Source organism: Streptomyces sp. NPDC002044, from assembly GCF_040296725.1.
Classification (GTDB): Bacteria; Actinomycetota; Actinomycetes; order Streptomycetales; family Streptomycetaceae; genus Streptomyces; species Streptomyces antarcticus.
Map to the genome: position 1 here is coordinate 1 of NZ_JBEOXU010000035.1, position 52,856 is coordinate 52,856.

50 protein-coding genes and 1 riboswitch are annotated in these 52,856 nt (G+C 73.4%); of the genes, 17 read left to right on the top strand and 33 right to left on the bottom strand.

Features of this window, described 5'->3' with window-relative positions:
- Nucleotides 1-445: 445 nt before the first annotated feature.
- Both ABT106_RS12095 and ABT106_RS32130 read right to left on the bottom strand, forming a co-directional pair.
- On the bottom strand, nucleotides 446-1,618 hold the full coding sequence (locus ABT106_RS12095; protein WP_351275652.1) for an acyl-CoA dehydrogenase family protein: 1,173 nt from the start codon (nucleotides 1,616-1,618) through the stop codon (nucleotides 446-448).
- Between the two features lie 148 nt (nucleotides 1,619-1,766).
- A complete protein-coding gene (locus ABT106_RS32130; protein ID WP_502979323.1) occupies nucleotides 1,767-2,555 on the bottom strand; it encodes a TetR/AcrR family transcriptional regulator in 789 nt (262 codons plus the stop codon).
- Nucleotides 2,556-2,736: 181 nt separating this feature from the next.
- Here ABT106_RS32130 and ABT106_RS12105 point away from each other — a divergent pair, with 181 nt between their 5' ends.
- Entirely contained in the window at nucleotides 2,737-3,285 is a 549-nt protein-coding gene (locus ABT106_RS12105) for a DUF6230 family protein (protein ID WP_351275742.1), read from the top strand.
- Between the two features lie 23 nt (nucleotides 3,286-3,308).
- Nucleotides 3,309-4,331: a DUF6114 domain-containing protein gene (locus ABT106_RS12110; RefSeq protein ID WP_351275654.1), complete on the top strand. Its 1,023-nt coding sequence runs from the start codon at nucleotides 3,309-3,311 to the stop codon at nucleotides 4,329-4,331.
- Nucleotides 4,332-4,462: 131 nt separating this feature from the next.
- On the opposite strand, the gene ABT106_RS12115 is transcribed toward ABT106_RS12110, so the two are convergent.
- From ABT106_RS12115 to ABT106_RS12130, 4 genes are all read right to left on the bottom strand, one after another.
- A complete protein-coding gene (locus ABT106_RS12115; protein ID WP_351275656.1) occupies nucleotides 4,463-5,239 on the bottom strand; it encodes a class I SAM-dependent DNA methyltransferase in 777 nt (258 codons plus the stop codon).
- 36 nt (nucleotides 5,240-5,275) lie between these two features.
- Nucleotides 5,276-5,584 carry an ABC-2 membrane transporter-related protein gene (locus tag ABT106_RS12120; RefSeq protein ID WP_351275658.1) on the bottom strand — a complete coding sequence of 103 codons (309 nt, stop codon included), beginning with the start codon at nucleotides 5,582-5,584 and terminating at the stop codon, nucleotides 5,276-5,278.
- A 55-nt stretch (nucleotides 5,585-5,639) separates the two neighbouring features.
- The gene (locus tag ABT106_RS12125) at nucleotides 5,640-6,860 is read right to left on the bottom strand and encodes a damage-control phosphatase ARMT1 family protein (protein ID WP_351275660.1); all 1,221 of its coding nucleotides are present in this window, start codon (nucleotides 6,858-6,860) and stop codon (nucleotides 5,640-5,642) included.
- A 77-nt stretch (nucleotides 6,861-6,937) separates the two neighbouring features.
- Entirely contained in the window at nucleotides 6,938-8,299 is a 1,362-nt protein-coding gene (locus ABT106_RS12130; RefSeq protein WP_351275662.1) for a C39 family peptidase, read from the bottom strand.
- A 124-nt stretch (nucleotides 8,300-8,423) separates the two neighbouring features.
- On the opposite strand from ABT106_RS12130, the gene ABT106_RS12135 reads away from it, so the two are divergent.
- Nucleotides 8,424-9,068 (top strand): uridine kinase family protein, encoded by a 645-nt coding sequence (locus ABT106_RS12135; protein ID WP_351275664.1) that lies wholly within the window; start codon nucleotides 8,424-8,426, stop codon nucleotides 9,066-9,068.
- A gap of 379 nt (nucleotides 9,069-9,447) precedes the next feature.
- On the top strand, nucleotides 9,448-11,376 hold the full coding sequence (locus ABT106_RS12140; protein WP_351275666.1) for an AAA family ATPase: 1,929 nt from the start codon (nucleotides 9,448-9,450) through the stop codon (nucleotides 11,374-11,376).
- Nucleotides 11,377-11,439: 63 nt separating this feature from the next.
- Here the strand turns inward: ABT106_RS12140 and ABT106_RS12145 are convergent, their stop codons facing one another.
- From ABT106_RS12145 to ribD, 10 genes are all read right to left on the bottom strand, one after another.
- Complete coding sequence (locus ABT106_RS12145; RefSeq protein WP_351275668.1) at nucleotides 11,440-12,516, bottom strand: hemolysin family protein; 1,077 nt, start codon at nucleotides 12,514-12,516, stop codon at nucleotides 11,440-11,442.
- Nucleotides 12,513-13,937, bottom strand: coding sequence for a hemolysin family protein (locus tag ABT106_RS12150; protein WP_351275670.1), 1,425 nt, complete (start codon nucleotides 13,935-13,937; stop codon nucleotides 12,513-12,515). Before ABT106_RS12150 ends, ABT106_RS12145 begins: the two co-directional genes overlap by 4 nt.
- A 200-nt stretch (nucleotides 13,938-14,137) precedes the next feature.
- Complete coding sequence (locus ABT106_RS12155; RefSeq protein ID WP_351275672.1) at nucleotides 14,138-14,602, bottom strand: PH domain-containing protein; 465 nt, start codon at nucleotides 14,600-14,602, stop codon at nucleotides 14,138-14,140.
- 47 nt (nucleotides 14,603-14,649) lie between these two features.
- On the bottom strand, nucleotides 14,650-15,498 hold the full coding sequence (gene hisG, locus ABT106_RS12160; RefSeq protein WP_351275674.1) for an ATP phosphoribosyltransferase: 849 nt from the start codon (nucleotides 15,496-15,498) through the stop codon (nucleotides 14,650-14,652).
- Nucleotides 15,499-15,581: 83 nt separating this feature from the next.
- A complete protein-coding gene (locus tag ABT106_RS12165; RefSeq protein WP_351275676.1) occupies nucleotides 15,582-15,863 on the bottom strand; it encodes a phosphoribosyl-ATP diphosphatase in 282 nt (93 codons plus the stop codon).
- Nucleotides 15,864-15,895: 32 nt separating this feature from the next.
- Complete coding sequence (gene ribH / locus ABT106_RS12170; protein WP_150520523.1) at nucleotides 15,896-16,384, bottom strand: 6,7-dimethyl-8-ribityllumazine synthase; 489 nt, start codon at nucleotides 16,382-16,384, stop codon at nucleotides 15,896-15,898.
- A gap of 83 nt (nucleotides 16,385-16,467) precedes the next feature.
- Nucleotides 16,468-17,769, bottom strand: coding sequence for a bifunctional 3,4-dihydroxy-2-butanone-4-phosphate synthase/GTP cyclohydrolase II (locus tag ABT106_RS12175; protein ID WP_351275679.1), 1,302 nt, complete (start codon nucleotides 17,767-17,769; stop codon nucleotides 16,468-16,470).
- Nucleotides 17,766-18,419, bottom strand: coding sequence for a nicotinamide mononucleotide transporter family protein (locus tag ABT106_RS12180; RefSeq protein WP_351275681.1), 654 nt, complete (start codon nucleotides 18,417-18,419; stop codon nucleotides 17,766-17,768). The genes ABT106_RS12175 and ABT106_RS12180 overlap by 4 nt, the downstream gene beginning before the upstream one ends.
- Nucleotides 18,416-19,039 carry a riboflavin synthase gene (locus tag ABT106_RS12185; protein WP_351275683.1) on the bottom strand — a complete coding sequence of 208 codons (624 nt, stop codon included), beginning with the start codon at nucleotides 19,037-19,039 and terminating at the stop codon, nucleotides 18,416-18,418. The genes ABT106_RS12180 and ABT106_RS12185 overlap by 4 nt, the downstream gene beginning before the upstream one ends.
- Nucleotides 19,040-20,221, bottom strand: coding sequence for a bifunctional diaminohydroxyphosphoribosylaminopyrimidine deaminase/5-amino-6-(5-phosphoribosylamino)uracil reductase RibD (gene ribD / locus ABT106_RS12190; RefSeq protein ID WP_351275685.1), 1,182 nt, complete (start codon nucleotides 20,219-20,221; stop codon nucleotides 19,040-19,042). It abuts the gene before it with no gap.
- 150 nt (nucleotides 20,222-20,371) lie between these two features.
- Nucleotides 20,372-20,502: riboswitch (FMN riboswitch) on the bottom strand.
- A 301-nt stretch (nucleotides 20,503-20,803) separates the two neighbouring features.
- On the opposite strand from ribD, the gene ABT106_RS12195 reads away from it, so the two are divergent.
- Nucleotides 20,804-23,173 (top strand): chitinase C-terminal domain-containing protein, encoded by a 2,370-nt coding sequence (locus ABT106_RS12195; protein WP_351275687.1) that lies wholly within the window; start codon nucleotides 20,804-20,806, stop codon nucleotides 23,171-23,173.
- A 105-nt stretch (nucleotides 23,174-23,278) separates the two neighbouring features.
- A complete protein-coding gene (locus ABT106_RS12200; protein ID WP_351275689.1) occupies nucleotides 23,279-23,482 on the top strand; it encodes a sigma factor in 204 nt (67 codons plus the stop codon).
- Between the two features lie 349 nt (nucleotides 23,483-23,831).
- Here the strand turns inward: ABT106_RS12200 and ABT106_RS12205 are convergent, their stop codons facing one another.
- Together ABT106_RS12205 and ABT106_RS12210 are read right to left on the bottom strand one after the other, a co-directional pair.
- Nucleotides 23,832-24,404, bottom strand: a complete 573-nt coding sequence (locus tag ABT106_RS12205; protein ID WP_351275691.1) for a hypothetical protein — start codon at nucleotides 24,402-24,404, stop codon at nucleotides 23,832-23,834.
- 75 nt (nucleotides 24,405-24,479) lie between these two features.
- A complete protein-coding gene (locus tag ABT106_RS12210) occupies nucleotides 24,480-25,631 on the bottom strand; it encodes an ROK family transcriptional regulator (RefSeq protein ID WP_351275693.1) in 1,152 nt (383 codons plus the stop codon).
- Nucleotides 25,632-25,686: 55 nt separating this feature from the next.
- On the opposite strand from ABT106_RS12210, the gene ABT106_RS12215 reads away from it, so the two are divergent.
- The 3 genes from ABT106_RS12215 (at nucleotide 25,687) to ABT106_RS12225 (ending at nucleotide 29,260) form a co-directional block, all read left to right on the top strand.
- Nucleotides 25,687-26,910 (top strand): MFS transporter, encoded by a 1,224-nt coding sequence (locus ABT106_RS12215; protein ID WP_351275695.1) that lies wholly within the window; start codon nucleotides 25,687-25,689, stop codon nucleotides 26,908-26,910.
- 117 nt (nucleotides 26,911-27,027) lie between these two features.
- Nucleotides 27,028-28,482: a uracil-xanthine permease family protein gene (locus ABT106_RS12220; protein ID WP_351275697.1), complete on the top strand. Its 1,455-nt coding sequence runs from the start codon at nucleotides 27,028-27,030 to the stop codon at nucleotides 28,480-28,482.
- Nucleotides 28,483-28,558: 76 nt separating this feature from the next.
- Entirely contained in the window at nucleotides 28,559-29,260 is a 702-nt protein-coding gene (locus ABT106_RS12225; protein ID WP_351275699.1) for a DUF5995 family protein, read from the top strand.
- An 83-nt stretch (nucleotides 29,261-29,343) separates the two neighbouring features.
- Here ABT106_RS12225 and ABT106_RS12230 read toward each other — a convergent pair whose 3' ends face one another.
- The 6 genes from ABT106_RS12230 to ABT106_RS12255 form a co-directional block, all read right to left on the bottom strand.
- Nucleotides 29,344-31,056, bottom strand: a complete 1,713-nt coding sequence (locus tag ABT106_RS12230) for a flavin monoamine oxidase family protein (RefSeq protein ID WP_351275701.1) — start codon at nucleotides 31,054-31,056, stop codon at nucleotides 29,344-29,346.
- A gap of 42 nt (nucleotides 31,057-31,098) precedes the next feature.
- Complete coding sequence (locus tag ABT106_RS12235; protein ID WP_351275703.1) at nucleotides 31,099-31,899, bottom strand: carbon-nitrogen hydrolase family protein; 801 nt, start codon at nucleotides 31,897-31,899, stop codon at nucleotides 31,099-31,101.
- A gap of 179 nt (nucleotides 31,900-32,078) precedes the next feature.
- Entirely contained in the window at nucleotides 32,079-32,462 is a 384-nt protein-coding gene (locus tag ABT106_RS12240; RefSeq protein WP_351275705.1) for a hypothetical protein, read from the bottom strand.
- A gap of 175 nt (nucleotides 32,463-32,637) precedes the next feature.
- A complete protein-coding gene (locus tag ABT106_RS12245; protein WP_351275707.1) occupies nucleotides 32,638-32,799 on the bottom strand; it encodes a hypothetical protein in 162 nt (53 codons plus the stop codon).
- 290 nt (nucleotides 32,800-33,089) lie between these two features.
- The gene (locus ABT106_RS12250) at nucleotides 33,090-33,545 is read right to left on the bottom strand and encodes an Lrp/AsnC family transcriptional regulator (protein ID WP_007262967.1); all 456 of its coding nucleotides are present in this window, start codon (nucleotides 33,543-33,545) and stop codon (nucleotides 33,090-33,092) included.
- Nucleotides 33,546-33,555: 10 nt separating this feature from the next.
- Complete coding sequence (locus ABT106_RS12255) at nucleotides 33,556-35,046, bottom strand: amino acid permease (protein WP_351275710.1); 1,491 nt, start codon at nucleotides 35,044-35,046, stop codon at nucleotides 33,556-33,558.
- Nucleotides 35,047-35,523: 477 nt separating this feature from the next.
- Between ABT106_RS12255 and ABT106_RS12260 the strand changes: the two genes are divergently transcribed.
- The 6 genes from ABT106_RS12260 (at nucleotide 35,524) to ABT106_RS12285 (ending at nucleotide 42,305) form a co-directional block, all read left to right on the top strand.
- A complete protein-coding gene (locus ABT106_RS12260) occupies nucleotides 35,524-36,528 on the top strand; it encodes a GDSL-type esterase/lipase family protein (protein ID WP_351275712.1) in 1,005 nt (334 codons plus the stop codon).
- 120 nt (nucleotides 36,529-36,648) lie between these two features.
- Nucleotides 36,649-37,626, top strand: a complete 978-nt coding sequence (locus ABT106_RS12265) for an SCO0930 family lipoprotein (protein ID WP_351275714.1) — start codon at nucleotides 36,649-36,651, stop codon at nucleotides 37,624-37,626.
- 266 nt (nucleotides 37,627-37,892) lie between these two features.
- The gene (locus ABT106_RS12270) at nucleotides 37,893-38,741 is read left to right on the top strand and encodes a LytR/AlgR family response regulator transcription factor (RefSeq protein WP_351275716.1); all 849 of its coding nucleotides are present in this window, start codon (nucleotides 37,893-37,895) and stop codon (nucleotides 38,739-38,741) included.
- Between the two features lie 201 nt (nucleotides 38,742-38,942).
- The gene (locus tag ABT106_RS12275) at nucleotides 38,943-39,218 is read left to right on the top strand and encodes a hypothetical protein (RefSeq protein WP_351275718.1); all 276 of its coding nucleotides are present in this window, start codon (nucleotides 38,943-38,945) and stop codon (nucleotides 39,216-39,218) included.
- A gap of 127 nt (nucleotides 39,219-39,345) precedes the next feature.
- On the top strand, nucleotides 39,346-41,076 hold the full coding sequence (locus tag ABT106_RS12280) for a sodium/solute symporter (protein WP_351275720.1): 1,731 nt from the start codon (nucleotides 39,346-39,348) through the stop codon (nucleotides 41,074-41,076).
- Complete coding sequence (locus ABT106_RS12285) at nucleotides 41,073-42,305, top strand: sensor histidine kinase (RefSeq protein ID WP_351275722.1); 1,233 nt, start codon at nucleotides 41,073-41,075, stop codon at nucleotides 42,303-42,305. The genes ABT106_RS12280 and ABT106_RS12285 overlap by 4 nt, the downstream gene beginning before the upstream one ends.
- Nucleotides 42,306-42,379: 74 nt before the next feature.
- Here the strand turns inward: ABT106_RS12285 and ABT106_RS12290 are convergent, their stop codons facing one another.
- Together ABT106_RS12290 and ABT106_RS12295 are read right to left on the bottom strand one after the other, a co-directional pair.
- On the bottom strand, nucleotides 42,380-43,822 hold the full coding sequence (locus ABT106_RS12290) for a GuaB1 family IMP dehydrogenase-related protein (protein ID WP_351275724.1): 1,443 nt from the start codon (nucleotides 43,820-43,822) through the stop codon (nucleotides 42,380-42,382).
- 102 nt (nucleotides 43,823-43,924) lie between these two features.
- Entirely contained in the window at nucleotides 43,925-45,229 is a 1,305-nt protein-coding gene (locus ABT106_RS12295; protein WP_351275726.1) for an IS701 family transposase, read from the bottom strand.
- A gap of 369 nt (nucleotides 45,230-45,598) precedes the next feature.
- On the opposite strand from ABT106_RS12295, the gene abmR reads away from it, so the two are divergent.
- Nucleotides 45,599-46,108, top strand: coding sequence for an ATP-binding transcription factor AbmR (gene abmR, locus ABT106_RS12300; RefSeq protein ID WP_351275728.1), 510 nt, complete (start codon nucleotides 45,599-45,601; stop codon nucleotides 46,106-46,108).
- A 76-nt stretch (nucleotides 46,109-46,184) separates the two neighbouring features.
- Here the strand turns inward: abmR and ABT106_RS12305 are convergent, their stop codons facing one another.
- The 7 genes from ABT106_RS12305 to fmt all read right to left on the bottom strand — a co-directional run bounded on the left by ABT106_RS12305 (nucleotide 46,185) and on the right by fmt (nucleotide 52,039).
- Nucleotides 46,185-46,595 carry a barstar family protein gene (locus ABT106_RS12305; RefSeq protein ID WP_351275730.1) on the bottom strand — a complete coding sequence of 137 codons (411 nt, stop codon included), beginning with the start codon at nucleotides 46,593-46,595 and terminating at the stop codon, nucleotides 46,185-46,187.
- Entirely contained in the window at nucleotides 46,592-47,080 is a 489-nt protein-coding gene (locus ABT106_RS12310) for a guanyl-specific ribonuclease (RefSeq protein WP_351275732.1), read from the bottom strand. The genes ABT106_RS12305 and ABT106_RS12310 overlap by 4 nt, the downstream gene beginning before the upstream one ends.
- A 49-nt stretch (nucleotides 47,081-47,129) precedes the next feature.
- Nucleotides 47,130-47,351 (bottom strand): CarD family transcriptional regulator, encoded by a 222-nt coding sequence (locus tag ABT106_RS12315; RefSeq protein WP_031145007.1) that lies wholly within the window; start codon nucleotides 47,349-47,351, stop codon nucleotides 47,130-47,132.
- Between the two features lie 167 nt (nucleotides 47,352-47,518).
- A complete protein-coding gene (locus ABT106_RS12320) occupies nucleotides 47,519-48,532 on the bottom strand; it encodes a sugar-binding transcriptional regulator (RefSeq protein ID WP_351275744.1) in 1,014 nt (337 codons plus the stop codon).
- Nucleotides 48,533-48,670: 138 nt separating this feature from the next.
- Complete coding sequence (rpe, locus tag ABT106_RS12325) at nucleotides 48,671-49,357, bottom strand: ribulose-phosphate 3-epimerase (RefSeq protein ID WP_351275734.1); 687 nt, start codon at nucleotides 49,355-49,357, stop codon at nucleotides 48,671-48,673.
- Nucleotides 49,358-49,500: 143 nt separating this feature from the next.
- Nucleotides 49,501-50,976: an RsmB/NOP family class I SAM-dependent RNA methyltransferase gene (locus tag ABT106_RS12330; RefSeq protein WP_351275736.1), complete on the bottom strand. Its 1,476-nt coding sequence runs from the start codon at nucleotides 50,974-50,976 to the stop codon at nucleotides 49,501-49,503.
- Nucleotides 50,977-51,094: 118 nt separating this feature from the next.
- Nucleotides 51,095-52,039: a methionyl-tRNA formyltransferase gene (fmt, locus tag ABT106_RS12335; protein ID WP_351275738.1), complete on the bottom strand. Its 945-nt coding sequence runs from the start codon at nucleotides 52,037-52,039 to the stop codon at nucleotides 51,095-51,097.
- Between the two features lie 251 nt (nucleotides 52,040-52,290).
- Between fmt and ABT106_RS12340 the strand changes: the two genes are divergently transcribed.
- Entirely contained in the window at nucleotides 52,291-52,815 is a 525-nt protein-coding gene (locus ABT106_RS12340; protein ID WP_351275740.1) for a hypothetical protein, read from the top strand.
- Nucleotides 52,816-52,856: the final 41 nt, after the last annotated feature.

Genomic DNA, 52,856 nt, shown 5'->3' on the forward strand with positions numbered 1-52,856 from the left:
CACCCCCCACGCCCCCACCCGCCCCCACCACCCAGGCACCCCCGCCGCCCCACCCGCCGCCTCGTCCCCCGCCACCCGCTACGCCTCGAACGCATCCTCGGGGGGCCGTGGCGATTACCCGGGGCTCGCGTGCCGCGTTGCCCGGGCATGAGCACGGTTGAGACAGCCACGCCAAGGGCGGGACGTCGGCGGCGGATGACACCGCCCGGTTACGAAGAATCGGTTCAGCAGGGGTTCCGGCAGCGGCATCCCGATCCGCCCATCTACAGCGCCATGATCGCCCGCTGGGCCGCCGACGGCCGGACCGTGCCCGGTCGGCGGGACGCCGAGTGGGCACGGGTCGCCTCCTCGCCGATCTGGCCGAGCGGACCCCTCTTCGGGGGCTGACCCGAGCGAAACGGCCCCGCCCAGAGCCGCCCCGCTCCCCCGCCCCCGCTCCCCCGCCCTAGCGGGTCTCCGGGCCCGCCAGGTGGCGGGCGATGACCATGCGCTGGATCTGGTTGGTGCCCTCCACGATCTGGAGCACCTTCGCCTCGCGCATCAGCCGCTCGACCGGGAAGTCCGCCGTGTAGCCGTAGCCGCCGAGCACCTGCACGGCGTCCGTGGTGACGGACATGGCCGCGTCGGTACAGAACAGCTTGGCCATCGCCGCCTGGCGGGAGAACGGCTTGCCCGCGTCGCGCAGCCGCGCCGCCGCGAGGTACAGCGCACGGCCCGCCTCGATCTTGGTGGCCATGTCGGCCAGCATGAAGCGCAGCCCCTGGAAGTCCGCGATGGGGTGCCCGAACTGCTTGCGGTCCAGGGCGTAGGCCAGGGCCTCGTCCAGCGACGCCTGGGCGACGCCGATGGCGCAGGCCGCGATGCCGAGGCGGCCCGCGTCCAGCGCGGCCAGGGCGATGGTGAAGCCCTGCCCCTCGTCGCCGATGCGGCGCGCGTCCGGCACCCGTACGCCGTCGAAGTGAAGCTGGGCGGTGGGCGAGCCCTTCATGCCCATCTTCTTCTCGGGCACGGCGGCGGTGAGGCCCTGGGCGTCCCCGGGGACCAGGAAGGCCGTGATGCCCTTGGGGCCCGGGGCGCCGGTGCGGGCGAGGACGGTGTAGAAGTCGGCGACACCGCCGTGGGTGATCCACGCCTTGGTGCCGGTGATGATCCAGTCGTCACCGTCGCGCACGGCCTTGGTGGACAGCGAGGCGGCGTCCGAGCCGGCGGCCGGCTCGGAGAGGCAGTAGGCGCCGAGCAGCCCGCCGCCGAGCATCGAGGGAAGGTGGGATGCCTGCTGCTCCTTGGTCCCGTAGCCGGCGAGGCCGTGGCAGGCCAGGGAGTGCACGCTGACGCCGAGGCCGACGGTCAGGCGGGCCGCGGCCAGCTCCTCCAGGACCTGGAGGTAGACCTCGTACGGCTGCTCGCCGCCGCCGAACTCTCCGGCGTACGGGAGGCCGAGCAGGCCCGCCTCGGAAAGCAGGGTGAAGACCTCGCGCGGGAACCGCCCGGAGTCCTCCTCCTCGGCGGCCCGGGGGCGGATCTCACGCTGGGCGATCTCGCGTACGAGCGCGAGGAGGTCCCGGGACTCCTCGGTGGGCAGCTGACGGTCCACCGGCTGCGGGGCGCGGTCGGTCATGGCGGCGCTCTCCTCCCTCGTCGGGCACGGCGGCGACGCGTGAGGTGTGTGACGCGACGCCGGGTCTCGGTTCTCTCACAGCCGATGCTGCCCCTCCCGGATCGCGGAAGGGGCTGTTCAGAGGCTGCGGCGGGTTGAGTATGCCCGATCAGGGGCTTCCCGTCACCGGTGCAAGATCGACTCGGTGGGCGGCCGGGTCGTCGGGAACGGGCGGAGCGGGGCACTCCGGGACGAATTCCTCGATCACGGTGAGGGTGGCGCGCAGCTGGCGGACCAGGAGGGCGCCCAGTTCGGCGCGGCCGGGCTGGTCCGGCGCCGCCGGCTCCGGGTCGGGGCCCGACATGGCGGGCCGCGACGTGCCGGGGCCCGACGTGCCGGGGCCCGGCAGGCCGGAGGCGCCCGGCGCACCCGCGCCGCCGAGACCGCCGATCCATTCCAGGGTGATCCCCTCGACCCCCGAGAGCCAGCCGACGAGGGCGAGCCGGGCGATCGGAGGGAGCGTCCGGCGCCCGTAGGCGCCCTCGGCGATGGTCGTGACCAACTGCTCGCGGACCGCGTCGCGGATCGCGAGGACCTCGGCGTCGGAGCCGACGCCGCCGGTGACGATCGTGCGGTAGGCGGCGTGGTGGTGCTCGGCGTAGTGCAGGTAGCCGTCGATGGTCCGGCGGACCCGTTCGGCGTTGGAGAGGTCGCTCTCGCCGCCGGCGCGGGCGACGAGTTCGGCGACCGAGTCCTCGACGATGGCGAGGTAGTAGCCGCGCTTGCTCTTGAAGTAGTAGTAGATCAACCCCTTGGCGACTCCCGCGTGTCTGGCGATGTCGTCCATGGAGAGCGCGTCGTACGAGGTGTCCGCGAACAACTTGCGTCCGGTTGCTATGAGTTCGGCCCTGCGAACCTGCGAACGTTCGGTCGTTCCACGCTGTTGACTATTATTCAAATTCAGCCCTAGCCTCGAACTGCCACAGGATGCCCGAAGTATGGCAGACCTGTGTGCCGAGCTCGCTCCGCACTTCCCTGCGCACCTGACGACGTACGGGAGGAACATCATGGGTACCGGCAAGAGCACGCAACGGCCCTCCGAGGGCCGGGTCAACTGGAAGAAGACGGCCGCCGTCGCGATGCCCGCGGTCGTCGCGGTCGGGGCGCTGGCCATGGTCATGGCGCAAGGAGCGCTCGCCGCCTCCTTCGCCGTATCGGGGACCAGTTTCCAGGTCTCCTCCTCCAAACTGAGCAGCAAGGGCCTCGCCTCCTCCGTGCACACGGACCGTTCCGTCGACGGCAAGGGGCACCCGGTGGCCCTGCTGGGCATCGGCGAGGCCACGCTCAGCGACATCTGCCAGTCCGCCCAGGTGGGCACCCCGCTCGGGACGGCGGTCTTCAAGCTGACGGCCGGCGGTCCCGCCGGGGAGGTCACGGCCAGCAACCTGGTGATCGACGGCGAGGACCTCGACGGCGACGCCATCTTCGGCACGGCCCAGATCGGCCGGGACGCCTCGACCCTGGACCAGGTCGACGGGGTCCGGGGCGAGCCGGGCAAGTTCGGCCTCCAGGCCGGGAACATAGAGGTGCTGGGCGTGAAGTCGCACGCCTGGTCCGCGACCGGCGGCAACTTCAGGCTCAAGGGCATGAAGCTGAGCGTCAGCCTGGACGGCAAACAGTGCTTCTAGGCGTACGCGCGGTGCCCGCGGGCGTGCGCGCGGCGCTCCTGGGCATGCGCACCGCGCGCACCGCGCGCGGCCCCCGCGGCGGGCGGCCGGCCCGGCGGCTGCCGTTCCCGGAGCAGCGGCTGCGGCTGCGCGTCTGGCGCCGGACCCGGCCGTTCTGGGGCGGCCTGCTGATCCTGCTGGGCGGGATCGAACTGCTCCTGGTGCCGCTTTCCCCGCTGACGGTGCTGGTCAGCCTGGGTCTGGGCGGGATCGCGGCGATCGGGATCGGCGTGGCGCTGGTCCTGGCCGGGCTGTTCCTGTGGTTCCTGCCGCAGGCCCGGGCCTACGTCTCCCTGCACGCCCTGCTGCTGTCCGTGCTGTCGTTCGTCGCGACCAACCTGGGCGGCTTCCTGGTCGGGATGTTCCTGGGGATCGCGGGGAGCGCCCTGGCCTTCGGCTGGACCCCGCTGCCCGGCGCGAAGGACGCCGGAGGGGCGGGTGGGGAGGCGGGCGGCGAAGCGGGCGCGGGCCCGAAGCCGTACGTGCCGAGCCTGGACGGCAGCGGTCCGCGGACGCTGGCCGCCGCGCTGCCGGTGGTGCTGCTCACCGCGCTGGTGGCGGGCGCCCCGCAGGCGAGGGCCGCGCCCGCCGCCGGGCCCCCGACGGCCGTGCGGACCCCGCCGACGGTCACCGCCTCGCTCTTCGCCCCCGAGGGCTTCGCGCTGGCGGGTGTCACACAGGTGCCCACGGTGGACGGACCGCTGACGGTGCTGGTGCTGAAGATGCGGGCGGCCTCGCTGCGCGACTACCGGCTGCGCACGCGGGACGGGCGGGAGGAGTACGGGCTCTCGGCGGCCTCCCTGGAGCTGCGGGGCGACGTCACCCTCTACCTGAGCCGGTTCAGCGGCTGCATCGAGGGCCTGCTGTGCGTCACCTTCAGTCCTGAGGGGCTGCCCGCTCCCCCGGTCATCCCCCCGTTCGTGTTCATGACCCGGGTCAGTGCCGAGCAGGCGCTGGTCACCTCCGATGTGATCGTCACCGACGGGCTGCGGCTGGGTGCCTCGTGATCCCGGTACGGGCGGCGCCCCTGTGGGCGTACGGGATCGGCGCGGCCGGAGCGGTGCTGCTGCCCGCGTGACCGCCCCGGCCGTGGCGGTCAGCGGTCACGGGGCGGGGACGGGGCGGCTGCCGGGATCCGTCAGCGGGCGGTGACGCGGATCTTGGACTGGCCGTGCCCGAGCCGCTCCCAGTCGTCCATGAAGCGGGCGGTCAGTCCGTGCCGGGCGGCGAGGTCCACCAGCGTTCGGGTGCGGTAGTAGAAGTCCTCGCGCAGTACCTGGTGTTCGGCGCCCTCGGTGCGGTCGAAGGTGAAGTCGAACCAGCCTCCCGGAGCCAGGACACGCTCCACGTGCGCCAGGCACTCGTCGATGATCTCCACCGGCGAGTGGGAGAAGACGCTGTGCGCGTGGACCACGTCGAAGTGACGGTCGGGGAGGAAGTCCAGGGTGAGGTCCTGGGTGATGGTCAGGTACGGCAGTTTGTCCTGCAGGCCCCGCGTGGTGAGGGTCTGCTTCGCCGCGATGAGGATGTCGGGCGAGATGTCGATGCCGTAGTAGTGGCCGGGGTCGAGGTGTTCGATGAAGCGCCAGCCGGCCCGCAGGTTGCCGCAGCCTATGTCGAGCATGCGGTGGCCGGGCGTGAGGCCGTGCTCCATCAGGTAGTCGAACTGCATCTTGCCCAGCGCCAGCCACCGGTCGTGGGTCTGGCTGCCGACGGCTGCCTCGGGGTCACGGCCGGTGTCGCAGGCCATCACCGCGCGGTAGTAGCCGACGTGGTCGGGGTGCTTGTGGCGCAGCCAGGTGTCGCGGGCCGCGCGCTTCACGTACGGGGCGATGCGGGTCGGGTTGCTCAGCGCGTAGCGGACCTTGTGGGCGACGCCGGCCCGGTCGGCCTGGAGGTTCTTCTTCGTTGCCATGAGGGGTCCCCCGGGTGGGTGATGTGCGGTGGTCGGTCAGAGGCCGGCGGTCGCGGCGGCGGCCGTCGTGCTGCTGTCGGTGGAGCGGGCCGCGGCGGTGTTCCCCGCAGGGCGCAGGACGAACAGGATCAGTGCGATCAGGGCGGCGACCGCGCCGAGGTAGAGCACCGTCTCGATCCCGATGCCCTGGGTGAGGGCGAGTTTGGCGGTTCCGCTCTCGCTCTCGCGGCCGAGGAGGGGCGCGCCCCGGAACACGCCGAGGGTGGCGGGGAGTGCGAAGCCGAGCAGGCCCAGGGCTCTGATGGACCCGGTGCTGCCGTCGAATGGTCCGCCTGCGGTCACCACGGGGGAAGCCGGATCCCCGCGCCCCGCGCCGCTGACCACCACCGGCGCCCCAGGTCTACCGTCGCACCTGGATCAGCGCGTGAGTTCCGCTCGTGCGCCAGGCGGCGCCGGACCGTTCGAGGGCGTCCAGTGTTCCCTGCTCCAGGCCGACGACGACGTCGGACTTCAGGGTCCGGAGCGCCGCTACGGCCCCCGGGAAGTACGCGGTGAGATCGGCGAAGGGCACCGTGGCGTCCCACCGCCGGTCGCCCACGAGGCGACGGTAGTTGAGGTCGCCCTTCAGGAGGGTGAGCGTGGCGCTCGCGAACTCGCGGCGCAGGTCGTCGGGCATGTCCTCGTACGGGAGGGGTGCGCAGAAGAACGGGTGGGTGCGGATCTCCAGGTTTCCCGCCGTCATGGCCTTCCACAGCCGGCCGCCGATCCTGCCGGCCTCTCCGGGCGCCTCGGTGAGGCGACGGAGGCAGTCGACGACGTCAGCCGTCATCGCGTCGGAGACGTAGTAGGGGTGGGGCTTGACGTGGAGCACGACCCGTTCGGCGTGCCGGTGTCCGAGAAGGTGGTCGGTGAGGATCAGATCCGGGATCAGCTCACGTCCCGCGTTGTCCGCCACCACGGCGACGGTGGAGGACGCGTGGGCGGGCAGGATCTGCCACAGCGCGGCGCTGTCGTCGGCGACCAGCGCGGAGGCGACCGCGCCGCCGGCCGTCGCCTCGTCCGCCGAAACGCGGAAGCCGAGGTCCGCGCGGTTGCCCCAGAGCGAGGCGTGGAGCAGGGCCGTGGCCCGCTCGTGCGCCGGCGCGTCCGCGAGCGCGTCGAGGGCCCGCAGCTCCTCCTCCACTGCCTCGCCGGGGAGTTCGGCCCTCTTGAACGGCGCGAACGGGTCGACTCCCTGCCACGGGCCCGTGCCGAAGTACCCGACGGCGGCGAGGAGACGGCGGTAGAAGTAGCTCTCCGCCCAGAGGAACGGGGCGTCGTACCACGAGCGCCCGAAGTGCTCCTGCCCCCAGGCCGCCCAGCGCTCGTGGTCGTGTTCCGCGGGGGCGAGCGGTTCGATGACGCCGTTGGTGATCTCGTCCAGCAGCGCGTCGAGCGCCGCGTGCTGTCGGCGGGCGTACGGGAAGGCGTCTCGTACCTGCCGGATGAGGGCGGGGTGGCGCCGGGCCAGCACGCCCCGGGCGAACGAGCCGGGCTCGTTGCTCAGGATGACCGGAGCACCAACGGGGCCGGCGGCGCGATGGGCCTCTTCGCCCGGGACGCGGGAGGTCTTCTCTGTCATGGTGTCCAGGCCCTTCGCGTTTCGCTCACGTGTCCGCGGATGAACTCGTCCGGCCCGCGTCTGCCGGCCGTGCCCGGTCAGGCCAGGCCGAGTGCCTGGAGTGCGCCGAGCTGGTTCGGTGTCGGCCTGGCGGGAGCATAGAGGTAGCAGACACCACCCGTACCGCTTCTGACCTTGCCGTTCGCGTCGTACCGCTTGGTGCGGAGCCAGATGTTCTCCCACTCCCGGCGCTTGTAGACCCGGCGGACGGACGGATTGTCCGGTGCGTTGGGGTCGTTGGCGACCACGTCGCCCGCCGCGGTGAAGCCGACGACGGTCATCAGGTGGCCGGCCGTGCCGTAGCCCGCGCCGGTGAGCTCCCCCGGCAGGAAGGACTGGGAGGTGATGGCCGGGATGCCCGCGCGGACCAGGGTCTCCAGTTCCGTCAGGGAGCCGAGCCGGGTGACGACTCCCGCCAGGCCCCGGTAGGTGGCGGCGTAGGCGGCATTGAAGGGCCAGTTGCCGCAGCCCTTGTAGGCGGCGTCGTACGTGGAACGGGCGGCGTGGCAGACCTGCGGGTCGGAGTACTTCGGGTCGACCCAGGTCAGCGCCGAGGCACTGGCCCGGCCGCCCCAGTATTCGATGATCATCTGCGAGGAGGTGGGACTGCACCAGGCTTCGCCGCCGTTGTCGTACTGGGGGTACCGGCCGGTGTGGGTCTCCTGCGAGTAGCGCGGGACCTTGAGCTCGTGGGCCCGGCCGGAAGGGGCGGCCGCGGGGACGGTGAAGCGGTCCGGGACGTCGGAGACCATCGCGCCGGCCAGCCAGACCGTCGGCCCCCGGCCGGCGCCGGGCGTGCGGTACAGGGTCAGGCGCAGCCGCCAGTCGGTGATGCGCAGCCCGCTCGCGGGGGCGTCGACGGCGAGGGTGTCGGTCCAGACGGTCGACCTGCCGTCGGTCTGGCCGTCGACCGAGGTGCGGCGGATGTCGCGTTCGCCGGAGGCCCAGCGGCCCATGACGTACCAGGGGGTGGCGGCGCCGTCGGTGTAGGTACCGCGCAGTTCGATCTGGATCCAGGTACCGGCGGGGGTACGGGCGTTCCAGGAGGCGATGGCCTCGGTGGCGGGCACCGTCGAGCGGTGTACCGGGGAGGTCCAGGTCGCGTACTCCCAGGTGCTCTTCCTCCCGGTGTGCGGGTCGGCGTACTCGGTGCGGCCGGCCGCCGCGCCGATCTCCAGGCCGGGGCGGGCGCCGTCGACGGCGGTGGTGCCCTGGTGGATGCCGGCCCGCCAGTGCTCGTACGAGTGCCAGAAGCGGTTGTCGACGCCGCGGCCCGGCCCGCGGGGGGCCGGCGGGGCGGCGGCCGAGGCGCCGCCGCCGGAGACGGTGGCGGCGGTGGCCGCGGTGGCGACCGCGAGTGCGGCGACGAGTACGGCCCTGCGCGGTGTGGGTGCGGTCATCGCGAGGTTCCCCCAGGGGTGGTCGGGCTTCGGTGGCTCCACCCTTCCAGTTCCCGGTGGCCCCGCGCCGAAGCCGCGTCCCCGTGTCGGGAGGGACGACCGGTCCGGCCGTAGGCTGGACCCCGTGGAGCCGTACCGGTCGTGTCCGACACTTGAGCCGCTCGCGCGGGAGCTCGCCGCACTGCCGCCGTCCCTCGGTCCGGTGCGGCTCGTCGGGATCGACGGGCACGCCGGCTCCGGGAAGAGCACCTTCGCCGGGCGGCTGGCCGCCGCGCTGGGCGGTGCGCCCGTGCTGCACCTGGACGACGTCGCCACCCACGAGGAACTCTTCGGCTGGGAGGACCGGCTGCGCGCGCAGGTACTGGAGCCGCTCGCCGCCGGGCGGCCCGCGCGCTGGGCCCCGTACGACTGGGCCGAGCGCGCCTTCGGTCCGCTCCGGGTGCTGGAGCCGGCGCCGGTGGTCCTGGTCGAGGGGGTCGGGGCGGGGCGGCGGGCGCTGCGCCCGCGCCTGGCACGGCTGCTGTGGATGGAGACGCCCCGGGCGCAGTCCTGGGGGCGCGGGCGAAACCGGGACGGTGGTGAACTTTCCGACTTCTGGGACGGATGGGAGCGCGCGGAGCTCGCGCACTTCGCGGACGATCCTTCGCGCCCCTACGCCGACACCCTGGTACGCCAGTGCGGTACGGGATACGAGTGGTCTTGCGGGGCCCCTGCGATCGCACGAACGGCCAGTTCCCTCACCGAGGGTGACGGGCTCCCCCGGGCCTGAACCGCCCCCGGAATCCGGGCCGCGGCAGCCGTCACGGACCGTCTTGACCCGGATACCGCACCGGCCTTACGTTCTCAATGCGGGGCCCTTGCGGGCCTCCGCGGACACGGAGCCCCCGATTGTTCCCCCGTGATCGGGGGCTTCGCCGCGCCCGCGCCCGGGTCGGGCACCGGCGGCCCGCGCGCCGCCTCCCCGCCAGCCCTCACCCTCCGTCACCGCACGGGGCCGGGGCGCCCGCCCGAACCGGGGCCGCCGCGCCCTACGTATGGTGCGGAACCGAAGGTACGATGCAGCCCTGATTTCATCGGCGCAACAGGCAACTCGCGTGCGAGACACGAGGGTTGCCGCGCACCACGGGGGCGGGCTTGTGGGGGACCTGATGGATTTCGGCACGCCGGGCACGCACGCCCCGGCCGAACTCGCCTGGCTGCGGGGGGTCGACGCCTGCACCATGGGCGCGTATCCGCAGGCCGAGGAGGAGTTCCGGGCGGCCGTGCGCCTCGATCCCGCGATGGCCGACGCCTGGCTGGGCCTGCACGCGCTGCGGGTGGACACCACCAACGCGTTATTGCGCATGTACGCGCACCGCGACCGCTTCGGCGAGCAGCGCGCCCGGCACCGGCGGACGCTGAACTCCTGGTACTGGCTCGGCTGGTGGGTGCAGCCGGTACTGGAGAGCCGGCGGGATCTGCTGCTGGCCCACGCCTCCCACTGGCTGGACGGCCGCCACGTGCCCGAGCTGGACCAGGCGCTGGCCGCCCTGCCGCCGGTGGACACCGACGCGCAGGTGCGCTTCCTGCACGCCTGCCGGGCCTACCTGGTCAAGGACTGGGAACAGTTGGTGCGGCACACGGAACCGCTGGTGGACGATCAGCTGCTGGGCATCGAGGCGGGCCTGTTCGGCGGGATGGCCCGGGTCCGCCTCGAGATGTACGGGCAGGCGGAGCCGATGCTGTCGGCGGCGCTGATGCGGTGCCGCAGCGAGCAGCCGCAGCGCAAGGAGCTGCGGTACTGGCTGGCGCGGGCACACGAGGGCACCGGGCGCAGCGCGGCGGCCCTGCCGCTGTACCGGGCGGTGCACCGGGTCGATCCGTCGTTCATGGACACGGCGGCCCGGCTGACCGCGATCGAGGACGGCGACGACTCCGACGGCATGGCCGGCCTGGCGGGGCTCGCGGGCCACTCCGGCTACGGGGGCTACGCCGGGCACGGCCCGACCCCGGTCGGCGGGGACTTCGCGGCGGTGGCGCTCGGCGGCGGCGGGCCCGTCCAGGACATCGCGCCGGACGATCAGGCGGAACCCGGGCCGTTGCCGCCCGGCCCGCTGGCGCAGCCCGGGCCTCCGGCGGGCCGGGCGGAGGGCGCGCGGCGCAAGGCGCCGGTACCGCCGCAGGGCGCGCCCGGGGGGCTGCCGGCCGGGCCGGCCGACCCGGCGGCGCTGGCGGAGGCGCTGGCGGAGCTGGAGCGGATGGTGGGCCTGGAGCCGGTGAAGCGGCAGGTGAAGGCGCTCTCCGCGCAGCTGCACATGGCGCGTCTGCGGGCCGGTCAGGGGCTGCCGGTACAGCCGCCGAAGCGGCACTTCGTCTTCTCGGGCCCCTCCGGCACGGGCAAGACGACGGTGGCCCGGATCCTGGGCCGGGTCTTCTACGCGCTCGGGCTGCTCGGCGGGGACCATCTGGTGGAGGCGCAGCGGGCCGACCTGGTGGGCGAGTTCCTGGGGCAGACCGCGGTGAAGGCGAACGAGCTGATCGATTCCGCGATCGGCGGGGTGCTGTTCGTCGACGAGGCGTACAGCCTCTCCAATTCGGGCTACAGCAAGGGCGACGCGTACGGGGACGAGGCCCTCCAGGTGCTCCTGAAGCGGGCCGAGGACAACCGCGACCACCTGGTGGTGATCCTCGCGGGCTATCCGGCCGGGATGGACCGGCTGCTGTCGGCCAATCCGGGGCTGTCCTCGCGGTTCACCACCCGGGTCGACTTCCCGAGCTACCGGCCGCCGGAACTGACCGCGATCGGCGGGGTGCTGGCGGACGCGAACGGGGACCGCTGGGACGACGAGGCGCTGGAGGAGCTGCGCAGCATCAGCGGGCACGTGGTCGAGCAGGGGTGGATCGACGAGCTGGGCAACGGCCGCTTCCTGCGCACCCTGTACGAGAAGAGCTGCGCCTACCGGGACCTGCGGCTGGCGGGCTTCGCGGGCGACCCGTCGCGCGACGACCTGTCGACGCTGCGCCTGCCGGACCTGATGCAGGCGTACGGGGAGGTCCTGTCCGGCCGCGGCCCCCAGGACCGGCCGGATCCGCTGTAGCCCTCGGGGGCCGCGTGCACGGCCCGGTCCGGCCCCGCGCGGGGCCGGACCGGGCCGGCCGCGTCAGCTCGCCAGCGCCTCCTCGCGGCGGGAGCCGCGGCGGGCCGGCGGGGCCGTCCGGTGCGCGGGGTCCCGTACCTCTCCGACCAGCATCTCCAGTACGTCCTCCATGGCGACCAGGCCCAGCACCCGGCCGCCGGGGTCGGCGACCTGGGCCAGGTGGGTGGCGTCCCGGCGCATGACGCTGAGGACGTCGTCGAGCGGGAGAGTGGAGCAGACGGTGGTCATCCGGCGCCACACCCGCTGCGGGACGGCCCGCTCCCGGTCTTCCAGGTCCAGTACGTCCTTGACGTGCAGGTAGCCCATGAAGGCGCCGCTGTCGGCACGGACGGGGAAGCGGGAGTAGCCGGTGCGCACCGTCAGCTGCTCGATCTGCCGCGGGGTCACCGACGGGGCGACGGTCACGATCCGCTCCCGCGCGAGGAGGACGTCGGCGACGGGGCGGCTGCCCAGTTCCAGCGCGTCCTCCAGGCGCTCCTGCTCGCCGGGGTCCAGCAGGCCGGCCTGCCGGGAGTCCTCGACGAGCCGGCCGAGCTGGGCGCGGGTGTAGACGGCCTCGACCTCGTCCTTGGGCTCGACCTTGAAGAGCCGCAGGACCAGCGTGGAGCAGGCGCCGAGCGCGGTGGTGACCGGCCCGCACAGGCGGGCGAAGGCCACCAGGCCGGGGCTGAACCACAGGGCGGTCCGCTCCGGCGCGGCCATGGCGAGGTTCTTGGGGACCATCTCGCCGATGACCAGGTGCAGGAAGACCACGGCCGCGAGCGCGAGCGCGTAGCCGAGGGGGTGGATGAGGCCCTCGGGCACGTGGACGGCGTGGAAGACCGGTTCGAGGAGTCTGGCCACGGTCGGCTCGGCGACCGCGCCGAGGGTGAGCGAGCACATGGTGATGCCGAACTGTGCGGCGGCCATCATGCGCGGCAGGTTCTCCAGGCCGTACAGCACCTGGCGGGCGCGCGTGGAGGAGGCCGCGAGCGGCTCGATCTGGCTGCGCCGTACGGAGACGAGTGCGAACTCGGCGCCGACGAAGAAGCCGTTCGCGAGCACCAGCAGCAGCGCGAAGAGCAGTTGGAGGGCGTTCACCGGGCGGCGCCTTCCAGCTCGGCGGCCGGTTGCCGGTCCGGCTGCGGGGTCGGTTGCGGGTCCGGCCGCGCGGCCGGTGCGGCGCGGCGGCCGGAACCGGCCGCGGGGACCGCCGTGAGGCGGACCAGCCGGACCCGTTCGGCGCGGTTGCGGCGCACCCGGCGGACGGACAGCCGCCAGCCCGGGAGCTCCGCGCGGTCCCCGGGGGCGGGGATCCGGCCGAGCAGGTCGGCGACGAGGCCGGCGACGGTCTCGTACGGGCCCTCGGGCACCTCCAGCCCTATCCGGCGCAGGGCCTGCACCCGGCAGCTTCCGTCGGCCTCCCAGGCGGGGCGGCCGTCCTCGGCGGGTACGGCGGTCAGTTCGGGGTTGTCGTCCTCCGCGAGGTCGTGCTCGTCGCGGACCTCGCCGACGAGTTCCTCCACGATGTCCTCCAGGGTGACCACGCCGGCCGTGCCGCCGTACTCGTCGACGACCACGGCCATGGGCTGCTCGCTGCGCAGCCGCTCCAGCAGCGGCTGCACCGGCAGGGAGCCGGGCACCAGCAGCGGGGCGACGCAGATCCGGCTCACGGAGGTACGGCCGCGCTCGGACTCGGGCACGGCGAGGGCGTCCTTGAGGTGGACCACGCCGGTGATCTCGTCGATGCGGTCCCGGTAGACCGGGAAGCGGGACAGACCGGTGGCGCGGGTCAGGTTGAGCACGTCGGCGGCGGTCGCCGTGTGCTGGAGGGCGCTGACCTTCACCCGGGGGGTCATGACGTGCTGGGCCGTGAGCCCGCCCAGCGAGAGGGTCCGTACGAAGAGGTCGGCGGTGTCCTGTTCCAGGGCGCCGGCCTGGGCCGAATGGCGGACCAGGGAGACCAGTTCGCCGGGGGTGCGGGCCGAGGCCATCTCGTCGGTCGGCTCCACGCCGAGCGCCCGCACCAGGCGGTTGGCGACGGCGTTGAGGCCCGCGATGACGGGCCGCAAGACGCGGGAGAAGGCGTGCTGCGGGCCGGCGACGAAGCGGGCCACCTGGAGCGGCCGGGAGACCGCCCAGTTCTTCGGTACGAGCTCGCCGACGACCATCTGGACGGCGGAGGCGAGCAGCATGCCGACGACGACGGCGACGCCGGAGACGGCTCCCGCGGGGAGGCCGGTCGCGGTGAGCGGCCCGGCCAGCAGTGCGGCGAGGGCGGGCTGGGCGAGCATGCCGACCACGAGGGAGGTGATGGTGATGCCGAGCTGGGTCCCGGAGAGCTGGAAGGACAGCTCCCGCAGGGCCTTGACGACCGTGCGGGCACGGCGGTCACCTTCGGCCGCGGCGCGTTCCGCCTCGGGCTTCTCGACGGTGACGAGGCCGAACTCGGCTGCCACGAAGAAACCGTTCGCGAGGATCAGAACGAAAGCCGCCACGAGCAGGAGTAGCGGGATGGTCATGCCGCCGCCTCCGGGGGGAGGGCGGCGCGTGTACTACCGGACGATCCGTCCATTGCTGGAGGGAGTCACTCCTCAAGTCGCAGGTGCCCGCGGGCCACGGGGTCCGGGGCCGGCGGGAGGGCGCACGACCGCGCCCCGCACACCAGGGTAGTCATTGAGATCGCGGCCGCAACGGTAGGCGGCCACGAGCTTGGGCGGGCTCAGCGGTCGGCCGCGCCCGTTCCGCGGGTCTCGGCGAGGGCGCGCAGGGCGCGTGCGTCGCCGATCGCCTGGGCCTTGGCGACCCCGGGCTGGATGCCGAGGACCGGGAGGCTGGTGCCGTCGCTGAGGTCCAGGAACACCCACGGGTCGCCGGGGCGGAGGTTGACGCGCAGGATCTGCGCCCAGTCGAGGCGCCGGGTGGTGGTGAGGTTCACCACGGTGACCCCGCCCTCGTCCGCGACGACCTTGGGCCGGCTGAGCAGGACCAGGACGGAGGTCAGCAGGACCGCGGTGAAGACGAAGCTGACCCGCTCCCCCGGGCTGAGGTTCTCCAGGAGCAGCGCGATCGACGTGATGGTGGCGAACATGGCGACCCCGACGCCCAGCAGGACGGCCCGGGTGCGGGTCGGCCGGAAGGTCACCGGCAGGGCGGGCGTGACGGGCTGGGCGGCGGACTCGGCCATGGTTCTGCTCGGTTCTGGGAGGAGGGTCGCGGCGGGGACGGCGGGCGTCAGAGCCGGCAGGCGTGGATCGAGGTGGTGAGGATCGCGCGCGCGCCGAGCTCGTACAGGTCGTCCATGATCCGCTGGGCTTCCTTGGCGGGGACCATCGCGCGGACGGCGACCCAGCCCTCGTTGTGCAGCGGGGAGATCGTGGGCGACTCCAGGCCCGGGGTGAGGGCGACCGCGCGCTCCAGGTGCTCGGCGCGGCAGTCGTAGTCCATCATCACGTAGCTGCGGGCCACCAGGACGCCCTGCAGGCGGCGCAGGAACTGCGAAACCTTCGGGTCGTCGGTGGCGGCGCCGGTGCGCCGGATGACGGTGGCCTCGGACTGCAGGATCGGCTCGCCGATGACCTCCAGGCCCGCGTTGCGCAGGCTGGTGCCGGTCTCGACGACGTCCGCGATGATCTGGGCGACGCCCAGTTCGATGGCGGTCTCGACCGCGCCGTCCAGGTGGACGACGGCGGCCTCGACGCCGAGTTCGGCGAGGTGCTTGCCGACGATTCCCTCGTACGAGGTCGCGATCGTCATGCCGCCGAAGTCCTCGGGGCCGTTCGCAGTGCCGGGCTTGGTGGCGTAGCGGAAGGTGGACCGGCCGAAGTTCAGCGGCAGGATCTCCTCGGCGTTGGCCCCGGAGTCGAGCAGCAGGTCGCGGCCGGTGATCCCGATGTCGAGCTTGCCGGACGCGACGTAGATCGCGATGTCCTTGGGGCGGAGGTAGAAGAACTCGACCTCGTTGTCGGGGTCGACCGTGACGAGTTCCTTGGACTCCTTGCGCTGGCGGTAGCCGGCCTCATGGAGCATCGCCGACGCCGGTCCGGAGAGGGAACCCTTGTTGGGGACGGCGATGCGCAGCATGGGTCTTCCTTTGGTGCGTAGGTGCGTAGGAACGTGAGGGCGTGCGGCGGCGCGGCGCGTGGGCCCGCGCCGCGGGCTGCGGCCTAGAGGTGCGCGTAGACGTCGTCGAGGGAGATCCCGCGCGCCACCATCATCACCTGGACGTGGTAGAGCAGCTGGGAGATCTCCTCGGCGGCGGCTTCCTTGCTCTCGTACTCGGCGGCCATCCAGACCTCGGCGGCCTCTTCGACGACCTTCTTGCCGATGGCATGGACGCCCTGGCCGACGAGCTCGGCGGTGCGGGACGTGCCGGGGTCGCCGGTGGCGGCCTTAAGCTGGAGCTCGGTGAAGAGCTCTTCGAAGCTCTTGGGGGATGTGTTCGCCATGATGGTCCTCAGAATAAGGGGTCCCGCGCTGCCTACTGGCGCCAGGGTTCGCTGACGGTGCGCAGGGTCATGGCGGTGGAGACGGCGGCGGTGACCGCTTCGTGCCCCTTGTCCTCGTTCGACCCCTCAAGTCCGGCACGGTCGAGTGCCTGCTCGTCGTTGTCGCAGGTCAGTACGCCGAAGCCGACGGGGACTCCGGTGTCGATCGACACCTGTACCAGGCCCTGGGTGACGCCCTGGCAGACGTAGTCGAAGTGCGGGGTGCCGCCGCGGATGACCACGCCGAGGGCGACGATGGCATCGTATCCGCGACCGGCCAGCACCTTCGCCACGACCGGGAGCTCGAAGCTGCCGGGGACGCGCAGGAGCGTGGGCTCGTCGATGCCCAGCTCGTGCAGGGCGCGCAGGGCGCCGTCGACCAGTCCGTCCATGACCTTCTCGTGCCACTGGGCCGCGATCACGGCGACTCGGAGGTCTCCGCAGTTCTTCACGCTCAGTTCGGGTGCGCCCTTGCCGCTCACGGCTCTGCTCCTCGGTGGTTCGTGGGGTGGGTGGTGATGTACCGGCCGTACGGGTGTACGGGGTGTGGGGTGTCGGTGCGTGGTTACTGGCTGCCGCAGGCGGAGGTGGCCGCGGCCTGGTCCAGCCAGGGCAGGTCGTGGCCCATCCGGTCGCGCTTGGTGCGCAGGTACCGCAGATTGTGCTCGCCCGCCTCGGTCGGCATCGGCTCGCGGGCCGAGACCGCGATGCCGTGGCGTACGAGGGCTGCGGACTTCTCGGGGTTGTTGGTCAGCAGGCGGACGCTGTGCACCCCGAGGTCGGCGAGGATCTGCGCGCCGGCCGCGTAGTCGCGGGCGTCGGCGGGCAGGCCCAGTTCCAGGTTGGCGTCGAGGGTGTCGCGGCCGCGTTCCTGGAGCTCGTACGCGCGCAGCTTGGACAGCAGGCCGATGCCGCGGCCCTCGTGGCCGCGGAGGTAGACGACGACGCCGCGGCCCTCGTCCTTGATGCGCTCCATGGAGGCGTGCAGCTGGGGGCCGCAGTCGCAGCGCTGGGACTGGAAGATGTCGCCGGTGAGGCACTCGGAGTGCATCCGCACCACGACGTCCCGGCCGTCGCCGAGGTCGCCGTGGACGAGGGCGATGTGCTCGACGCCGTCGACGGTGGAGCGGTAGCCGTACGCCGTGAACTCGCCGAAGGCGGTCGGCAGGCTGACCTCGGCCTCGCGGCGCACGGTCGGCTCGGCGGAGCGGCGGTAGGCGATCAGGTCCTCGATGGAGATGATCGTCAGGCCGTGCTTGCGGGCGAACGGGATCAGCTCGGGCAGGCGCAGCATGACGCCGTCCTCGCCGGCGATCTCCACGATGGCGCCGGCGGGGCGCAGGCCCGCGAGGCGGGCGAGGTCGACGGCGGCCTCGGTGTGGCCGTTTCGGACCAGGACGCCGCCGGGCTTGGCGCGCAGCGGGAAGACGTGCCCGGGGCGGACGAAGTCGGCCGGGCCGCTGACGCCGTCGGCGAGGAGGCGCAGGGTGGTGGCGCGGTCGGCGGCGGAGATGCCGGTGGTGACGCCGTGGGCGCCGCTCGCGTCGACGGAGACGGTGAAGGCGGTCTGCATCGACTCGGTGTTGTGCTGGACCATCTGGGGCAGTTCGAGCCGGTCCAGCTCGGGGCCCTCCATCGGGGCGCAGATCAGGCCGCGGCACTCGCTCATCATGAAGGCGATGATCTCGGGGGTCGCCTTCTCGGCGGCGATGACGAGGTCGCCCTCGTTCTCCCGGTCCTCGTCGTCGACGACGACGATCGGCCGGCCGGCCGCGATGTCGCGGATGGCCTGCTCGACGGGGTCGAGCCGGAAGGACTCTTCCGGGACGTCGGGCACGGGCTTGAGCGGGGTCTTGAGGGCGTTCATGCCGTTGCTCCTTCCAGGGCCGGGGCGGGGGTGGTGCGCGAGCGCTGGTACCAGTCGTAGGCGCCCCACAGCACGAGCGCGAAGTAGACGACGTAGACGAGGCCGGAGAAGGCCAGGCCGTTGTTGAAGGCGAGGGGGACGCCGACGAGGTCGACGAGGAGCCAGGCGAACCAGAACTCGACCAGGCCGCGGGCCTGGGCGACCATCGCGACGATCGTGCCGACGAAGATGTAGGCGTCGGCCCACGGGCTCCAGGACAGGTGCGGGAACAGCGTGAACAGGCCGCCGACGGCGAGGGTGCCGAGCACCGCGCCGGTGAGGAGCAGTCCGCGTTCCTTCCAGGTGGCGGTGCGTACGGCGATGGAGCCGTCCTGGGCCCGCTGCCTGCCGCGCTGCCAGGCGCGCCAGCCCCATAGGGCCACGCCGATGACGAGGAGCTGCTTGCCGACGCCGCCGGCGAGGTGCGCGGAGGCGTAGGCGGCGATGAGGATCAGGCCGGAGAGGAGCTGGGCGGGCCAGGTCCATATGGAGCGCCGCCAGCCGAGGGCGAGGGCGGCGAGGCCGATCAGGTTGCCGATCATGTCGGACCAGATGACCTTCTGGCCGAAGACCTCGAAGGCCTCGGCGTTGAGCCAGGTCAGGGCGCTCACCGGTCTGCTCCGTCGGCGGTCAGGGGGTCGACGCCGGCGGCGAGCAGGCGCTCGACGTACTTGGCGAGGACGTCGACCTCCAGGTTGACCGGGTCGCCGGGCTTCTTGATGCCGAGGGTGGTCAGCGCGAGGGTGGTGGGGATGAGGCTGATGGTGAACCAGTCGGCGGCGGCCTCGACCACGGTGAGGCTGACGCCGTCGACCGTGATGGAGCCCTTCTCGACGACGTAGCGGGAGAGGTGCGCGGGGAGGGCGACCTTGACGATCTCCCAGTGCTCGGAGGGAGTGCGGGAGAGGATCTCGCCGGTGCCGTCCACGTGTCCCTGGACCAGGTGGCCGCCGAGCCGTCCGCCGAGGGCCATCGGGCGCTCCAGGTTGACCCGGGAGCCCGGGGCGAGGGCGCCGAGGCTGGAGCGGTTGAGGGTCTCCTGCATGACGTCGGCGGTGAACTCCCCGTCCGCGGTCTCCACGACCGTCAGGCAGACGCCGTTGACGGCGATGGAGTCGCCGTGCTTGGCGTCCTCGGTGACGACGGGGCCGCGCAGGCGGAAGCGGGAGGCCGCCGTGAGCTGCTCGACGGCGGTGACCTCGCCCAGTTCTTCGACGATTCCGGTGAACACTCAGTGCTCCTTGGGGGCTGTGGGGACGGACGCGGCCGTGGGGACGGCGGTGATGCGGAGGTCGGTGCCGCTGCGCGCGGTGTCGGTGATCCGCAGGCGCAGCGCGTCGGTGAGGGTGGCGATGCCGGCGTCGGCGAGGGCGGCGGGGCCCGCGCCGAGGAGGACGGGGGCGAGGTAGCCGACGACCTGGTCGACGGCGCCCGTGGCGACGAAGGCGCCGGCCAGGGTCGGACCGCCCTCGAGGAGGACGGAGCGGACGCCGCGCCGGTGCAGCTCGTCGAGGAGCGCGCCGACGGCGAGGCCGCCCTTGCCGCTCCGGTCGCCGTCGCCGCCCTCGGCGCCCTTCTCGTACGGGAGCCGCGCCACCTCGACGCCGTCGAGGTGGCGGGTGTCGGCGTCCTCGGAGACGGCGATCAGGGTCGGGGCGGCCCCGTCCAGGACGCGGGCGCCGGGCCGGACGGTGGCGTGGGTGTCGAGGACGACGCGCAGGGGCTGGACGGCGCCCTCGACGCCGCGGACGGCGAGGTGGGGGTCGTCGGCGCGCAGGGTGCCGGAGCCGACGACGACGGCGTCGGCCTCGGCGCGCAGCCGGTGGACGTCGGCGCGGGACTCGGCGGAGCTGATCCAGCGGCTGGTGCCGTCTACGGCGGCGACGCGGCCGTCGAGCGTGGCGGCGTACTTCCACCGGACGTACGGGCGGCCCAGGCGTACGGAGGTCAGCCAGGCGGCGTTGCCCGCTTCGGCCTCCTCGCGCAGCAGACCTTCCTCGGTGGCGACGCCTGCCTCGCGCAGGGTGGCCGCACCGCCGCCGGCCTGCGGGTTCGGGTCCGGGACGGCGTAGACGACGCGGGCGATGCCGGCGTCGGTGAGGGCGCGGGCGCAGGGGCCGGTGCGGCCGGTGTGGCGGCAGGGTTCGAGGGTGACGTAGGCGGTGGCGCCGCGGGCGGCGTCGCCGGCCGCGCGCAGCGCGTGGACCTCGGCGTGCGGGCCGCCGGCCCGCTGGTGCCAGCCCTCGCCGACGATCGTGCCCGCGGCATCGGTGATGACGCAGCCGACGACGGGGTTGGGGCTGGTGGAGCCGAGTCCGCGGGCGGCGAGCTCGACGGCTCGGCGCATGGCGCGGCGGTCCGCGTCGGGTGCTGCGTGCGCGGCGTGTGTCGCCACCGGGTCCTCCTGCCACATCGGGCACGGACTCCGGGGCCTGTCGGGATACGACAGATGAAGCGGTACAGCACACGCGGGGACGCCGAGGCCGGAAGATCGGTCCGCCAGGACGCATCCACAAGGACGCGCAGACGAACCGCCGACGGCGGCGTACCGGTGACTGGCCCGCCGCGCACTGCCTCCCATCCGGACTTTAACCGTCGGTCCAGGAATCTCACCTGGTCAACCGGCCGCTGGCTGCGGACGGGTCGCGGACTATAACCGCCGGTTCGGAATTGCACCGACCCCGGAGTGCGCTGCTACTGGTACTGAAGCCCAGTCTGCCACGGGTGATCGGCGGCCATGCGGGTGACGGGGTGTGGCCTGGATCACACGGTGAGTGGCCGGGATCACACGGGGAGTCGCGGGGGTGGGTGCATTCCCCACGGACCTGTAGTTGGTCCAGACCTATTGACGGGGTGGTCTAGTCCTCTTAACGTTCCCTTCATCTTCCCCGGGAACAGCCCGTCAGATGTGCGCACGTCACGGGCCAACACGCTTCAGCCCTGTCCCAGTTGATTCCTGCCGTGTCCTGCCATCCTCCCCTCCCCAGGAGGCACCATGCTGTCCCCCACACGTACGAGAGCGATGCTCCTGGCCTCCGGCGCCGCAATCGCCGGGCTGTTGGTGGCCGGGCTCTCGACGGGCGTGTCACACGCCGCCGACAACGAGAGCTGTCGTCCCGACGGGCTGTACAAGACGGCCGGCGTGGACGTCCCGTACTGCTCGGTCTACGACGCCGAGGGCCGCGAGAAGATGGGCGCCGACCACCAGCGCCGCGTCATCGGATACTTCACCGGCTGGCGCACCGGCAAGGACGGCACCCCTGCCTACCTCGCCAACAACATCCCCTGGTCGAAGATCACCCACATCAACTACGCCTTCGCGCACGTCGGGGGCGACAACAAGATCTCGGTCGGCGCGGACAACGCGAACAACGCGGCCACCGGGATGACCTGGCCCGGAGTCGCGGGCGCCGAGATGGACCCGGCCCTCCCCTACAAGGGCCACTTCAACCAGCTGACGAAGTTCAAGAAGCAGTACCCGAACGTCAAGACGCTGATCTCGGTCGGCGGCTGGGCGGAGACCGGCGGCTACTTCGGCGACGACGGCAACCGCGTCGCCTCCGGCGGCTTCTACTCGATGGCCACCAACGCCGACGGCTCGGTCAACCAGGCCGGCATCAACACCTTCGCGGACTCCTCGGTCGAATTCATCCGCAAGTACGGGTTCAACGGCGTCGACATCGACTACGAGTACCCGACCACGATGAAGGACGCGGGCAACCCGCTCGACTGGCAGCTGGCCAACGCGCGCCGCGCCGGCCTCGTCAAGGGCTACGACATCCTGATGAAGAGCCTGCGCGAGAAGCTGGACCGGGCCGGTGCCGCCGACGGCAAGCACTACCTGCTCACCGTCGCCGCGCCCTCCTCCGGGTACCTGCTGCGCGGCATGGAGACGTTCCAGATGCAGAAGTACCTGGACTACGTCAACATCATGTCCTACGACCTGCACGGCGCCTGGAACGAGTACGTCGGCCCCAACGCCTCGCTCTTCGACGACGGCAAGGACGCCGAGCTGGCCGCCGCGAACGTCTACGGCAGCTCCCAGTACGGCGGCGTCGGCTACCTCAACACCGACTGGGCCTATCACTACTTCCGCGGCTCCATGCCGGCCGGCCGCATCAACATCGGCCTGCCGTACTACACCCGCGGCCACAAGAACGTGCAGGGTGGCACCGACGGCCTGTGGGGCAAGGCGGCCGCGACCACCTGCCCGGCCGGAGCCGGCCTGACCAAGTGCGGTGACGGCGCCGTCGGCATCGACAACCTGTGGCACGACAAGGACACCGCCGGCGTCGAGTCGCCGGCCGGGTCCAACCCGATGTGGCACGCGAAGAACCTCGAGAAGGGGATCGTCGGCGACTACGTCACCACGTACGGCTTCCCGGCGAACACCGCGCTGACCGGCACCTACGCCCGCAAGTACGACTCGACGCTGGTCGCGCCGTGGCTGTGGAACGCGCAGAAGAAGGTCTTCCTCTCCACCGAGGACGAGCAGTCGGTCGCGGCCAAGGCCGACTACGTGGTCAACCGCGGCATCGGCGGCACCATGGTCTGGGAGATGGCCGGCGACTACGGCTGGAACGCCGCCAAGGGCCAGTACGAGGCGGGCAACACGCTCACCTCCCTGATGTACGACAAGTTCAAGGCCGCCACCCCGTACGGCGCGAAGAAGTCCGACAAGGCGCTGCCGACGCAGGCCGTGGACATCAAGACGGAGTTCACCGAGTTCAAGCTGGGCGACTCCAACTACCCGCTCACCCCCAAGGTCAAGATCACCAACAACACCCAGGCGACGCTGCCGGGCGGCACCGAGTTCCAGTTCGACTACTCGACCGCGGCCCCGGGCAACGCCTCGGACCAGTCCGGCTTCGGCACCAAGGTGATCAGCAGCGACCACACCGGTAGCAACGTGGGCGGCCTGAAGGGCGACTTCCACCGGGTCTCCCTGAAGCTCCCGGCCTGGCAGACGCTGGCCCCCGGCGCCTCGGTCGACCTGGCGTTCAACTACTACCTGCCGGTCTCCACGCCCTCCAACTGGACGGTGAACATCTCCGGCACGACCTACGCGCTCGCCGGTGACCTGGCGCGCGGCACCACGGTGGTCCAGCCGGGCGGCACCACGCCTCCCACGACACCGCCGACCACGCCGCCCACCACCCCGCCGACGACTCCCCCGACCACGCCGCCGACGACGCCTCCGGGCGGTACGTGCACCAGCCCGGCGTACGTGGCGGGCCAGGTCTACAACAGCGGCAGCCTCGTCTCGCACCAGGGCCGGACGTGGAAGGCCCAGTGGTGGACGCAGAACGAGGTCCCCGGCACCACCGGTCAATGGGGCGTCTGGAAGGACCAGGGCGCCTGCTGACCACCTCCGGGTGACGGCTCGAACCTGATGTGAGGACCCGGTGGCCCGGCGGCCACCGGGTCCTCGCGCGTTCCGCCGGCCGCGGGCCCTCGTAGGCTGCCGGACGTGAACACCGGCGTCGCCGTGTCCGCCGCGGACTTCCAGGAGCACCGGCCCCGGGTGTTCGCCGTCGCCTACCGCGTGCTCGGCTCCGCCACGGCGGCCGAGGACATGGTCCAGGACGCTGCCTGCGCCGGACCGCCGCCGACCGCGCGAACGCCGCACACCCGGGGGCCCGGCTCGCCAAGACCGTCACCCGGCCGTGCCTGAACCACCTCGGCTCGGCGCGGGTGCGGCGCGAGGCGTACGTCGGCCCCTGGCCGCCGGAGCCGGTCCTCACCTCGGGCGGCGCGCCGGGGCCGCTGGAGTCGGCGGAGCAGCGGGACGGCGTGTCCGTCGCCCTGCTGGTGCTGCTGGAGCGGCTGACCCCGGTGGAACGGGCCGTGTACGTGCTGCGCGAGGCGTTCGCGTACGGCCGCGCCCAGCTCCGGCAGGGTGCGGACCCGCGACGGGCAACCGGGCCCGGCGGGCACCCCGCACGGGCGGGCAACCGGGCCCGGCGGGCCGGGACGGCGCCGGCCGCGGCGGCGGCACGCGCGGCCCCCGCCGCCCCCGCGGGCTACAGCGCGTCGTCGGCGGCCCGGTCCATGAACCTCTGGAGCGCGGCCAGCTGCTGCCGCACCGCCTCGGCGAACGCGGCGCCCGTCTTCTCCCCGTCGACTCCCCCGGGGCCCTCGACGTACCGGTCGGTCGCGAGCTGCCCCACCCGGGTCGAACGGGATTCGATCTCCTCCAGGTCGCGCCTGCCCTCGGGCGTCGTCACGAGGCGCACGGTCGTGACGGCCCGCGCGAGGTCCGTGTTGGCCGGCGCGTACTTGTCCTCGAACTGGCGCCGCCGCTGCTCCTCGGTCCTGGCGGGATCGAGGCGCGCGGTGAGCAGCTGGGTGGCCTGCTCCACGTACCTGTTCGTGCTCGCGGCGAGCTCCACGTAGGCGGAACGCCGGATGTCGGCCCGCCGCGCGCCGGCCTCCTCGCGGTGGGTGTCCTTGGCCTCGAAGTAGGCGAGCGTGCTTCCCGTGAGACCGGCCAGGGCGCCGATCAGTGCTCCCGCGAGCGCGGCGTACGTGGTTCCCCGCTGCTGCCTGGCGCGCGCGCCGGCCCCGTCGCCCGTCGTGTCCTGGTTCTGCGTCATGGAGTACCCGTACCGCGGCCGGGGCGACCCGGCACCTGCAACCACCTGGAGGCAGGAACGCGGCGCGGCCGCCTCCTACCCTCCGAACAGCACGTCCTGGGCCGCCTCCCGCGCCGCCAGCCTGGCCCCCGCCAGGACCGCCGGGCCGCCGAGGGACGTGGCGCGGACCTCCGTCGGGAGGGGGGTCAGCGTCGCGAGGCGGCGGGCCACCCCGGCGGCCAGGGCCGGGCCGCCCGCGAGGCCCAGTTCGCCGCCCAGGACCACGCAGCCCGGGTCCAGGACCGCCACGACCGCGGCCGCGCCCAGGGCCAGCCGTTCCGCCAGGGCGTCGAGGAACGGCTCCCCGGCGGCCCCGGCGACGGCTTCCTCCGCCGGGCCGCGGAAGCCGTGCGCGCGGGCCAGCCCGGTGACCGCGTCCCGGCCCGCCAGGGCGTGGAAGCCGCCGCCGCAGTCGGTGGCGGAGGGCAGGCCGCCGGTGCCGGGCACGGGGAGGAAGCCGATCTCCCCCGCCCCGCCGGAGGCGCCCCGGCGCAGCCGTCCGTCCAGGACCACGGCCGCTCCGACGCCCGCGCCGAGCCACAGCAGGACGAAGGAGTCCAGGTCGCGGGCGGCGCCGAGGCGCTGCTCGGCGAGGGCGGCCAGGTTGGTCTCGTTCTCCACGACCACCACGGCGGGCAGGCTCCGCTGAAGGGCCGTCACCAGGTCCCGGTGCCAGGCGGGCAGGCCGCTGGAGTCGCGGAGTTCTCCGGTGGCCGGGGCGACGAGGCCGGGGGCGCCGATGACGACGGTGTGCAGGTCCGCCGCCCCGGCGTCGCGGGCGGTGCGCAGCAGGGCCTCGACGGCGTCCCCGGGTGCGCCGACGGGCAGGGCGGCCTCGGCCAGGGGGTGGCCGAGCAGGTCGGTGATCACGGCGGTGACGCTGTCCGTGCGCACGTCGAGGGCGGCGAGGTGGGCGCGGCGGGCGACGATCCCGTACAGCTTGGCGTTGGGACCGCGGCGCTGTTCGCCGGACTCCCCCGCGACCTCGACGAGGCCGGCTCCGGTGAGGCGCTCGACGAGGTCGGCGACCGAGGGGCGGGAGAGGCCGGTCCTGGTCTTGAGCTGGTTGGCCGTCAGGGGCCCGGCTTCCTGGAGGAGCCGCAGGGCCAGGCGGTCGTTGATGGCGCGTGCCGTGCTCGGCGAGGCGGGGGTCGGGACCGGGGCGGGGGCAGGAGTCACGGCGCCCATCCTAGGGAGGAGGGACCCTTATCTATCAGGCAGGGTCCCTGATAGTTTATCGGCCATGACCGGGGAAACCGACCTCAGCCCGGCGCGCCTGCGCCACGCCCGCTTCGCGATCGCCGCCGTGTTCTGCGCCCACGGGGCCGTGACCGGCTCCTTCGCCACCCGCATCCCCTGGATCCAGGACCACGCCCAGCTCAGCGCGGGCACTCTGGGCCTGGCGCTCGCCTTCCCCGCCCTCGGCGCGGCGCTGGCGATGCCCCTGGCCGGACGGATCAACCACCGCTTCGGGGCCCGCGCCGCGCTGCGGGCGCTGCTGGCGATGTGGACCCTGTCCCTGATTCTCCCGAGCCTCGCCCCGAACCTGCCGACCCTCTGCTTCGCGCTCTTCGTCTACGGGGCCACCTCGGGCATGTCGGACGTGGCGATGAACGCGCTGGGCGTGGAGACCGAGAACCGGCTCGGCCGCTCGGTCATGTCCTCGCTGCACGGCATGTGGAGCCTGGGCGCCCTCTTCGGCTCCGCCGCCGGTACGGTCGCCGCGCACACCGGCGCGGACGCGCGGCTGCACCACCTGATCGCGGCGGTCGCGCTGACGGCGGCCGGGCTGGTCGCCGTACAGGGCGTGCTGGACCTGAGGAGCGATCAGGAGGCGGAGGCGCCGCCGCACTTCGCACTGCCTCCGAAGTCCGCCCTGCTGATCGGCGCCGTCGGATTCTGCGCGGTCTTCGCGGAGGGCGCCAGCCTGGACTGGTCGGCGGTGTACCTGCGGGACGTGCTGCACACGGACGCGGGGCTGGCCGCGGCCTCCACCACCGCCTTCGCGCTCACCATGGCCGTCGCCCGGCTCGTCGGGGACCGCGTGGTGGACCGGTTCGGGCCGGTGCGCACCGTCCGGGCGGGCGGGGCGCTGGCCACCGCGGGCGGACTGCTCGTGGTCCTCGTGCGCCATCCCGCGGCGGCGCTGGCCGGCTTCGGGCTGATCGGGCTCGGCATCGCGGTGGTGGTGCCGCTGGCCTTCGCGGCGGCGGCACGCAGCGGGCCCGCCCCGGCGCAGGCCATCGCCGGGGTCGCGACGATCACGTACACCTCGGGGCTGATCGCGCCGTCCGCGATCGGGGCCGTGGCGGACGCCACCTCGCTGGTGGTCTCCTTCGGGCTGGTCACCCTGCTGGCGTTCGCGCTGATCGCGGGGGCCGCCGTACTGCGGCCGAAGCCGGCGGCGGACGGAGCCGCGCGGGGCGACCGGGACGAGCGGGGCGAACCTGTGGATATCCAGCCGTAACATATCGCTGGCCGCCGAGGCCCTCTCGTCGACGCGGCGCCGGTGGGGCGCCGTTCCGGCGGCGGGGCCCCATCGCCTGGACGCTCGACCGGCCGGCGGAAACGGAAGTGGTGGATCATGGGCCTCGGCCTGGGCTGGACCCTGCACGGAGACGGGCGGACCCCCGCCCCGGGCGCGGTGGTCCGGCCGGACGAGCGGCTGTCGTGGCCGCGTACCGCCGGACTGGGCGCCCAGCACGTGGTGGCGATGTTCGGCGCGAGCTTCGTCGCCCCGGTCCTGATGGGCCTGGACCCCAACCTCGCCATCATGATGTCCGGCATCGCGACGGCCGTCTTCCTGCTCGCCACGCGCGGGCGGGTCCCCTCGTACCTGGGCTGTTCCCTGGCCTTCGTCGGGGTCGCCGCGGCGATCCGGGCGGGCGGCGGGGACAGCGCGGTGGTCACCGGCTCGGTCTTCGTCGTCGCGGTCGCCCTCTTCCTCGCCGGGCTCGCGGTACGGCACTTCGGCGCGCGCGTCATCCACGCGACGATGCCGCCGGTGGTGACCGGTGCGGTCGTGATGCTGATCGGCTTCAACCTGGCGCCGGTCACGGCCTCGACGTACTGGCCGCAGGACCAGTGGACGGCGCTGCTGGTCATGGCGTTCACCGGGCTGGCCGTGGTCTGCCTGCCGGGGTTCTGGTCGCGCATCGCGATCTTCCTCGGGCTGGTCTTCGGGTACGCGATCTCCTGGATCTTCGACCTCGTCTTCGGGAAGATCCACTCGCCGGTGGGCGGCGGCGAGGCCGTGGACCACTGGCGCCTGGACCTGTCCGGGGTCGGCAAGGCCGACTGGATCGGGCTGCCCTCCTTCCACGCCCCGGCCTTCGAATGGTCGGCCATCCTGATCGCGCTGCCCGTGGTGATCGCGCTGATCGCCGAGAACGCAGGGCACATCAAGGCCGTCGGCGAGATGACGGGCGACCCCCTCGACGATCAGCTCGGCACCGCCATCGCGGCGGACGGCGCCGCGTCCATGCTCTCCACCGCGGTCGGCGGCCCGCCGAACACCACGTACTCCGAGAACATCGGCGTCATGGCGGCCACCCGCGTCTACTCCACGGCCGCGTACTGGGCGGCGGCCGGCTTCGCCCTGCTCTTCGGCCTGTGCCCGAAGTTCGGCGCGGTCGTCGCCGCGATCCCGGGCGGGGTGCTCGGCGGCATCACCGTCATCCTGTACGGCATGATCGGCCTGCTCGGCGCCCAGATCTGGCTGAACGGCCGGGTGGACCTGCGCAATCCGCTGAACCTGGTGCCGGCCGCGGCGGGCATCATCATCGGCATCGGCGGGGTCCGGCTCCAGATCACCGACAGCTTCGAGCTCGGCGGCATCGCACTCGGCACGATCGTGGTGGTCGGGGGGTACCACACGCTCCGGTACTTCGCCCCCGCGCACCTCAAGGGGCAGGAGCCGCTGCTCGACGCCGGCACCTCGGCGTACGACGCCGGGGACGGGCGCGACGAGCGGGACGGGCGGAGCGGCGACCGCGACGGTGGCGCGGGCCGCGGGGACGGCCCCGACAAGCCGCGTTGACGCGTTTTCGCCCGAACCGGCGAAGCGCACGGCCAAGTTCCCCGCATCGGGCCCGGCGCCTGCGAACCTGCCTCCCATGGAAGCGGTGCTGGCGCGGATGCGCGCCCTGGACGAGCGGCTCCCGCCGCAGGACGGTGTCGCCGTCTTCAATCGGGTCTACCTGACGGTGACGCAGACCCTGCACCGGCGCATCGAGCGCGGGGAGTTTCCCGCGCCCCGGCGGGCGCAGACCCTCAGCACGCGGTTCGCCGAGCGGTACCTGGCGGCCGTGGAAGCGGACCGGGCGCCGGCCTGCTGGCGCCCGCTGCTCCAGCACCGGCGCCATCCGGGCGTCCGCCCGCTCCAGCACGCGCTCGCCGGGATCAACGCGCACATCGGCTACGACCTGGCGGTGTCCGTGGTGTCGGCCTGCGTGGCCCTGGACTGCGAACCGGCCGCCCTGGAGGCGGACTTCGACCGGGTCGGCGACACGCTGGTCGCGCTGGAGGAGCACATCCGCGAGGAGCTGATGCCGGGCCCGGACCTCCTGGAGATCGCCGACCCGCTGACCCACCTGGTCGGCTCCTGGAGCCTGGACCGGGCCCGCTCGGGCGCCTGGGCGGCGGCCCGCCTGCTGTGGACCCTGCGCCGCACCCCCGACATGGCGGAGGAGTTCCGCGAGTCCCTGGACGCGGGCGTCGGCCTGGTCGGCCGCTGCCTGCTGACCCCCGTACCGGCGCTGTGCCCCGGCGCCGGCGCCGGGCGTCCCGGCCGTACGGCCCTGCGCGGCGGCCGCTGACGGCGCGTGGCGCGGAACCGTGGAAACGGGCCGTCTCCGCGCCGCTCGCGCGGGGACGGCCCGTCGTTTCGCAGCCCGGGGACTCAGTCCTCCGGGAGTTCCACCGGAGCGATGTCGTCGTAGCGGTCGCCCGGGCCCGGGTTGGAGGCGTCCGTGGAGCCGCCGAGGTGGTGCATGACGCCCCAGACCGCGTTCAGCGCCGTCTGGACCGCGCCCTCGGCCCAGCCCGCCGTCCAGGAGATGTCGTCGCCCGCGAGGAAGATGCCGCGCTTGTCCTCGGGGAGGCGGTCCTGCATGAAGTGGGTGAACAGGCGCCGCTGGTAGCGGTAGTGACCCGGCAGGTTCGCCTTGAACGCGCCCATGAAGTAGGGCTCGTTCTCCCAGGACACGGTGACCGGGTTGCCGATGATGTGGCGGCGGATGTCGACGTTCGGGTAGATCTCGCCCAGGGACTTCAGCATGACCTCCATCCGCTCGTTCGCGGACAGCGGCAGCCACTTCAGGCTGTCGTCGCACCACGTGTACGAGAGGCAGATGACGGCGGGCTTGTCCGGGCCGTTGTCCAGCAGGTACGTACCGCGGGTCATGCGGTCGGTCAGGGTCATCGACATGACGTCGCGGCCCGTCGGGTTCCCGGCTCCGTCGACGGCCTTGTCCAGCCAGAACGGCCGGTCCACGGGGACGAACAGCTTGCTCGACTCCATGTAGTGGGTGCGCTCGATCGCCGTCCAGTGGTCGATCGGGAACAGCGTGTCGTCGCACTCGATCTTCGACAGGAGCATCCACGACTGGGCCGTGAAGATCGCGGCGCGGTAGGTGCGGATGTCGCCGGAGGAGTCGGTGACCGTGATGCGGTTGCCGGCCGTGCGGTGCAGGCGGGTGACCGCCGGGCGCGGGGTGCCGCCGTGCAGGGAGGACAGCGAGGTCCCCTGGGCCCAGTGCACGATCTTCTCGGGCTCGCGCTCCCACAGGCGCAGCGGGAGCTGCTGCGAGCCGCCCACGATGCCGCGGTGGTGGTCGTCGGCCTCGGTGTAGACGACGCGCAGGATCTCCAGGATGGAGTTCGGGAAGTCGGTGTCCCAGCCGCCGGTGCCGAAGCCGACCTGGCCGAAGATCTCGCGCTTGCGGAACGACTGGAAGGCCTCGGACTTGCAGAGGAACCCGTAGAAGGTCTCGTCGTCGAGCTTCTCGACGAGCTTGGCCCAGATCTCGCGGATGCGCGGGACGTCCCGCTCGCGCATCGCGGTGTTCATGTCGGAGAAGTCGGCGCCCTCGTCGAGGCAGTCGTTCCACGCGGCGGCGACGTCGCGGTAGACCTGCGGGAGGTCGGCGATGGTCTCGGCGTAGTGGGACTCGCCCTTGAGGTCCACGACCGTCGAGGGGGTGGCCTCGGACAGCGGGTTCGGGAAGGGCTCGGTGACCAGACCGACGAGGTCGATGTAGTGCTGAAGGGCCGTGGACGACGGCGGGAAGCGCATGGCGCCCATCTCCGCGGTCAGCTCCTCGGTGCCGGCGCCCTCGAAGCCGACGGTGCGCAGCCGGCCGCCGATCTGGTCGGCCTCGTAGACGACGGGCTTGAGGCCCATCTTCATCAGCTCGTAGGCCGAGATGATGCCGGAGAGCCCGCCGCCGATCACGGCGACCTCGGTGCCGAGCTCGGTGGCCGGGAGCTGGCCCAGGCCCGCCGGGTGGGCGAGGAAGTCGTCGTACGCGTAGGGGAAGTCCGGGCCGAACATGGTGATCGGCGGCTGTCCGTCGCTGTGCGGGACGGCGGTGGTGGGCACCGTGGACGTCATGGGGTACGGCTCCTTGCGGGCGGCAGGCTGGGGGAAGTGGTCTCAGACGAGGGAGGCGTAGAGCCCCGGGCGGCGGTCGCGCAGGTAGGGGTTGGTCCTGCGCGAGGCGCTCAGCAGCTCGGGGTCGGCCTCGCCGAACACCAGCTCCTCGCCGCGTCCGGCCCGGGTCCGGGTGACCCCGTCGGGGCTCGCCAGACAGCTGAGTCCGACGAACTCGAACTCGCCCTCCGGGCCGGTGCGGTTGACGTACGCGATGTACATCTGGTTCTCGAAGGCCCGTACGGGGACGAGCTGTTCGGCGACGAACTGGAAGGGGTGCATCTGCGCGGTCGGCACCAGCAGGAGGTCGGTGCCGGCGAGCGCGTGGGCCCGGACGTTCTCGGGGAACTCCACGTCGTAGCAGATCATGACGCCGACGCGCAGGCCCCCGAGGTCGGCCTGGACGACGGGGGTGTCGCCGGGGGTGAAGGCGTCCTGCTCGAAGGCGCCGAAGAGGTGGGTCTTGCGGTAGTTCACGAGCGGGGCGCCGTCGGCGCCGATGAGCTGCGCCGCGTTGAAGACGGCGTCGCCCGCGCGCTCGGGGTAGCCGTACAGGACGGCCACCCCGTGGCGCCGGGCGATCTCGCCGATGGCGACGGCGGACGGGCCGTCGGCCGGTTCGGCGAGGGCGGCCACGTCCTCGACCTCCAGGGCGTACCCGGTGAGGAACATCTCCGAGGTCACGAGGAGCCCGGCCCCGCTCCGCGCGGCGCGCGCGGCGGCCCCGTCGAGCTCCTTGAGGTTCTCGGCGGTGTCGCCGAGCCGTCCGGAGCTCTGGAGGAGGGCGGTGCGCAGCGGGGGCATGGACTACCTCTGTGGCAGGAGGGGTGTGGGGGTCATACGACGGTACGTTCGCGCGTTCGACGGGGACAAGCCGTGACCGTTGCGCTCTGCGCATCGATTCGTTGCGTATTGCGCGGCCTGCCCGGCGATTCGTTGCGCGGTGCCCCTCTCCGACCCCCACGGACCTCCGCGAGGCTGTTTCAGCGTGCTGTGCGGAAGGCCGGGTGGGCGGCCAGGAAGCGCAGGTCGTCGAGGATGTCGGGGGCGTGGTCGGAGACGACGCGGCCGCTCCAGGTGTCGCACAGCGCGGCGACGGCCGGCGTGCCGTCGTGGTGGTGGCCGGCGGCCGCGTAGGCCAGGCGCAGGGCGGCGTGACCGGGCCCGTCGGGGTCCGTGCCGAGCACGGTGGCGGCGACGGAGTCCGCCAGGCCCAGCCGGGCGAGGGCCTCGGCCAGCCGTGCGGAGCGGGGACAGCCGGCGTACAGGTACAGGTGGTAGCGGTGCGGGACCGGCGAGAAGCCGGCGCCGATGCGGCCGCGCGGGGCGGGGGCCGGACCGGTGCGGGGCAGGACGGTGGGCGACATGGCACTCCTGGGACTGGCGCGGGGGTCGTCGGCGCGGCGGGGCGGCCGGGGCGCGATGGGGCGCGCGGCAGGGCCGTCCGTCGGTGCGGCGTACCGGGTACGGGTGGCGCGTACGGGCCTGCCCGATGGGGTCGGGGCGGCCGGGTACGGGCCGTTCGGGTACGGGGTCCGGAGCTCAGCCGCGCGGGCCGAAGGCGCTGCAGACGCGCAGGAGGTCGATGTGCAGGCGCCGGGTCAGCCACCAGCGCCGGGTGGTCCGCGTCCGGGTGCGCTCCGCGGGGTCAGTGAGGGCTACGGCGCCCGTGGGGGCTGCGGGGTCCGTGGGGTCCGTCCGCACCGGTGGCACCCCCGTTCCCGTCTTCGGCGTCCCGTCCCGCGGTGGTCGTGCTCCCGGCGGCGGGCACCGGCCGTCGCGGCCGTCCCCCGCAGTCTCCTGGCGGGCGCCGGGAGCCGTCAAGGAGGCGGTCGGAACCGATCGCGGCGCCGCCGCTCCTCCCGGGGCCGCGCGCGCCGCCCGGGGCGGCCCGGTGCGGCGCCGGTCGCGCCGCGCGGGGTTTCAGCGGGCCGCCCAGTGGTCACACGCGGGGACAGCCCGGTCCTGAGCGGTCCGGTCCGGTCCTGACCGGATCAGGCCGGGGCCCCCGAGGTGAACCGCCGCAGCAGCGGCGAGAGCACGAGGACGGACTTCGTGCGCTCCACGAACGGCTCTCCGGCGATCCGCTCCAGTACCCGTTCGAAGTGCCGCATGTCGGAGGCGAAGACCTGCACGAGGGCGTCCGCGTCGCCGGTGACGGTCGACGCGGACACCACCTCGGGGTACCGCTCCAGGCCCCGCCGGATGTCGTCCGGCGAGGTGTTGTGGCGGCAGTAGATCTCGATGAAGCCCTCGGTCTCCCAGCCCATGGCGGCCGGGTCCACGCGGACGGTGAAGCCCGTGATGGCGCCTTCCGCGCGGAGCCGGTCCACGCGCCGTTTGACGGCGGGGGCGGAGAGCCCGACCTCGGAGCCGATGTCCGCGTAGGAGCGGCGGGCGTCCTCGGCGAGGGCGTGCACGATGCGTTCGTCGAGATCGTTCAGTCGCACAGAGGGTGGATCACTTCTCTTCGGCGGCCTCCGCGGCCGGGGTGGCCTCGGAGGCGACAGTGGCCAGGCTGGAGCGGCGCATGCCGTAGAAGAAGTAGAGCACGAGCCCGACCGCCATCCAGCCACCGAACACGGCCCACGTGAGCCCCGACAGCTGGGTCATCAGGTAGCCGCAGCAGAGGAAGCCCAGGATGGGCGTGACGGGGAAGAGCATCACCTTGAAGGTGCGGTTCATCTCGGGGCGGGTGTAGCGCAGGATGACGACCGCGATGTTGACGAGGCCGAAGGCGAAGAGCGTGCCGATGCTGGTGGCGTTCGCCAGCTCGCCGAGCGGGATGGTGGCGGCCAGGGTCCCGCAGAAGAGGCAGACGATGATCGTGTTGACGCGCGGGGTGCCGGTCTTCGGGTCGACCTTGGCGAAGACCTTCGGGATCAGGCCGTCGCGGGACATCGCGAAGAGGATGCGGGTCTGGCCGTAGAGGACGGCGAAGACGACGCTGGCGATGGCCACGACCGCGCCCGTCGCGAGGACGATGCTCCAGAAGGCGTGTCCGGTGACGTTCTCCATGATCTTGGCCAGGGCGGCCTCGCTGCCCTCGAACTCCTGCCACGGCATGGCGCCGACCGCGACCAGGGCGACGAGGCAGTACAGGGCGGTGACGATGCCCAGCGAGAGCATGATCGCGCGCGGCAGGTCCTTCTTCGGGTTCTTGGCTTCTTCACCGGCGGTGGAGGCGGCGTCGAAGCCGATGTACGAGAAGAAGAGCATCGCGGCGGCGGTGCTGATCGCGGTGACGCCGAGCGGGGCCAGCGGGGTGTAGTTGCCGGCCTTGATGCCCATGAAGCCGATGACGCAGAAGAGCACCAGTGTGACGATCTTGATCCCGACCATGATCGAGTTGATCCGGGCGCTCTCCTTGGCGCCGCGGAGCAGGAAGACCATGCACAGCAGGACCACGACCAGGGCCGGCAGGTTGATGTAGCCGCCCTCGCCGAGCGGGGCGGAGAAGCCCTCGGGGATGGTCAGGCCGAGCGTCCCGTCGAGGAGCTCGTTGAGGTACTGGCCCCAGCCGACGGCGACGGCCGCGACCGAGACGCCGTACTCCAGGATCAGGCACCAGCCGCAGACCCAGGCGACCAGCTCGCCCATGGTGGCGTACGCGTACGAGTACGAGGAGCCCGAGACCGGTATGGAGCCCGCCAGCTCGGCGTAGGAGAGGGCGGAGAACAGGGCGGTCAGGCCCGCGATGATGAAGGCGATGAAGACGGCCGGGCCGGCGATCGGGGTGGCCTCGCCGAGCACGACGAAGATGCCGGTGCCCAGGGTGGCGCCGATGCTGATCATGGTCAGCTGCCACATGGTGAGCGAGCGGCGGAGCGCTCCGCCCTCCCCCTGGCCGCCCTCGGCCACCAGCTGCTCGACGGGCTTGCGGCGCAGCAGCGGGTGGGCGGGCCTGCGGGGCTCGGACGAGAGCGGTGGCGCCTGGCCGTGATCGAGCACGAGGGGACTCCTTGGTTGCTGCGGGTGGGGGTTGCGAGGCATCGACCGCAGCGGTCCGGAGCAGGAGCAGGCAGAGCCTGGGCATGGGGGACCGCCGAGCAGGCGGTCCACGCCACTCCACGTACAGCGAGTGAGCCTACGAGCTGAGTGATACCGCCCGTAATGCACCATCCTTGCACATTGGCGGACGATCGTTGCGCGGATCCGTTCTCCATGGTCCTTTGTTGCGCACGGATGATCGATCGCTGCGCAGGGGACCTCAACCCCTATTCTTGACACCTCGTCAGATCTGTCGCGGCGCGCCGCCGGGACCGGGCGGTCCCGTACGGATCGACGCGCCCGGCGGCGGTGGAACCGGGCCCCGCGGGGTACGGGTGAACGCGGCGGCTCCGGGGGGTGGGGCGGCCGGGCCGGCGCGGCCGGGGGCCGGGCGGGAGTTCCCGCGGCCGGTGATCGCAGGAGAGAGGGGTGGGCCCGATGGGCACAGACGAGGGGTGGCAGGATCCCGGACCGTTCCTGCGCGGCGTCGCCTGGCTGGACGGGGGCCGCCCGGTGCGCGCCGACCCGGCGGACACCATGCGGCTGCCCTGGGACACCGGCGAGCGCGCCACCCTGCCCATCGGGGTCCGGCTGGAGTTCGACACGGAGACGGCGCACGCCGTCGAGGTCCGCTACCGGGCGACCCTGCCGGGCCCCACGGACGCGCTGCGCGACCTCGCGCACGGCTTCGCCCTGTGGGACCGCCACGGGGTGGTCTCGGAGGTGTTCACGGAACCGGCCGCGGAGTCCGTGGTGCGCATCGAACTCGGCGGCGGCACCGGCCCGTTCACCATCCACCCGCCCGAGGCGCAGTCCCCGCTGGTCCTCGGCCTGCGCGGGATCGGCGGCGGGCTCACCCCGGCACCCTCCACCCCGCGCTGGGTGGTGCACGGCGACTCCATCACGGAGGGCTGGTGGTCCACCCGCCCGGCCCACGGCTGGCCCGCGGTCGCCGGCCGCGCCCTGGGCTGGGACACCGTGAACCTCGGCTACGCGGGGGCCGCGCGCGGCGAACTGGCCACCGCCGAACAGCTCGCCGGCCTGCCCGCCGACGTCCTCACGCTCGCCTTCGGCACCAACTGCTGGTCCCGGGTGCCCTTCTCGGCGCCCCTGCTGTACGAAACCACGCGCGCGTTCCTCGAACTGGTCCGCCAGGGGCACCCCCGGACCCCCCTGCTGCTGGTCTCCCCCGTCCTGCGGCCCGACGCCGAGCGCACCCCGAACCGGCTCGGCGCCACCCTGGGCGCCCTGCGCGACGCGATGGAGCGCGCCGCCCGGGACCGGATCGCGGCCGGGGACGGCCGCCTCGCCGTACTCCCGGGCCGTGACCTGCTCGGACCCGAGCACCTCGCGGACGGGCTGCACCCCAACGACTCGGGTCACCAGGTCCTCGGCCTCGCTGTGGTCACGGCTCTGCGGCGCGCCGGGTTCGACGCCGGGTGAGTGAAAGAGCCCACACCGGCCGCCTTGAACGGATCGCGCCCACCACCCCGTGTCCTGAGCACAGTTGCCGCCGCTCCGGCGGAGGACGACACGACGGACACACATGTGGGAGCGATCAACATGGGCATGAAGCGCGGAAGCACCCTCACCCTCGCGGCGGCAGCGGTCGCCGTAGCCCTGTCGGTGACGGCCTGCGGACCGACGGGCGACAAGGCCGCCGACACCACCCAGCCCGCCGGTGCCGCTTCCGCCCAGGACCCGTACGGCGCGCCGGTGGCGGACACGGCCCCCGGCGCCGGGGCCCAGCCCGCCGGACAGCTCGCGGCGGCCGCCAACGAGCAGCTGGGGCAGATCCTCACCGACAGCGGCGGCCTCACCCTCTACCGCTTCGACAAGGACATCGCCAAGCCGCCGAAGTCCAACTGCGAGGGCGACTGCGAGAAGACCTGGCCCGTGGTCTCCGCGGGCGACGTCACCGCCGCCGCCGGCATGGACCCGGCCCTGCTGGGCGAGGTCGAGCGCACCGACGGCAGCAAGCAGCTGACGGTGGCCGGCTGGCCCGCGTACCGGTTCAACAAGGACACCAAGGCGGGCGACATCAACGGACAGGGTGTGGGAGGCGTGTGGTTCGCCTTCGGCCCGGACGGCAAGAAGGCCGCCAAGGTCGCCGCCCCGGCGCCCGCTCCCGCGCCGGAAGCGGGCGGTGCGGGCGCCGGCGCGGGCGGTGCCGTCGAGGCGGACGCGGCGCTCTCCGTCGCCAACGACCCCAAGCTGGGCAAGCACATCGTCGACGGGAAGGGCATGACCGTCTACCGGTTCAAGCCCGACACCCAGTGGCCGATGGTCTCCAAGTGCGAGGGCGCCTGCCTGGAGAAGTGGCCGGCCGTGCCGCCGGTGGACAAGGCGAACGCCAAGGGGATCATCGAGAAGAACTACCGGGTCCTGGACCGTCCGGACGGCAAGAAGCAGCAGAGCATCGACTGCTGGCCCGTCTACACCTTCTCGGGCGACAAGAAGGCCGGTGACACCAACGGCCAGGGCGTCGGCGGCACCTGGTACGCCGTGTCCCCCGACGGCAAGCTGATCACCGTCAAGTAGCGGCGGCCCCTCCCCCCCCCCATCGGCTCCCCTCCCCTCCCCTTCTGTCCCCGCTCCCCTTCCTCCCCCCCCACCGACCCGAACCGCGCGGCCTCCGCCCCTCTCCCCCCGGGCGGGGGCCGCGCACCGTTGTGCCCCGGCGCGGCCGTGCCCGGTGCCGTGACCGGAGGAGGCGTGCGGCCACCGCACCAGGGGGTGTCGTCACACTCGTTCCCGCCGTGCGGGCGTACGGAACGACTTTGACGACACCCCCTAGACTCGGCCGCATGCTGCGCGCCCTGGCCGTCGACGACGAGAAGCCGCTCCTGGAAGAACTCCTCTTCCTGCTGCGCTCCGACCCCCGGGTGGAGCGCGCGGAAGGCGCCTCGGACGCCACCGGGGCCCTGCGCCGGATCACCCGGGCGCTGGAGGGCGGGCCGGACGGCGCCGACGCCATCGACGTGGTCTTCCTCGACATCCACATGGCCGGGCTGACCGGCCTGGACATCGCCCGGCTGCTGGCCGGGTTCGCGCGGCCGCCGCTGATCGTGTTCGTCACCGCTCACGAGGGCTTCGCCGTACGGGCCTTCGACCTCAAGGCCGTGGACTACGTACTGAAGCCCGTGCGCCCGGAGCGGCTGGCCGAGGCCGTCCGCCGGGCGTGCGCGCAACTGGGCCTGGCCGGGCAGGCCCCGCCGGGAGCCGCCGGTCCCGCCGTCGCCGGCGGTCCGGTCCCGGCGGCCCCGCTCGCCGTGCCGGGCCCGCGCCGGCCCGGCACCGAGACGGCCGCCCCCGACCGGGCCCCGGACCAGATCGCCGTGGAACTGGGCGGGGTCACCCGCTTCGTGGCCATCGCCGACATCGCGTACGTGGAGGCCCAGGGCGACTACGCCCGGCTGCACACCGACGAGGGCAGCCACCTGGTCCGCATCCCCCTGTCGACGCTGGAGGAGCGCTGGGCGGCCCGCGGGTTCGTCCGCATCCACCGCCGCCACCTGGTGGCGCTGGCCCGGATCGACGAGCTCCGGCTGGACGCGGGCACCACCAGCGTCCGAGTCGGTGCGGCGGAGCTCCAGGTGAGCCGCCGGCACGCGCGGGAACTGCGGGAGCTGCTGATGCGGCACGCGACGGGCTGACGCCCCGCACCGACCCGCCCCGACCGCCCGCCCACCGTCCGCCCACCGCCCGCCCACCCGGCGCGCTCCCGGGCGCCGTTCGTCGCGCGGAGACGGGCGTACGGCGACACCGCGCGGCCGTCGGCCGCACGGCGGGGGTGACGCGCCCGGCGCCGTTGACGCCCCCGCGTATCGTGGATCTTCCGGTGCGGGAGGAGCGAGATGTCCGAGATCCACGCGCTGCTCGACGCCCTGACCGGCCTGCCCCGCACCCGGCCGGCCGGACCCGCCGAGGCGGAGGTGCTGCTGGCCCGCCTGCGCAGCGCGGCCGCCCACTGGGCCGATCTCCTCTACGAGGCCGGCGAGGGCGTCCGCGACCAGGTCCCGCCCCGCGCGGAGGCCGCGCTGACGCTGGCCTTCCGGCGCGCGGAGGAGTCGTACGTGGAGCTGGAGATCGCCGTGCGCGACTGCGCCGAGCACCGCGACCCGGCCCGCTGACAGCGCCGTGCCCCGGGCCGTCGCACCCGGCCGGGGCGGGCCCGGGCGCGGGCCGGTACACGCCTGTCGCCCGCTCCGGCGCCGTGCGTAGACTCCGGTCACCCTCCTCCAGCCGAAGGACCGACCGGTGAACCAGACGTACGCGCTGACCGCGGTCGCCGTCGTCGTCCTCGTCACCGTCCTGGTCGGCGCGCTGGGCCTGCGGATATCGCGCACCACCTCCGACTTCTACGTCGCCTCCCGCACCGTGGGGCCCCGTCTCAACGCGGCCGCCATCAGCGGGGAGTACCTCTCCGCCGCCTCCTTCCTCGGGGTGGCCGGGCTGGTCCTGCTCCAGGGCCCCGAGATGCTCTGGTACCCGGTGGGCTACACGGCCGGGTACCTGGTGCTCCTCGTGCTCGTCGCGGCCCCGCTGCGCCGCTCGGGCGCGTACACGCTGCCGGACTTCGCCGAGGCCCGGCTGGAGTCGCAGGCCGTGCGCGGGATCGCGGTGCTGTTCGTGGTCGGGGTCGGCTGGCTGTACCTGCTGCCGCAGCTCCAGGGCGCCGGGCTGACCCTGGAGATCCTGACCGGTGCGCCGCACTGGGTCGGCGGGGTGGTCGTCGCCGTCGTGGTCGGCGCCGCCGTCGCCGCGGGCGGGATGCGCAGCATCACCTTCGTACAGGCCTTCCAGTACTGGCTCAAGCTCACCGCGCTGCTGGTCCCGGCGTTCTTCCTGGTGGCCGCCTGGGCCGGGGACGGCGCTCCGCGCGCCTCCTTCGACGCCCCGGCCGTCTTCGGCCGGCACACCGCCGTCACGGTCGCCGAGGACGTACGGCTGTCGCTGGACGCGCCGCTCGCGCTGACGGTCACGGGCCAGGTGGACGGGCGGGACCACGAGGCGGCGCCGCTGGTCCTCGCCGCCGGCGAGCACTCCGTACGGGCGCACGCGCGCCTGGAGTTCACCCCCGGGACCCCCGTCCCGGGCACCCGGACCGAGGCCGGGCTCGGCGTGTCCAGCTGGTCTCAGCCGCTGTCGGGGGACGAGTGGGGGTACCGGCTGTACGCGACGTACGGGCTGATCCTCGCCACGTTCCTCGGCACGATGGGGCTGCCGCACGTGGCGGTGCGCTTCTACACCAGCCCCAACGGGCGCGCCGCGCGCCGCACCACGCTGGTCGTGCTCGGGCTGGTCGGCGTCTTCTACCTGCTGCCTCCGGTGTACGGGGCGCTGGGCCGGATCTACGCCCCCGAACTGGCCCTGACCGGCGACGCGGACGCGGCCGTGCTGGTCCTGCCGGAACGGATGCTGGGCGGGCTGCTCGGCGACCTGCTGGGGGCGCTGCTGGCCGGGGGCGCCTTCGCCGCGTTCCTGTCGACGGCCTCGGGGCTGACCATGGCGGTGGCCGGGGTGCTGCACCAGGACGTGCTGCCGAAACGCGGAGTGCGCAGCTTCCGCTGGGCGGTGCTCGTGGCGGTCCTGGTGCCGCTGGCCGGGAGCATGGCGGCCCGGGACGTGCCGGTGGCGGACGCGGTGGGGCTGGCGTTCGCCGTGTCGGCCTCGTCGTTCTGCCCACTGCTGGTGCTGGGGATCTGGTGGCGCGGGCTGACCCCGCCCGGCGCGGTGGCCGGGCTGGTCACCGGGGGCGGGGCGGCGCTGAGCGCGGTGCTGACGACCCGTGCGGGGCTGGCCCCGTCGGGCTGGGCGCACACGCTGCTGGCCTGGCCGGCGGCCTGGTCGGTGCCGCTGGGGTTCCTGACGATGGTGCTGGTGTCGCTGGGCACCCGGGCGCGCGTCCCGGGCGGTACGGCGGCCATCCTGGCCCGGCTGCACCTGCCGGAGGACGTGGCCGGCGACCGGGTGGGGGGGACCCGGTGACGGAAGCGGTGCCCACCCTCCTCGCGGGGGCGGCCGCGGCCCTGCTGCTGGGCGCGGGCTGGGCGGCGGGACGGCTGCACGCCCGGCACGACGGCCGGGCGGCGGTGGACCTGGGGACGCCGGTGGAGCGGGCCACGTTCCACACCCTGCACACGGCCTCCCTGGCGGCTCCCCCGCTGCGCGCCGGGCTGACCGAGGACGCGGCCCGCAAGGCGGCCCGCCGGCTGCGGTCGCTGCTGGGCACGGAGGCCCTGTGCCTGACCGACCGGAAGTCGGTGCTGGCCTGGGACGGGCCGGGCGGCGACCACCACGAGCCGCGGGTGATGGCCCGGGTCGCGCAGATGCTGGAGTCGGGGCGCGGCCAGAGCGTGCGGACGGAGTGCGAGCGGCCGGACTGCCCGCTGAAGTGGGCGGTGGTGGCTCCCCTCACCGGCGAGGACGGGACGCTGGGCGCGCTGGTGGCGTACGGGTCGCGGGAGTCGGCGGTGCTGGTGCGGGCGGCGACCGAGGTCGCGCGGTGGGTCTCCGTGCAGCTGGAGCTCTCGGAGCTGGACCGGTCGCGGACGCGGCTGATGGAGGCGGAGATCAAGGCGCTGCGGGCGCAGATCTCCCCGCACTTCATCTTCAACTCCCTGGCGGCCATCGCCTCGTTCGTGCGGACCGATCCGGAGCGGGCCCGGGACCTGCTCCTGGAGTTCGCCGACTTCACCCGCTACTCCTTCCGCCGGCACGGGGAGTTCACCGCGCTGGCCGACGAGCTGCGCTCCATCGAGCAGTATCTGGCACTGGCGGGGGCCCGGTTCGGGGACCGGCTGAAGGTGACCCTGCAGGTGGCGCCCGAGGTCCTGCCGGTGGCGCTGCCGTTCCTCTGCCTCCAGCCCCTGGTGGAGAACGCCGTCAAGCACGGGCTGGAGGACTCCACCGCGGAGTGCCGGATCACCATCGCGGCGCGGGACGCGGGCTCGGAGGCGGTGATCACGGTGGAGGACAACGGGGTGGGCATGGAACCGGACCTGCTGCGCCGGATCCTGGCCGGGGAGCGGGCCGGCTCGTCCTCGGGGATCGGACTGCCGAACGTCGACGAGCGGCTCCGGCAGGTGTACGGGGACCCGTACGGGCTGGTCGTCGAGACCGGGGTCGGAGCCGGCATGAAGGTGACGGTACGGATCCCGAAGTACCGCGCGGGCGTGCACAGTTCACCGCCGGGCGGCGGACCCGCCCGCTTCTGAGACGCCCGTGGCCCCGGCCGTCCGCGCGGGACGGCCGGGGCCACGGGGAAGCGTGCGCCGCAGGCGGCGGGAGACTAGCTCCAGCTGGCGTGCAGCGGCTTGCCCTCGGCGTAGCCGGCGGCGGACTGGATGCCGATCACGGCCTTCTCCTCGAACTCCGCGAGGGAGCCGGCACCGGCGTAGGTGCAGGAGGAGCGGACGCCCGCGATGATCGAGTCGATCAGGTCCTCGACGCCCGGGCGGGCCGGGTCGAGGAACATGCGCGAGGTGGAGATGCCCTCCTCGAACAGCGCCTTGCGGGCGCGGTCGTAGGCGGACTCCTCGGAGGTGCGGTTGCGGACCGCGCGGGCCGAGGCCATGCCGAAGGACTCCTTGTAGAAGCGCCCGTCGGCCGACTGCTGGAGGTCGCCCGGGGACTCGTACGTCCCGGCGAACCAGGAGCCGATCATGACGTTCGAGGCGCCGGCGGCCAGCGCCATCGCCACGTCGCGCGGGTGCCGGACGCCGCCGTCGGCCCACACGTGCTTGCCGTGCTTCCTGGCCTCGGCGGCGCATTCCAGCACCGCGGAGAACTGCGGGCGGCCCACACCGGTCATCATGCGGGTGGTGCACATGGCGCCGGGGCCCACACCGACCTTGATGATGTCGGCGCCGGCCTCGATGAGGTCCTTGACGCCCTCGGCGGCGACGATGTTGCCGGCCACGATCGGGACCTGCGGGTCCAGGGCGCGGACGGCCTTGATCGCGGTGATCATCGACTCCTGGTGCCCGTGGGCCGTGTCGATGACGATCGTGTCGACACCCGCGTCGAGGAGCTGCCTGGCCTTGGCCGCGAAGTCGCCGTTGATGCCGACGGCGGCCGCGATGCGCAGCTTGCCGTTGGCGTCGGTGGCGGGGGTGTAGAGGGTCGCGCGCAGGGCGCCCTTGCGGGTGAGGATGCCGACGAGCCTGCCGTCCTTGTCGACGGCCGGGGCCAGCTTGCGGTGGCCGGCGTCGAGCTTGTTGAAGGCCTCGCGGGGGTCGATGTCGGCGTCGATGAGCAGCAGCTCCTTCGACATGACCTCGGAGAGCTGTGTGAAGCGGTCGACGCCCGTCAGGTCGTGGTCGGTGACGACGCCGACCGGGCGGCCCTCGTCGTCGACGACGACTCCGGCGCCGTGGGCGCGCTTGGGCAGCAGGGACAGCGCGTCCGCGACGGTCTGGGTCGGCGCCAGCGTGATCGGGGTGTCGAGCACGAGGTGGCGGGTCTTCACCCAGGAGATGACGTCGGTGACGATCTCGATCGGGATGTCCTGCGGGATGACGACGATGCCGCCGCGGCGGGCGACGGTCTCGGCCATGCGGCGGCCCGCGATGGCGGTCATGTTGGCCACGACCAGCGGAATGGTGGTGCCGGTGCCGTCGGGCGCGGAGAGGTCGACGCCCTGGCGGGAACCGACCGCGGAACGGCTCGGCACCATGAACACATCGTCGTACGTCAGGTCGTACGGCGGCTTCAGGTCATTGAGGAAACGCACGTGCTGAACATCCCAGTCGATCGGAGGTGCCTCGACAGGGCAGCCGAGGAAACGCACGTACTTCATCCTCCCATGTCCTGGGGTTCGCGCCGCCCGGGCCGATCATCCAGGACATTCCGGGCCGCCTGGTCCTTTCCTACGGGTCCTTGGTCCCGGCGGCGGCTCCCGGCGGCTCCGGACGGGAGCGGGGCGGCCGTCGGGCGCCCCGGCGCGCCCGCCCAGCAGTGTCGCCGCGTGGGCCACGCTCGCCAGGGTCGCGTGGTGGTGCCAGCCGCGGAAGGAGCGCCCCTCGAAGTCCCGTATGCCCGCGGGTTCGCAGGTCCGCGCGAAGTCGAGGGAGACCCGGTCGGCGAGCCGGGCGAGCAGGAACAGCCGGGCGAGGGGCAGGTCGCCCATGTTGGTGACCCAGAACTCGGACGGCAGCGGGTCCGCTTCGGTCCAGGCGCCGAAGAGCAGCAGCGGGGTGGCCTGCACGGGGGCGGCCCGGTCCTCGCCGGGGGACGCCAGGACCGGGGCCGCCGCCGCGGCCAGCAGGGTCACGGCTCCCTCGGCCCGGCCGTACGGGGTCCACTCGACGACGCTGCGCCGGGAGCGCGGGGAGTCGAGGAGTTCCCGCGCGGGCACGGTGCGCGGCCCGGGCGTGTGCCGCCCGGCGGCGCCGGAGGAGACGGGGAGGGAACCGTCGACCTTGAAGACGAAGGGGATGCCCTGGAGGGCGAACGCCTCGGCGCTCTGCGGCAGGTCCCCGCCGGCCACCTCCATCACCACGGGGCGCCGCTGGAGCTGCCAGGTCGCGGCCATCCGCTGTACGGCGTGCACGGCGTCCTGGGCGGGGGTGAGGGAGCGGGCGGTGTCGGGGATGCCGGCCTGCCGGCGGCGCGGGAGTTCACTGGTCCAGGGCCCGGGGAGGGTGAGGGCCCATTCGACCGGGAAGCTGGCCCCGCCGGAGGCGAGCCAGATGCCGCCGGCCTGCTGGCAGTTGGCGGTGCGGCCGAGCTGCGGGACGAACTGCCGGCCGACGCCCACGGACCGGTCGCCGGCCTTCTCGACGACCATGGGCCGGACCACCCAGGCGGACGGAGGCCCGGTGGTCTGTTCGAGGTGCCGGGCGAGGGCCCGCCGGACGGGCGTCCAGTCCCAGGGCGACTTGCTGATGAACTGCTGGAGGCTCTGCTCCACGGATCCGGCCCCGGCCCCGATCCCGACGCCGCTTCCGGACCCGGACCCGGCCCCGGCGATGTTGCGGACCGTTTTCCTGCCCGCGGTCCGCACGAGGCCGTTCAGATAAGCGCGGGCCCAGTTTCGCTGATCCCGCCGCGGTAAGGACTCGAAGAGCAGGGGGATCAGGACGTCGATCAATTCGGAGATCTCCTTCGTGGATTCCTCCGGCAGGACTGCGCGAACCATCCGGGCCTCCCCCGCGACCAGCTTGGTCCCCTGGCCATGTGACCGAAACGAACGTCAGCGGACTCGAATGCGGTCCGCGCATACGGGCGCCGTACCAGCGAAGGCGGAGACCTCCCGGCCCGCCTTCGGCGTCCGGCCCGCGATCCCCTTTCCCCTTTGCCATTCCTCGCGCATTGCGCCGTACGAATGCGACGGATCGCGCGCGGGGAAAGCGGATCTCCACCCCTGGGACCGTCCCCGCACACGCTACCCAGATTTCGGCGTCCCACCGCCGGTTCCGGCGGGCCGGGCCTGAATTCGGCCACGGCGGACGACGGCGTCCCGGAATGCCCTTGCGATCAAGCGGACATCGGATGCAATGTTGATTACATGATTACAGCCGAACAGAGCGAGCAGCTCCGCGCGTGGTTCGCCGAGCGCCTGCCCGCGGACGTCTACGAGACCCTCGTCTCGGTCACGGCCGACCGCGAGGAGATCACGGTCGTCGGCACCCTTCCGGCGGCCGAGTCCGCCGGCGAGTTCCGCGAGCGCACCCGCGAGCAGCGGATCGAGGTGGCCCGGGAAGCCGAGGAGCTGTACCGCCGCAAGGTCGCCTGGGGCGTCCGTTCGGGTGAGGAGACCACGCTGTTCACCCACCTCGCCGTCCCGGTGATGACCCGCCTGCGGCAGTCCGAGCGTCAGGTCCTGGACACCCTCGTCGCCGGCGGCGTGGCCCGCAGCCGCGCGGACGCCCTGGCCTGGTGCGTACGCCTGGTCGGGAGCAACACCGACGCCTGGCTGGCGGACCTGCGCGGCTCCCTGGAAGAGGTCCACCGGGTCCGCGCCCAGGGCCCGGACGTGTCCGGCGCGGCGGACCCCGCGAAGCCCGCCCCCGAATGACGCGAAGGCCGCCCCTCCCGGGCACGATGCCCCCCGCGCACGGGAGGCGGGCCGGACGGCCGTGAGCGGGCGGCCCTCAGCCGCTCCGGCGCCGCTCCCGGTCCCGCGGGGCGGGCGGCTCGGCCAGCAGCACCGTCAGCGGTGGCGCGTCCTGCGCCTCGGGCCGCTCCCGCCAGAAGCAGGCCGCCTCCTCCAGGACCTCCAACAGCGTCTCCCAGTCGGCCGGCCGCGCCGCGGCGAACGACCGCCAGGAGGTGACCGCCAGCAGCCGCCCCGCCGTGTCCGGCAGCCACGACAGGTCCCGCAGGGCGTCCGCGAGCGCGTCCCAGTTCCCCCCGAACCACTCCGGCACGTCCAGCGCGTCCCCGGCCCGCCGCATCAGCCCGGCCTTGGTCCGTACGCCGTCCAGGTCGAGCCGTACGGTCGTCCAGCCCGCCTCCCGCGCGGCGGCCAGTGCGGGGCCCAGCGGCCGCGGGTCCAGGGTCATCGGAGAACCGCCTTGAAGGTCTCGTAGTGGTCGTCCGTGTAGAAGAACTCCCCGCCCTCACCCGTGACGATCCGCCGCGCCCCGCGGTCCCGCTCGCCCGGCGTCCGCACGGTGAACTCGTGGTAGTAGCCGCGCTTCTGCCGGGGCAGGACCTTCTCGAAGTTCCCGAAGACGGTCCCGTCCTGGCGGTGGGGGTACGGCCCGCCCTCGTCGATGAGCGCGAGCACGTCCCGGGCCTGCCGGGGCAGCGCACCGGCGCGTACGGTCGCCATCCCCTTCGCCCATCCGGGGGCGGCGGCACTGGACGCGCCACCGGGCACGTCACCGGAGGCGGTACTCGTGCCGGCGCTCGCGCCAGGACTGGCGCTGGTGGCGGCAGGCGCGGGTTTCGACCCGCCGCAGCCCGCCGCACCGACCAGCGCGGTGCAGAGGAACAGGGCCCCGAGGAAACGCAGCAACGATCGGGGCACGCTCCTGAAGATCATGCACCGATCGTGCCAAATATCCGATTCGCTCGCGAATCGTCCGGTGGCCTCAGAGCGCGGCCATCTTGGTGTACGGACTCAGGATTCGTTTCTGGACCGACCCGAAGTCGACGAGAACGGCGATCCCCTCCTCGATTCCGACGACACGGCCGAGGCCGTGCTCATCGTGAGTGACCCGGTCGCCGACGCTGAACTGCCGGAGCGGCGGTTCCACGGGGGCCTTGAACGGGCTGGACGGCAAATGGCGGCGAGGTACTGCAGACTTTGTCATTGGAACCAGTATGCGCCCAGCAGGCCGCCGCGCGGTCCGCCGTTCGGATCTCAATTCCGGCACCATCCACCCCGGGGAAGGCCGCGACACGGCCGCGCAACCGGCCGGACGGGCCACTCCCGCCGGTCGTCCGGGTCCGCTCCCGCCGGCCGTCCGGGCCGGTCGCCCTAATCGTCCGGGTCGGCGCGTTCCAGCGCCGGACGCAGGCCCGGCTGGGACTCGGTCAGCAGGTAGTCCGCGACCGCCGTGTCCGTGACCAGGCTGGTCACCAGGCCCGACCGCAGCACCGCCCCGATCGCGGAGGCTTTCCGCAGCCCGCCCGCGATCGCCACGACCTCGGGGATCCGCCGCAGCCGGTCCGCCTCGACGGTGATGCACCGCTCGCCGAGGTCGCGTCCGACGCGCCGGCCCTCGGCGTCGAAGAGGTGTGCGGACATCTCCGCCGCGACGCCCAGTGAGGCGTAGTGGGCCCGCTCCTCGTCGCTGAGCATGTCGTGGACGGTCGAGATCCCCGGCTCCCACGAGCCGATGGAGACGGCCGCGACGGTCACCTTGTCGAAGTACTCGAAGGCGCGCGCGATCCCGGTCTGGCCGCGCAGTGTCGCCGCGGTCGCCGGGTCGGGCAGCAGCATCGGCGCGTAAATGGGGTGGGCGTCCCCGCCCGAGACCTGGGCGGCCCGCCGCACGGCCTCCACCGAGCCGCGTTCCGCGGTGCCGGCGTCGTACACGCCCGTCAGCTGCACCACGGTGCAGGGGGGCAGCCGGTGCAGGGAGGCCGCCATGTGGATGGTCGACCGGCCCCACGCCAGGCCCAGTACGTCGCCCTCGTTGACCAGCTCGCCCAGCAGGTCGGCGGCGACCGCCCCCAGGTTCTCCGGGTCGGGCGCGTCCTCGGTCGCGTCGGCCGGCGACTCCACGACCACCGCGTGCCGCAGCCCGTACCGGGCGCGCAGCGCGTCGGAGCGCTCCGCGTCCAGCTCGGCCGGCACCCGGATCTCGATGCGTACGAGGTCCCGTTCGAGGGCGGTCTCCAGGACCCGGGCCACCTTGAAGCGGCTCACGCCGAACTCCTCGGCGATCTGGATCTTGGACTTGCCCTCCAGGTAGAAGCGGCGCGCCATGGCCGCCGCCTGCACCAGTTCCGCGGGTCCCATCCGCAGGGCTGACCGTCCCGCCGACATTGCAGACACCGCGTTCTCCTCACTGCTGTTCACACTCTCGTGTTCACACTCTCGACTCGCCGTTCATCCTGTCAGATCCGGCGGCCGTTGATCAGCCTGGACGGCTGCCGTTCACCGAGCTGTCCCCCAACGCTCGACTCAGTGGTCACAAGCCCACGGCGCCGCGGCGATGGCCGCGCCCGCCTGCTCGCGCAGCGTACGCACCGCGGCGGCCGGATCGGCCGCCCCGTAGACCGCGCTGCCCGCCACGAACACGTCGGCTCCGGCCTCGGCGCAGCGTTCGATCGTCGAGGCCGAAACCCCTCCGTCGACCTGGAGCCACAGCTCCAGGCCGTGCTTGGCGATCAGCTCCCGGGTCCGGCGGATCTTGGGCAGCATGATGTCGAGGAAGGACTGGCCGCCGAAGCCGGGCTCGACCGTCATGATCAGCAGCATGTCGAGTTCGGGGAGCAGGTCCTCGTACGGCTCGATCGGCGTCGCGGGCTTGAGCGCCATCGAGGCCCGCGCCCCCTTGGCCCGGATCTCCCGCGCCAGCCGTACGGGCGCGGCCGCGGCCTCGACGTGGAAGGTGACCGATCCGGCCCCCGCCTCGACGTACTGCGGGGCCCAGCGGTCCGGGTCCTCGATCATCAGGTGCAGGTCCAGCGGGATGTCCGTGGCACGGCTGAGCGACTCGACGATCGGCACGCCGAGCGTCAGGTTCGGGACGAAGTGGTTGTCCATGACGTCGACGTGCAGCCAGTCGGCGCCCTCGACGGCCCTGGCCTCCTCGGCGAGGCGGGCGAAGTCGGCGGACAGGATGCTGGGATTGATCTGAGGGGCCATGCCCCAAGCGTGCCATGCCCCCGGCTCGTTCCGGCCATGACCCCGGAAGTCGGGACGGCCGCGGCACCGATCGAATGATCATGTGGATCATCCGACCGGATCTCGCGCCCGCCCGTGCCCCTCGCCGGGCCGTCCCGCGCTCGCTACGCCGTGCGCCGCAGCAGTGCCAGGTACATCGCGTCCGTCCCGTGCAGGTGCGGCCACAGCTGGACGTCCGGTCCGTCCCCGAGGGCCGGTACGCCCCCCATGTACGGACGGGCGTCGATCAGTTCGGCGGCCACCGGCTCGTTGCTCGCGCCCCGGCCCTTGAGTACGTCGTCCACGACCACCCGGGTCTCCGCCAGGTGCGGGGAGCAGGTCGCGTAGCCCACGATCCCGCCCACCCGGACCGCCGACAGGGCCTCCCGCAGCAGCCCGCGCTGGAGCGGCGCGAAGCCCTCCAGGTCCTCCGGGCGGCGCCGCCAGCGTGCCTCCGGGCGGCGCCGCAGCGCGCCCAGGCCCGTGCACGGGACGTCCATCAGGACCCGGTCGAAGGAGCCCGGCCGCCACGGCGGACGGGTCCCGTCCGCCGTGATGACCTGGTACGGGCCGGGGTTGCCGGCCAGCGCCTTCTCCACGAGGCGCGCCCGGTGCGGCTGCTTCTCGGAGGCCAGCAGGAACGCTCCCCGCCCCGCGGCCAGCGCCGCGAGCAGGGCCGCCTTGCCGCCGGGGCCCGCGCAGCCGTCGAGCCAGCGCTCGTCGCGGCCCTCGACCGGCGCCGCCGCGAGGGCCATCGCCACGAGCTGGCTGCCCTCGTCCTGGACTCCGGCCCGGCCGTCGCGCACCGCCTCCAGCGCGCCCGGCTCACCGCCCTCGGCCATCCGGACGGCGTACGGCGACCAGCGGCCCGGCAGCGCCGAGTCCTCGCCGACCGCCTCCAGCAGCTCCTGCGCGGTGGACCGTCCGGGCCGGGCGACGAGCGTCACCTCGGGCCGTTCGTTGTCGGCCTCCAGCAGGTCCTCGATGCCGGCGCGGCCGCCGCCGAGGGAGTCCCACAGGGCGCTGACGACCCAGCGCGGGTGCGAGTGGTAGACGGCGAGGTGCTCCTCGGCGTCGTCCTCGTACGGCGGGGCGACCCGCTCCAGCCAGCCGTCCATGTCGTGCGCGGAGATCTTGCGCAGCACGGCGTTCACGAACTTGGCGCGCCCGTCGCCGAGCACCACCCGGGCCAGCTCCACGCTCGCCGAGACCGCTGCGTGCGTCGGGATGCGGGTGCCCAGCAGCTGGTGCGCGCCGAGCGAGAGCACGTCGAGGACCGGGGGGTCCACCTCCCGCAGCGGCCGGTCGATGCACGCCTTGATGACGGCGTCGTAGGTGCCCTGCCGGCGCAGCGTTCCGTAGACCAGCTCGGTGGCCAGTGCCGCGTCCCGGGCCTGGAAGCTCTCGTCCTGGCGGGCCTTGCGCAGCAGCGGGGGCAGTACGAGGTTGGCGTACGCGTCGCGCTCGTCCACCGCCCTGAGCACCTGGAAGGCCAGCATCCGGACGGGGTCCTTCTTGGGCCTGCGGTGCGGCTTGGCCGACGTGGCCGGCTTGCCTCCCGCGCCTGCGGCGGCGGGACGACTGCGGGGCTGTTCGCTCACGTGAAAGGTGCTCCGGAGGTACGAGTGCTACGGGTACGGCGAGGGGTGCGGACGTGCGGGGTGCGGACGCGCGCGGGACGCGGGGTGCGGGCCGGGCCCGCGGCCGCGCGTCCACGGATCAGCCTACGTCGCCGCCGCCGAGCCGCTCCCCGGGGGCGATCCGCACCCCGCGGGCCCAGTCGGCGCCGCGCATGGGCTTCTTGCCCTGCGGCTGGACCCACAGCAACTCCACGGCGTGCGATCCGGTGCCGACGTACACGTTGTTCTTGGCCGGGGCCAGGACGCCGGGCTCCAGGTCGGTCCGGTCGGGCACGAGCCCGACCGAGATCAGCTTGAGCCGCTCCCCGCGGAAGACGGTCCACGCGCCCGGGGCCGGCGTGCAGCCGCGCACCACGCGGTCGGCGCGCATCGCCGGGGCCCTCCAGTCGATCCGGGCGTCCTCCACCGTGATCTTGGGCGCGAGGGAGAGCCCGTCCAGGGGCTGCGCGACGGCGCGCAGGGTGCCGTCCTCGATGCCGTCCATGGTGGCGGCCAGCAGCCCGGACCCGGCGAACGCCAGCCGGGTCAGCAGGTCACCGCTGGTGTCGGTGGGGCGGATCTCCTCGGTCAGGATCCCGTAGACGGGGCCGGAGTCCAGCCCCTCCTCGATCTGGAAGGTGGAGGCGCCGGTGACCTGGTCACCGGCCATGATCGAGTGCTGGACGGGGGCGGCTCCGCGCCAGGCCGGCAGCAGCGAGAAGTGCAGGTTGACCCAGCCGAGGCGGGGGATGTCGAGGGCGCTCTTGGGGATCAGCGCCCCGTAGGCGACGACGGGGCAGCAGTCGGGGGCGATCTCGCGCAGCCGGGCCTGGAAGTCGGGGTCGCGCGGCCGCACGGGCTTGAGGACCTCGATGCCCGCCTCCTCGGCGCGTTCCGCGACCGGGCTGGCGACGAGGCGCCGGCCGCGGCCGGCCGGTGCGTCGGGCCGGGTGACGACGGCGGCGACCTCGTGCCTCCCGGAGGCGATGAGGGCGTCCAGGGCGGGCACGGCGACCTCGGGGGTGCCTGCGAAGACGAGCTTCACTGGGGTCCTACCTCGCTATCTCGGCTGTCAGCAGCACATCAGTCTATGGGCCCGGTCCCCCGCGGCCCACCGGTGGCCGTGAGGGGGCGTACGCACACGCGCGCGCCTCTCGCATATGCCGACACGCCCCCACAGCGTGACCTGGGCGCCGGGTGACGCGTTGGTCAAAGGAGATTGACCAAAACGGGCCGCGTCGTGAACGGTGTCTGCGGCCCGATCCGCCCTTCAGCACCGGTTCGAGAGGCTTCTTCATGGCCGACCACGCCACCCACGACGCCCAAGCCCGGGCCAGCCTGCACCTGCTGGTGCGGGACATCGAGCGGGTTCGCCGGCAGGTGGATGCCCTGCGCACGCTCACCGCCCAGCTCGGCAATGTGTACCGCCCGCGCCGCTCCGGTCCCTCCACGGGCTTCGTCGTCTACGGGCGGGCGCCCGCGCCCACCGTCCGCCTCGCGCAGGAGCTCCGGGACAGCGTGGAGACGCTGGTCACCGCCGCGGTGGACTTCGACCGCTCGCTCGGCTTCTCGTGGGACGCGGTCGGTTCGGCGCTCGGCGTCACCAAGCAGGCCGTGCACCGCCGGTACGGCGCCCGTCGGGCGCAGACCGCCGAGGCGGCGGAGCCGCTGGCCGAGGCAACGACCACCACCCGCACCCTGGGCCCGCTGCCGACCGTCCCGGCCGCCCGCTCGGTGCCCCCGCAGCCCCTGCGCGAGGAGTCCCAGGCCGCGGCGGGCGCACCCCGCCCGCCGGCCTTCCCCGGGCCGCGCAACGGCTGACCGGGCGCGTCCGCCGCCGGGTCGCCGACCCCCGACGGCCC

Excerpts from the sequence above, each read along its gene's own strand:
- ABT106_RS12095 (WP_351275652.1), bottom strand. The coding sequence starts at position 1,618 with ATGACCGACCGCGCCCCGCAGCCGGTGGACCGTCAGCTGCCCACCGAG.
- ABT106_RS12105 (WP_351275742.1), top strand. The coding sequence starts at position 2,737 with ATGCCCGCGGTCGTCGCGGTCGGGGCGCTGGCCATGGTCATGGCGCAA.
- ABT106_RS12115 (WP_351275656.1), bottom strand. The coding sequence starts at position 5,239 with ATGGCAACGAAGAAGAACCTCCAGGCCGACCGGGCCGGCGTCGCCCAC.
- ABT106_RS12125 (WP_351275660.1), bottom strand. The coding sequence starts at position 6,860 with ATGACAGAGAAGACCTCCCGCGTCCCGGGCGAAGAGGCCCATCGCGCC.
- ABT106_RS12130 (WP_351275662.1), bottom strand. The coding sequence starts at position 8,299 with ATGACCGCACCCACACCGCGCAGGGCCGTACTCGTCGCCGCACTCGCG.
- ABT106_RS12140 (WP_351275666.1), top strand. The coding sequence starts at position 9,448 with ATGGATTTCGGCACGCCGGGCACGCACGCCCCGGCCGAACTCGCCTGG.
- ABT106_RS12150 (WP_351275670.1), bottom strand. The coding sequence starts at position 13,937 with ATGACCATCCCGCTACTCCTGCTCGTGGCGGCTTTCGTTCTGATCCTC.
- ABT106_RS12155 (WP_351275672.1), bottom strand. The coding sequence starts at position 14,602 with ATGGCCGAGTCCGCCGCCCAGCCCGTCACGCCCGCCCTGCCGGTGACC.
- hisG (WP_351275674.1), bottom strand. The coding sequence starts at position 15,498 with ATGCTGCGCATCGCCGTCCCCAACAAGGGTTCCCTCTCCGGACCGGCG.
- ABT106_RS12165 (WP_351275676.1), bottom strand. The coding sequence starts at position 15,863 with ATGGCGAACACATCCCCCAAGAGCTTCGAAGAGCTCTTCACCGAGCTC.
- ABT106_RS12175 (WP_351275679.1), bottom strand. The coding sequence starts at position 17,769 with ATGAACGCCCTCAAGACCCCGCTCAAGCCCGTGCCCGACGTCCCGGAA.
- ribD (WP_351275685.1), bottom strand. The coding sequence starts at position 20,221 with ATGTGGCAGGAGGACCCGGTGGCGACACACGCCGCGCACGCAGCACCC.
- ABT106_RS12195 (WP_351275687.1), top strand. The coding sequence starts at position 20,804 with ATGCTGTCCCCCACACGTACGAGAGCGATGCTCCTGGCCTCCGGCGCC.
- ABT106_RS12205 (WP_351275691.1), bottom strand. The coding sequence starts at position 24,404 with ATGACGCAGAACCAGGACACGACGGGCGACGGGGCCGGCGCGCGCGCC.
- ABT106_RS12210 (WP_351275693.1), bottom strand. The coding sequence starts at position 25,631 with ATGGGCGCCGTGACTCCTGCCCCCGCCCCGGTCCCGACCCCCGCCTCG.
- ABT106_RS12215 (WP_351275695.1), top strand. The coding sequence starts at position 25,687 with ATGACCGGGGAAACCGACCTCAGCCCGGCGCGCCTGCGCCACGCCCGC.
- ABT106_RS12220 (WP_351275697.1), top strand. The coding sequence starts at position 27,028 with ATGGGCCTCGGCCTGGGCTGGACCCTGCACGGAGACGGGCGGACCCCC.
- ABT106_RS12225 (WP_351275699.1), top strand. The coding sequence starts at position 28,559 with ATGGAAGCGGTGCTGGCGCGGATGCGCGCCCTGGACGAGCGGCTCCCG.
- ABT106_RS12230 (WP_351275701.1), bottom strand. The coding sequence starts at position 31,056 with ATGACGTCCACGGTGCCCACCACCGCCGTCCCGCACAGCGACGGACAG.
- ABT106_RS12235 (WP_351275703.1), bottom strand. The coding sequence starts at position 31,899 with ATGCCCCCGCTGCGCACCGCCCTCCTCCAGAGCTCCGGACGGCTCGGC.
- ABT106_RS12240 (WP_351275705.1), bottom strand. The coding sequence starts at position 32,462 with ATGTCGCCCACCGTCCTGCCCCGCACCGGTCCGGCCCCCGCCCCGCGC.
- ABT106_RS12260 (WP_351275712.1), top strand. The coding sequence starts at position 35,524 with ATGGGCACAGACGAGGGGTGGCAGGATCCCGGACCGTTCCTGCGCGGC.
- ABT106_RS12265 (WP_351275714.1), top strand. The coding sequence starts at position 36,649 with ATGGGCATGAAGCGCGGAAGCACCCTCACCCTCGCGGCGGCAGCGGTC.
- ABT106_RS12270 (WP_351275716.1), top strand. The coding sequence starts at position 37,893 with ATGCTGCGCGCCCTGGCCGTCGACGACGAGAAGCCGCTCCTGGAAGAA.
- ABT106_RS12275 (WP_351275718.1), top strand. The coding sequence starts at position 38,943 with ATGTCCGAGATCCACGCGCTGCTCGACGCCCTGACCGGCCTGCCCCGC.
- ABT106_RS12295 (WP_351275726.1), bottom strand. The coding sequence starts at position 45,229 with ATGGTTCGCGCAGTCCTGCCGGAGGAATCCACGAAGGAGATCTCCGAA.
- abmR (WP_351275728.1), top strand. The coding sequence starts at position 45,599 with ATGATTACAGCCGAACAGAGCGAGCAGCTCCGCGCGTGGTTCGCCGAG.
- ABT106_RS12305 (WP_351275730.1), bottom strand. The coding sequence starts at position 46,595 with ATGACCCTGGACCCGCGGCCGCTGGGCCCCGCACTGGCCGCCGCGCGG.
- ABT106_RS12310 (WP_351275732.1), bottom strand. The coding sequence starts at position 47,080 with ATGATCTTCAGGAGCGTGCCCCGATCGTTGCTGCGTTTCCTCGGGGCC.
- ABT106_RS12315 (WP_031145007.1), bottom strand. The coding sequence starts at position 47,351 with ATGACAAAGTCTGCAGTACCTCGCCGCCATTTGCCGTCCAGCCCGTTC.
- ABT106_RS12320 (WP_351275744.1), bottom strand. The coding sequence starts at position 48,532 with ATGTCGGCGGGACGGTCAGCCCTGCGGATGGGACCCGCGGAACTGGTG.
- rpe (WP_351275734.1), bottom strand. The coding sequence starts at position 49,357 with ATGGCCCCTCAGATCAATCCCAGCATCCTGTCCGCCGACTTCGCCCGC.
- ABT106_RS12340 (WP_351275740.1), top strand. The coding sequence starts at position 52,291 with ATGGCCGACCACGCCACCCACGACGCCCAAGCCCGGGCCAGCCTGCAC.